Origin of the sequence: Pseudomonas sp. SMV71, assembly GCF_052042015.1 — a bacterium.
Taxonomy (GTDB): Bacteria; Pseudomonadota; Gammaproteobacteria; order Pseudomonadales; family Pseudomonadaceae; genus Aquipseudomonas.
This window is the reverse complement of sequence record NZ_JBKGGU010000017.1, coordinates 55,214-112,884: the sequence shown is the minus strand read 5'-3', so window position 1 is coordinate 112,884 and position 57,671 is coordinate 55,214. Positions and strand designations below refer to the sequence as shown.

General features: G+C 63.6%; 39 protein-coding genes (2 of these 39 running past the window's edge). 19 read left to right on the top strand and 20 right to left on the bottom strand.

Annotation, left to right across the window (positions count from 1 at the left end; all coding sequences use genetic code 11):
• Nucleotides 1-1,140: the 5' portion of a type III secretion system outer membrane ring subunit SctC gene (sctC, locus tag ACLEJQ_RS18570; RefSeq protein WP_440797243.1), read on the bottom strand. Its footprint begins 495 nt before the window's first position; only the first 1,140 of its 1,635 coding nucleotides appear in the window; the start codon lies at nucleotides 1,138-1,140; its stop codon lies beyond the left edge, outside the window.
• Between the two features lie 4 nt (nucleotides 1,141-1,144).
• Nucleotides 1,145-1,876, bottom strand: a complete 732-nt coding sequence (locus tag ACLEJQ_RS18565) for a helix-turn-helix domain-containing protein (protein WP_440797241.1) — start codon at nucleotides 1,874-1,876, stop codon at nucleotides 1,145-1,147.
• Nucleotides 1,877-1,956: 80 nt separating this feature from the next.
• On the opposite strand from ACLEJQ_RS18565, the gene ACLEJQ_RS18560 reads away from it, so the two are divergent.
• The 9 genes from ACLEJQ_RS18560 to cobA all read left to right on the top strand — a co-directional run bounded on the left by ACLEJQ_RS18560 (nucleotide 1,957) and on the right by cobA (nucleotide 13,830).
• On the top strand, nucleotides 1,957-2,109 hold the full coding sequence (locus ACLEJQ_RS18560; RefSeq protein ID WP_440797239.1) for a hypothetical protein: 153 nt from the start codon (nucleotides 1,957-1,959) through the stop codon (nucleotides 2,107-2,109).
• Nucleotides 2,102-3,313: a CmpA/NrtA family ABC transporter substrate-binding protein gene (locus ACLEJQ_RS18555; protein WP_440797237.1), complete on the top strand. Its 1,212-nt coding sequence runs from the start codon at nucleotides 2,102-2,104 to the stop codon at nucleotides 3,311-3,313. Before ACLEJQ_RS18560 ends, ACLEJQ_RS18555 begins: the two co-directional genes overlap by 8 nt.
• Before the next feature lie 13 nt (nucleotides 3,314-3,326).
• Entirely contained in the window at nucleotides 3,327-3,902 is a 576-nt protein-coding gene (locus ACLEJQ_RS18550) for an ANTAR domain-containing response regulator (protein ID WP_440797235.1), read from the top strand.
• A 356-nt stretch (nucleotides 3,903-4,258) separates the two neighbouring features.
• On the top strand, nucleotides 4,259-5,470 hold the full coding sequence (locus ACLEJQ_RS18545) for a nitrate/nitrite transporter (RefSeq protein WP_440797233.1): 1,212 nt from the start codon (nucleotides 4,259-4,261) through the stop codon (nucleotides 5,468-5,470).
• 9 nt (nucleotides 5,471-5,479) lie between these two features.
• Nucleotides 5,480-7,150: a protein kinase domain-containing protein gene (locus tag ACLEJQ_RS18540; RefSeq protein WP_440797231.1), complete on the top strand. Its 1,671-nt coding sequence runs from the start codon at nucleotides 5,480-5,482 to the stop codon at nucleotides 7,148-7,150.
• A 429-nt stretch (nucleotides 7,151-7,579) separates the two neighbouring features.
• The gene (gene nirB / locus ACLEJQ_RS18535) at nucleotides 7,580-10,033 is read left to right on the top strand and encodes a nitrite reductase large subunit NirB (RefSeq protein ID WP_440797229.1); all 2,454 of its coding nucleotides are present in this window, start codon (nucleotides 7,580-7,582) and stop codon (nucleotides 10,031-10,033) included.
• The gene (nirD, locus tag ACLEJQ_RS18530) at nucleotides 10,030-10,347 is read left to right on the top strand and encodes a nitrite reductase small subunit NirD (protein ID WP_440797227.1); all 318 of its coding nucleotides are present in this window, start codon (nucleotides 10,030-10,032) and stop codon (nucleotides 10,345-10,347) included. The genes nirB and nirD overlap by 4 nt, the downstream gene beginning before the upstream one ends.
• The gene (locus tag ACLEJQ_RS18525; RefSeq protein ID WP_440797225.1) at nucleotides 10,347-13,064 is read left to right on the top strand and encodes a nitrate reductase; all 2,718 of its coding nucleotides are present in this window, start codon (nucleotides 10,347-10,349) and stop codon (nucleotides 13,062-13,064) included. The genes nirD and ACLEJQ_RS18525 overlap by 1 nt, the downstream gene beginning before the upstream one ends.
• A gap of 10 nt (nucleotides 13,065-13,074) precedes the next feature.
• Nucleotides 13,075-13,830, top strand: a complete 756-nt coding sequence (gene cobA, locus ACLEJQ_RS18520; RefSeq protein WP_440797223.1) for a uroporphyrinogen-III C-methyltransferase — start codon at nucleotides 13,075-13,077, stop codon at nucleotides 13,828-13,830.
• Nucleotides 13,831-13,945: 115 nt separating this feature from the next.
• Here cobA and ACLEJQ_RS18515 read toward each other — a convergent pair whose 3' ends face one another.
• From ACLEJQ_RS18515 to ppsA, 8 genes are all read right to left on the bottom strand, one after another.
• On the bottom strand, nucleotides 13,946-14,980 hold the full coding sequence (locus tag ACLEJQ_RS18515) for an OmpA family protein (RefSeq protein ID WP_440797221.1): 1,035 nt from the start codon (nucleotides 14,978-14,980) through the stop codon (nucleotides 13,946-13,948).
• 107 nt (nucleotides 14,981-15,087) lie between these two features.
• Entirely contained in the window at nucleotides 15,088-15,678 is a 591-nt protein-coding gene (gene sigX, locus ACLEJQ_RS18510; RefSeq protein ID WP_440797219.1) for an RNA polymerase sigma factor SigX, read from the bottom strand.
• A gap of 92 nt (nucleotides 15,679-15,770) precedes the next feature.
• Nucleotides 15,771-16,595, bottom strand: coding sequence for a mechanosensitive ion channel family protein (locus tag ACLEJQ_RS18505; RefSeq protein ID WP_003183617.1), 825 nt, complete (start codon nucleotides 16,593-16,595; stop codon nucleotides 15,771-15,773).
• 2 nt (nucleotides 16,596-16,597) lie between these two features.
• A complete protein-coding gene (locus tag ACLEJQ_RS18500) occupies nucleotides 16,598-16,843 on the bottom strand; it encodes a CrfX protein (protein WP_245140630.1) in 246 nt (81 codons plus the stop codon).
• Nucleotides 16,844-16,906: 63 nt separating this feature from the next.
• Entirely contained in the window at nucleotides 16,907-17,902 is a 996-nt protein-coding gene (locus ACLEJQ_RS18495) for a zinc transporter ZntB (protein ID WP_440797217.1), read from the bottom strand.
• A 25-nt stretch (nucleotides 17,903-17,927) separates the two neighbouring features.
• Entirely contained in the window at nucleotides 17,928-18,419 is a 492-nt protein-coding gene (gene rraA, locus ACLEJQ_RS18490) for a ribonuclease E activity regulator RraA (RefSeq protein ID WP_440797215.1), read from the bottom strand.
• Nucleotides 18,420-18,545: 126 nt separating this feature from the next.
• A complete protein-coding gene (locus ACLEJQ_RS18485) occupies nucleotides 18,546-19,535 on the bottom strand; it encodes an alpha/beta fold hydrolase (RefSeq protein ID WP_440797213.1) in 990 nt (329 codons plus the stop codon).
• 247 nt (nucleotides 19,536-19,782) lie between these two features.
• Nucleotides 19,783-22,158: a phosphoenolpyruvate synthase gene (gene ppsA, locus ACLEJQ_RS18480; RefSeq protein WP_440797211.1), complete on the bottom strand. Its 2,376-nt coding sequence runs from the start codon at nucleotides 22,156-22,158 to the stop codon at nucleotides 19,783-19,785.
• Nucleotides 22,159-22,338: 180 nt separating this feature from the next.
• Here ppsA and ppsR point away from each other — a divergent pair, with 180 nt between their 5' ends.
• Entirely contained in the window at nucleotides 22,339-23,157 is an 819-nt protein-coding gene (ppsR, locus tag ACLEJQ_RS18475; protein WP_042732259.1) for a posphoenolpyruvate synthetase regulatory kinase/phosphorylase PpsR, read from the top strand.
• 148 nt (nucleotides 23,158-23,305) lie between these two features.
• On the opposite strand, the gene ACLEJQ_RS18470 is transcribed toward ppsR, so the two are convergent.
• Nucleotides 23,306-24,151 (bottom strand): type 1 glutamine amidotransferase domain-containing protein, encoded by an 846-nt coding sequence (locus ACLEJQ_RS18470; protein ID WP_440797209.1) that lies wholly within the window; start codon nucleotides 24,149-24,151, stop codon nucleotides 23,306-23,308.
• Nucleotides 24,152-24,254: 103 nt separating this feature from the next.
• Between ACLEJQ_RS18470 and ACLEJQ_RS18465 the strand changes: the two genes are divergently transcribed.
• Entirely contained in the window at nucleotides 24,255-25,154 is a 900-nt protein-coding gene (locus tag ACLEJQ_RS18465) for a LysR family transcriptional regulator (RefSeq protein WP_440797207.1), read from the top strand.
• Nucleotides 25,155-25,277: 123 nt separating this feature from the next.
• Here the strand turns inward: ACLEJQ_RS18465 and ACLEJQ_RS18460 are convergent, their stop codons facing one another.
• The 4 genes from ACLEJQ_RS18460 to ACLEJQ_RS18445 form a co-directional block, all read right to left on the bottom strand.
• Nucleotides 25,278-25,505, bottom strand: a complete 228-nt coding sequence (locus ACLEJQ_RS18460) for an MbtH family protein (protein ID WP_238963712.1) — start codon at nucleotides 25,503-25,505, stop codon at nucleotides 25,278-25,280.
• A gap of 84 nt (nucleotides 25,506-25,589) precedes the next feature.
• Complete coding sequence (locus ACLEJQ_RS18455) at nucleotides 25,590-27,002, bottom strand: aspartate aminotransferase family protein (protein WP_440797205.1); 1,413 nt, start codon at nucleotides 27,000-27,002, stop codon at nucleotides 25,590-25,592.
• A gap of 327 nt (nucleotides 27,003-27,329) precedes the next feature.
• Nucleotides 27,330-28,661: an ATP-binding protein gene (locus ACLEJQ_RS18450; protein ID WP_440797203.1), complete on the bottom strand. Its 1,332-nt coding sequence runs from the start codon at nucleotides 28,659-28,661 to the stop codon at nucleotides 27,330-27,332.
• The gene (locus ACLEJQ_RS18445) at nucleotides 28,658-29,338 is read right to left on the bottom strand and encodes a response regulator (protein WP_440797201.1); all 681 of its coding nucleotides are present in this window, start codon (nucleotides 29,336-29,338) and stop codon (nucleotides 28,658-28,660) included. The genes ACLEJQ_RS18450 and ACLEJQ_RS18445 overlap by 4 nt, the downstream gene beginning before the upstream one ends.
• A gap of 187 nt (nucleotides 29,339-29,525) precedes the next feature.
• Here ACLEJQ_RS18445 and dsbD point away from each other — a divergent pair, with 187 nt between their 5' ends.
• The 3 genes from dsbD to dsbG are packed head-to-tail and all read left to right on the top strand — an operon-like array spanning nucleotide 29,526 to nucleotide 32,865.
• Nucleotides 29,526-31,253 carry a protein-disulfide reductase DsbD gene (dsbD, locus tag ACLEJQ_RS18440; protein WP_440797199.1) on the top strand — a complete coding sequence of 576 codons (1,728 nt, stop codon included), beginning with the start codon at nucleotides 29,526-29,528 and terminating at the stop codon, nucleotides 31,251-31,253.
• Entirely contained in the window at nucleotides 31,253-32,122 is an 870-nt protein-coding gene (locus ACLEJQ_RS18435) for a prolipoprotein diacylglyceryl transferase family protein (RefSeq protein WP_440797197.1), read from the top strand. The genes dsbD and ACLEJQ_RS18435 overlap by 1 nt, the downstream gene beginning before the upstream one ends.
• On the top strand, nucleotides 32,098-32,865 hold the full coding sequence (dsbG, locus tag ACLEJQ_RS18430) for a thiol:disulfide interchange protein DsbG (RefSeq protein WP_440797195.1): 768 nt from the start codon (nucleotides 32,098-32,100) through the stop codon (nucleotides 32,863-32,865). Before ACLEJQ_RS18435 ends, dsbG begins: the two co-directional genes overlap by 25 nt.
• 342 nt (nucleotides 32,866-33,207) lie before the next feature.
• Here dsbG and ACLEJQ_RS18425 read toward each other — a convergent pair whose 3' ends face one another.
• Complete coding sequence (locus tag ACLEJQ_RS18425; protein WP_440797193.1) at nucleotides 33,208-34,014, bottom strand: alpha/beta fold hydrolase; 807 nt, start codon at nucleotides 34,012-34,014, stop codon at nucleotides 33,208-33,210.
• A 197-nt stretch (nucleotides 34,015-34,211) separates the two neighbouring features.
• Complete coding sequence (locus tag ACLEJQ_RS18420) at nucleotides 34,212-47,195, bottom strand: non-ribosomal peptide synthetase (RefSeq protein WP_440797191.1); 12,984 nt, start codon at nucleotides 47,193-47,195, stop codon at nucleotides 34,212-34,214.
• A gap of 269 nt (nucleotides 47,196-47,464) precedes the next feature.
• Between ACLEJQ_RS18420 and ACLEJQ_RS18415 the strand changes: the two genes are divergently transcribed.
• Nucleotides 47,465-48,013 (top strand): RNA polymerase factor sigma-70, encoded by a 549-nt coding sequence (locus tag ACLEJQ_RS18415; protein WP_245144341.1) that lies wholly within the window; start codon nucleotides 47,465-47,467, stop codon nucleotides 48,011-48,013.
• Between the two features lie 132 nt (nucleotides 48,014-48,145).
• Here the strand turns inward: ACLEJQ_RS18415 and ACLEJQ_RS18410 are convergent, their stop codons facing one another.
• The 3 genes from ACLEJQ_RS18410 to ACLEJQ_RS18400 all read right to left on the bottom strand — a co-directional run bounded on the left by ACLEJQ_RS18410 (nucleotide 48,146) and on the right by ACLEJQ_RS18400 (nucleotide 50,747).
• Nucleotides 48,146-49,159, bottom strand: coding sequence for a GNAT family N-acetyltransferase (locus ACLEJQ_RS18410; protein ID WP_440797189.1), 1,014 nt, complete (start codon nucleotides 49,157-49,159; stop codon nucleotides 48,146-48,148).
• Between the two features lie 64 nt (nucleotides 49,160-49,223).
• Nucleotides 49,224-50,006 carry a substrate-binding periplasmic protein gene (locus ACLEJQ_RS18405; RefSeq protein ID WP_440797305.1) on the bottom strand — a complete coding sequence of 261 codons (783 nt, stop codon included), beginning with the start codon at nucleotides 50,004-50,006 and terminating at the stop codon, nucleotides 49,224-49,226.
• 114 nt (nucleotides 50,007-50,120) lie between these two features.
• On the bottom strand, nucleotides 50,121-50,747 hold the full coding sequence (locus ACLEJQ_RS18400; protein ID WP_440797187.1) for a TetR/AcrR family transcriptional regulator: 627 nt from the start codon (nucleotides 50,745-50,747) through the stop codon (nucleotides 50,121-50,123).
• 194 nt (nucleotides 50,748-50,941) lie between these two features.
• On the opposite strand from ACLEJQ_RS18400, the gene ACLEJQ_RS18395 reads away from it, so the two are divergent.
• From ACLEJQ_RS18395 to ACLEJQ_RS18380, 4 genes are all read left to right on the top strand, one after another.
• Complete coding sequence (locus ACLEJQ_RS18395; RefSeq protein WP_440797185.1) at nucleotides 50,942-52,732, top strand: acyclic terpene utilization AtuA family protein; 1,791 nt, start codon at nucleotides 50,942-50,944, stop codon at nucleotides 52,730-52,732.
• Between the two features lie 28 nt (nucleotides 52,733-52,760).
• Nucleotides 52,761-54,377, top strand: coding sequence for an acyl-CoA carboxylase subunit beta (locus ACLEJQ_RS18390; RefSeq protein WP_440797183.1), 1,617 nt, complete (start codon nucleotides 52,761-52,763; stop codon nucleotides 54,375-54,377).
• Nucleotides 54,378-54,420: 43 nt separating this feature from the next.
• On the top strand, nucleotides 54,421-55,578 hold the full coding sequence (gene atuD, locus ACLEJQ_RS18385; protein WP_440797181.1) for a citronellyl-CoA dehydrogenase: 1,158 nt from the start codon (nucleotides 54,421-54,423) through the stop codon (nucleotides 55,576-55,578).
• Nucleotides 55,579-55,710: 132 nt separating this feature from the next.
• Nucleotides 55,711-57,671, top strand: partial view of an acetyl/propionyl/methylcrotonyl-CoA carboxylase subunit alpha gene (locus ACLEJQ_RS18380; RefSeq protein ID WP_440797179.1) — the 5' portion only. The gene runs 10 nt beyond the window's last position; only the first 1,961 of its 1,971 coding nucleotides appear in the window; the start codon lies at nucleotides 55,711-55,713; its stop codon lies off the right edge, out of view.

Sequence of the window (57,671 nt, the reverse complement as noted above, 5' to 3'; positions counted from 1 at the left end):
GCGGTTATTGTCGAAGATCGCCGGCACGTTTTCCTGGGTCAGGATCACCGGACGCGACACGACATTGGCCCGCTGGGTGCGCTCCAGCGCCAGCACGCGGGTGACGAACGACGCACCGTCCAGGGTGGTCGCCGAACCGGCGTTGAGCGAGGCGCTGAACGTACCGCCGGACTTCACCGCGCCTTGCCAGTTGATGCCCAGCTGATTGAGTTCGTCCTTGTGCAGGTCGATGATCCACAGCGACAGTTCAACGTGGCGTTTGGGCGTGTCCAGCGCATTCACCAGGTTCTCGATAAAGCGCACCTGCTCCGGCAGGCCCTTGACCAGCAGGCTGTTGGTGTCCGGGTAGGCCACCACGCGGATATTGCCGGCGGCTACGTCGCGGGCGAGGATGCGCGGCGCAGTGGGGTCGTGTTCCGAGGCTGTGTTCGCCAGGCCTTCAAGGGGAAATATCGGCATCATCGTCCGTGGTTGCGACCCTGGCGCCTGAGCGACCGTGGGCTCGACCGGCTGCTGCTCGCCGCGCAGCAACGCCTCGATCACGCTGGCCAACCCCGGCAGCGTGACCTTGTCATCGCGCAACTCGTACTGCCGATCACTGACGAAGGTATTGCGCACCTGGATCACGCCGATCTGCTGCTTGCCTAGCAGCAGTTCCGAGCGTTGGTTGTCCATCAACTGGGCGGCCTGCAACACCAGGTCGACGTAGATCGGCGGCCCGGACACATGAAAGGTGCGCAGGCCGTCATTGCGCAATGGGTAGCGTGGGTCGTGCAGCCCGGATTGTTTGAGGAATGCCAGCAGCCTGACCACCGTCAACGTCTGCAACGCGGCCATCGAGCTTTTGATTTCCGAGCCGTCGTACAGGTAAATCGCCTGGCCGTCGCTGTACCAGATCAGGCCCATCTGCGCGCTGATGCGCTCGAACGTCTGCTGTGGCGTGCGCAAGTCAAAGGTGCCGCCGACCCGCTTGGCCGCCGCCACCTTACTGACGATGACGGGCTTGCCGAGCACGCCGGACAGCTCGCTGAAGAACGTTCGCGCACTCTGCTCGCGGGCCTCGAAGCTGTAGACATCGGCCCGGGCCGCGAGGGGTGCAAGCAGCAGGAGCAAGGACAGGGACAACACGCGACGGCTCATCGGCTCATTTGCCCGGCAGGTAGGTGATGTCGGCCAGGCTGCTGGGGGCGAACCCAACCAGCTCGCGCACTTCCTTGGAAAAATGCGAGGAAGAGGCAAAGCCGAACGCCAGGGCCACGTCGGTCAGCGAACCGTTACCCAGGCTCATGTCCAACAACGCCTGGGCCGTGCGCCATCCGCGCAGGGCCGGCTTGGCCGCGCTGCCCAGGGCTTGTCGGCAGAGCCGACGAAAATGCGAGACCGACACGCCGTAGCGTTGTGCGAGGGTGTTGAGCTTTTCGCTGCGGGTGCCTTGCTCCAACAGAAAACGCACCAAGCCGTAGCTCTCATGCTGGCGCAACAACGGAACAACGGCGCGATAGCCCGGGGTGCCGCCCAGCGCCTGTTCGATGAACCAGCGTTCGAGCCGCGCCTGGGTCCGCACGACGTCATCCGCCACCGGCAACAGGGCCCACGGCGCGGCCTCGGTTCTTTTCGTGGCAAAGGCATCGCTCATGTCGAAGAACGCCTGCAGTTTCACCAGCGGCGCCGGGCAAACGGGCATTACCTGCCACTCGCCGCCGGAACACCTCAACGCGTCGCCCAGCACCACCAGGCCCTGCCAACCGCTCGGCAGGGCCTGGCAATGACTGCTGCATGCGCTGTCCAGCGCTACCGTGCCCTGGACGACTCGCAGGTGCACCATCCGCTCGCGCAGTTCAGTCAGTGCCGTGGAGCGAAATGATGTGTCTTGCACCGGTGTCTCCTCTGCAACGTGGCCAATGGAAGGAGCGACAGGATGGAAGGCGCGGCGCCTGAAATCTTGATGGAAAGCTGATGAGCACTGGGCTGGCATATGCCTTGCACCTTTATCGCTCATCGGTGCCCGTGCCGTTGCCGGGACGGGCGCCATATGGATTCAAGGACAAGGGCGCCGTCATCCCGGTGGTTGGCGGCGCTTTTATGTGGAAGGTGATGCGCGATGAATGAAGTTCCAGCCAACCCCCTGGCCTGGGTCCACGGCAGCGATGCCCCGGAAAAGAGCGCGGTCAATCTGGGCTTCATGGCCCTGAGCGACTGCGCCCCGTTGGTGGTGGCCGCGACCCAGGGTTTTGCCCAGCCCTACGGCCTGACCCTGAACCTCATACGCCAGAGTTCCTGGGCCAACCTGCGGGACAAGCTGGTCAGCGGTGAAATCGATGCCGCCCACAGCCTGTACGGCCTGGTCTACGCCGTACACCTGGGCATCGGCGGCGTCGCACCGACCGAGATGGCGGTGCTGATGGGGCTGAACCAGAACGGCCAGAGCATCAACCTGTCCCACGGCTTGCAGGCCCAGGGTGTGACCAGTCCTGAGGCACTGGAACGGCACGTGCACCAAACTCGCTCGAAACTGACCTTCGCCCAGACCTTCCCCACCGGCACCCATGCCATGTGGCTTTATTACTGGCTGGCGGCCCAGGGCATCCATCCCTTGTCCGACGTCGACAGTGTGGTGGTGCCGCCACCGCAGATGATCGCGCACTTGCAGGCGGGTCGGATCGATGGCTTCTGCGTCGGCGAGCCGTGGTGCGCCAGCGCGGTCAAACAGAACCTCGGCTTTACCCTGGCGACCACCCAGACCATCTGGCCCGATCACCCGGAAAAAGTCCTGGGCTGCACCCGCGCTTTTGTCGAGCAGTACCCCAATACCGCCCGGGCGTTGGTGATGGCGATCCTCGAAGCCAGTCGTTTCATCGAACAGAGCACCGAGAACCGCCGCAGCACCGCGCAGCTGTTGAGTGCCCCCGAGTATCTCGATGCACCGTTGGACTGCATCGAACCGCGGTTGCTGGGGATTTACGCCGATGGCCTGGGCAACAGCTGGCACGATCCCCACGCCCTGCGCTTCCATGGCGGCGGCGAGGTGAACCTGCCATACCTGTCCGACGGCATGTGGTTCATGACCCAGTTCCGGCGCTGGGGCTTGCTGCGTGAAGATCCGGATTACCTGGCCGTGGCACGGGACGTCCAGCAGCTCAAGCTCTACCGCCAAGCGTGCGCGGCGCTGGACATCGCGTCGCCATCCAGGGACATGCGCAGCAGCCAGTTGATCGACGGCACCACCTGGGACGGCTCGGATCCGGCCGCTTACGCCAAGAGCTTCAAACTGCACGCCTTGAGCGATGCGCCCGCCCTTTGCGCCAGTCGCTGACAGGAGCCCGATCATGCTGCGTATCCTGCTGATCAACGACACCGCGAAGAAAGTCGGGCGACTGAAGGCGGCCCTGATCGAGGCCGGGTTCGAGGTCATCGATGAGTCCGGCCTGACCATCGACCTGCCGTCGCGCGTCGAAACCGTGCGTCCGGACGTGATCCTGATCGATACCGAGTCACCCGGGCGTGATGTGATGGAACAGGTGGTGCTGGTCAGCCGCGACCAGCCGCGACCGATCGTCATGTTTACCGATGAGCACGACCCGGGGGTGATGCGCCAGGCGATCAAGTCGGGCGTCAGCGCCTACATCGTCGAAGGCATCCATGCCGCACGCCTGCAACCGATCCTCGACGTCGCCATGGCCCGCTTCGAAAGCGACCAGGCCCTGCGTGCCCAACTGTTGGCCCGCGACCAGCAACTGGCCGAACGCAAACGCATCGAACTGGCTAAAGGCATGCTGATGAAAATGAAAGACTGCAATGAAGAACAGGCCTACACCCTGATGCGCCGCCAGGCCATGAGCCGCCAGCAGAAGCTGATCCAGGTGGCGGAGCAGATCATTGCCATGAATGAGCTGTTGGGCTGAAGGCCCCGCAGCGCCTGGGCTGGCGCCATCGCGAGCAAGCTCGCTCCCACAGAGGCCGGCGGTGACCGCAGCCCTTGTGTACACCACAAATCCACTGTGGGAGCGAGCCTGCTCGCGATAGGCATCACTCCGACTCCGCTGTTGGCACAAATCTCGCTTAATCACCCCCACAGGTAACCAACGGCGGTTGCCCCACCTACGACAAAGACGTCGCATACCCTTTTTGCCTGGCTTGGCGACTCGGGTTGCGGCGTTTTTTTGCTTTGGCCCCAACGTCCGGGGTCGGTGGGGTCGCCCGAGTGGCGCACCACTTCGAAGCACTGACTCATTTCTCGAGACTTTTACTGAGGTGCGCGATGAATTCAAGCTTTTGGAAATCCGGCCACACCCCGACTCTGTTCGCAGCCTTCCTCTATTTCGACCTGAGTTTCATGGTCTGGTACCTGCTTGGCCCGCTGGCGGTGCAGATCTCTGCCGACTTGCACCTGACCACCCAGCAACGCGGCCTGATGGTCGCCACGCCGATCCTCGCCGGTGCGGTGCTGCGCTTGTTCATGGGCCTATTGGCCGACCGGATTTCGCCCAAGACCGCCGGCTTGGTGGGACAGGTGATCGTGATCAGCGCGCTGTTCTGCGCCTGGAAACTGGGGATCCACAGCTACGAACAAGCCCTGCTGCTGGGCCTGTTTCTGGGTGTGGCCGGGGCTTCGTTCGCCGTGGCCCTGCCGTTGGCCTCACAGTGGTATCCGCCTCAGCACCAAGGCAAGGCGATGGGCATCGCCGGTGCCGGTAACTCGGGCACGGTGCTCGCCGCGTTGATCGCGCCGATCATGGCCGTGACGTTCGGTTGGACCAACGTGTTCGGTTTCGCCCTGATCCCACTGGTACTGACGTTGGTGCTCTTCGCCTGGCTGGCGAAGAACGCTCCCGAGCGGCCGAAAGCCAAATCCATGGCCGACTATCTCAAGGCCCTGGGCGACCGTGACAGCTGGTGGTTCATGTTCTTCTACAGCGTGACCTTCGGCGGCTTCATCGGCCTGGCGAGCGCCCTGCCCGGCTACTTCAACGACCAGTACGGCCTGAGTCCGGTCACCGCCGGCTACTACACCGCCGCCTGCGTCTTCGGCGGCAGCCTGATGCGCCCGTTGGGCGGCGCCCTGGCGGATCGCTTCGGCGGCATTCGCACCTTGCTGGCCATGTACACCGTCGCGGCCGTCTGCATCGCCGCCGTGGGCTTCAACCTGCCAAGCTCCTACGCAGCCCTGGCCCTGTTCGTCTGCACGATGCTCGGTTTAGGTGCGGGCAACGGCGCGGTGTTCCAATTGGTGCCACAACGCTTCCGCCGCGAGATCGGCGTGATGACCGGGTTGATCGGCATGGCCGGCGGCATCGGTGGCTTCGCCCTGGCGGCGGGCATGGGCGCGATCAAACAGAGCACCGGCAGCTATCAACTGGCGCTGTGGTTGTTCGCCAGCCTCGGTGTCCTGGCCTGGTTCGGCTTGTACGGTGTCAAGCGTCGCTGGAGAACCACCTGGGGTTCGGCTGCCGTCACCGCCGCCCGGGTATAAAGAGCGACCATGAGCCTGCAATTGAGTTTTGCCGAAGCCAGCGCCATCGGCCCACGGGAAGAAAACCAGGACGCGTTGCGCCTGGTCACCCCCGCCCCGGCCCTGGCCGCCAGCAAGGGCTACCTGTTCGCCATCGCCGACGGTGTGAGCCAGTGCGCCGATGGCGGGCTGGCCGCCCGTTCGACCTTACAGGCCTTGGCCCTTGACTACTATTCCACGCCACAGACCTGGGGCGTGGCCCAGGCACTGGACCGGCTGTTGCTGGCGCAGAACCGCTGGCTCCAGGCCAACGGTGGAGGGCAGCCCCTGCTCACCACCGTCAGCGCCCTGGTATTGCGCGGACGACGCTTCACCTTGGCCCACGTCGGCGATTGCCGGGTCTACCGCTGGCACGCCGATCAGCTGCAACGGGTCAGCGAAGACCACGTCTGGGAACAACCGGGCATGCAGCATGTGCTCAAGCGTGCCCTGGGGCTTGATCAACACCTGATCCTGGACTTCCTCGACGGCGAGCTGCGCGCCGACGAAACCTTCGTCCTGCTCAGCGACGGTGTTTGGGCGGTACTGGGGGACACCGCCATCGCCGGCATCCTGCGCGACCAACCGGACCTCAATATCGCGGCCCAGACCCTGGTCAACGCCGCCCACCTGGCCGGTAGCCAGGACAACGCCAGCGCGTTGCTGGTGCGGGTCGACGCCGTGGGCGAAGCGAGCATCGGGGATGCGCTGATCCAGCTACAGCAATGGCCCCTGCCGCCAACGCTCAAATCCGGTCAGCTGTTCGAAGGCTGGCAGATCGAAGGCATGCTCGGCCAGAGCCAGCAGTCGCTGCTCTATCGGGTGCGTGACAGCCAAGGCCAGCCCTGGCTGCTGAAAACCCTGCCAGGGCACCTGCGGGACGACACCCGGGCCGGGCAAGCGCTGCTGTCGGAAGAATGGTTTCTCAAGCGGGTCGCGGGCCGGCAGTTTCCCGAAATCCACGGTGTACCGCAGCGCCAGCATCTGTACTACGTGATGCGCGAATATTCGGGCCAGACCCTGGCTGAGCTGTTCGACCAAGGCGGCCCGCTGCCCCTGGCTCAATGGCTGGACCTGGCGCAACGGCTGGTGCGGGCCGTAGGCCTGTTGCATCGCCGGCAGATCTACCACCGCGACATCAAGCCGGAAAACCTGCACTTGGGGGACGACGGCGAACTGCGCCTGCTGGACTTCGGGCTGGCGTACTGCCCGGGGCTGTCGGAGGACCAGGCCAATGTCTTGCCGGGCACGCCCAGCTATATCGCCCCGGAAGCCTTCGCCGGAGATGCACCGACTGCACGACAGGACCTGTATGCCGTCGGCGTGACCTTGTATTTCCTACTGACCGGGCATTATCCCTACGGCGAGATCGAAGCCTTCCAACGCCCGCGCTTCGGCGTGCCGGTCAGCGCCAACCGCTATCGCCCGGACCTGGCCGAATGGCTCGGGCAAAGCCTGGAGCGCACGGTCGCGGCGGATCCGGCGCAGCGCTTTGAAACGGCCGAGGAATGGCTGTTGCTGCTGGAACAGGGCGAACGCCGCAGCTTGAGCGTACGGCCCCGGCCGCTGCTGGAGAGGGAACCGCTGAAGGTCTGGCGAGTATTGGCGCTGGTGTCGTTGGTGGGGAATCTGGTGCTGCTGTTTCTGGTGTTTCATAGCTGAGCCCCGGTCGCGCCCATCGCGAGCAGGCTCGCTCCCACAGGGTTCGGTGCGACCGCAACCCTTGTGTACACCGCAAATCCACTGTGGGAGCGAGCCTGCTCGCGATGGGGCCTGACGGCCATGCACGCTCCATTACCGGGCAACACGCTTTGATTCAGTGCAATAAATTCCCCTCCAGCGCATTCAGCCGCCGACATCCCCAATAAAACCGCATCCCAAAGCCACTTGGCACAACCGCTGCATAGTCTCTCTCACCATACATAAAGCAACGCCTCCAACGATGAAGGCGGTGCTTCCCGAGAGAACGGGACCAGGACAAAGGCGTCCTCGCTAGATCACTAGCGGGACGCCTTTTTTTGTTTTCGTAGAAATTGCCGAGCCAGTCCGATTCGCCGTGATGAAACGGGCCTGAGTTCGCGGAGAAGCCTGATGAAAAAACTCAAACTGGTGATGATCGGCAACGGCATGGCCGGCGTGCGGACCCTTGAAGAGTTGCTCAAGCTGAGTAACGAGCTGTACGACATCACGGTGTTCGGCGCCGAGCCCCATGCCAACTACAACCGCATCCTGCTCTCCCCCGTGCTGGCCGGTGAACAGACGTTCGAAGAGATCGTGCTTAATGATCTGAGCTGGTACCAGGACCACAACATCAACTTGCTGCTCAACCGCAAGGTGGTGCAGATCGACCGGGTCAAGCGCAGGGTCATTGCCGAAGACGGCAGCGAAGCCGAATACGATCGCCTGCTGATCGCCACCGGTTCGACGCCTTTCATCCTGCCGATTCCGGGCCACACCCTGGAAGGCGTGATCGGCTACCGCGATATCGCCGATACCCAGATGATGATCGACACCGCCAAGACCCACAAACACGCCGTGGTCATCGGTGGCGGCCTGCTGGGCCTGGAAGCGGCCAACGGCCTGAAGCTGCGGGGCATGGACGTGACCGTGGTGCACCTGGGCGAATGGCTGCTGGAGCGGCAACTGGACAAGACCAGCGGGCAACTGCTGCAAACCGCCCTGGAAAGTCGTGGCCTGAAATTCCGTCTGTGCGAACAGACCCAGGCCCTGCACGACGCCGGCGACGGCCGGGTCGGCTCGGTGCAGTTCAAGAACGGCGACATCATTCCCGCCGACCTGGTGGTGATGGCCGCCGGCATCCGGCCCAATACCGAACTCGCGGAAAAATCCGGCATCCCGTGCAGTCGCGGGATCCTGGTCAACGACACGATGCAGACCTATGACCCGCGCATCTACGCCATCGGAGAATGCGCCAGCCACCGTGGCACCGCCTATGGCCTGGTGGCCCCGTTATTCGAACAGGCCAAGGTCTGCGCCAACCACCTCGCGCAACTGGGCTTTGCAACCTACAAGGGTTCGGTGACCTCGACCAAACTCAAAGTCACCGGCATCGACCTGTTCTCCGCCGGCGACTTCATGGGCGGCGAAGGCACCGAGACCATCACCCTTTCCGACCCGATTGGCGGCGTCTACAAAAAACTGGTGATCAAGGATGACGTGCTGGTCGGCGCCTGCCTGTACGGCGATACCGCAGACGGCGGTTGGTATTTCCGGCAGATCCGTGAGAACGCCGCCATCGGCGAGATTCGCGACCACCTGATGTTCGGTGAAAACGCCCTGGGCGACGTCGGACACCAGGGCCAGGACAAAGCCATGAGCATGGCCGACAGCGCTGAAGTCTGTGGCTGCAACGGCGTGTGCAAGGGCACCATTGTCAAGGCCATCCAGGAGCATGGGCTGTTCAGCGTCGACGACGTGAAAAAACACACCAAGGCCGCCAGTTCCTGCGGCTCCTGCGCCGGCCTGGTGGAACAGATCCTGATCAATACCGTGGGCGGCGCGGCGGACGTCAAGCCGAAAAGCGAGAAAGCCATCTGTGGGTGCAGCGACCTGAATCACGGGCAGATCCGCCAGGCGATTCGTGACCAGCACCTGCTGACCATCGCCGGGACCATCAGCTACCTGAACTGGCGCACCCCGAACGGCTGCGCCACCTGCCGTCCGGCGCTGAACTATTACTTGATTTCCACCTGGCCCGGCGAAGCCCACGATGACCCGCAATCGCGCCTGATCAACGAGCGCGCCCACGCCAACATCCAGAAAGACGGCACCTACTCGGTGGTCCCGCGGATGTGGGGCGGGGTCACCACGCCTTCGGAGCTGCGGCGCATCGCCGATGTGGCCGACAAATACAGCGTGCCGATGGTCAAGGTCACGGGCGGGCAACGCATCGACTTGCTGGGCATCAGCAAACAGGACCTGCCCGGTGTCTGGAAAGACCTCGACATGCCCTCCGGCCACGCCTACGGCAAGTCCATCCGCACCGTGAAGACCTGCGTGGGCAGCGAGTTCTGCCGCTTCGGCACGCAGAACTCCACCCAGCTGGGCATCGAGCTGGAGCACGACCTGTTCAACATGTGGTCGCCCCACAAGGTCAAGCTGGCCGTCTCCGGCTGCCCGCGCAACTGCTCGGAGGCCGGCATCAAGGACGTCGGCATCATCGGCGTGGATTCCGGCTGGGAGATGTACATCGGCGGCAACGGCGGGATCAAGACCGAGGTCGCCGAGTTCTTCGTCAAGCTCAAGACCGCCGAAGAAGTGCGCGAATACAACGGCGCCTTCCTGCAGTTGTACCGCGAGGAAGCGTTCTACCTCGAACGCACCGTGCATTACATGCAGCGGGTCGGCATGGAGCACATCAAGAAGACCGTGCTCGAAGACCCGGCGCGGCGCAAAGCCCTGCATGAACGCCTGAAGTTTTCCCTGTCGCTGGAACAGGACCCGTGGAAGCAGCGCCTGGAACAACCCCAGCTCAGGAAAGAGTTTGAAGTCATCCCCGTGAAAAACCTGGAGGTGCCGGCATGAACTGGCTGGATATCTGTGCGCTGGAAGAAATCAACGCCCTGGGCTCGCGCATCATCAATGGGCCGAAAGGCGATATCGCGATTTTTCGCACCAGCGATGACGAGGTTTTCGCGCTGGATGACCGCTGCCCCCACAAGGGCGGCCCGTTGTCCCAGGGTCTGATCTACGGCAAGCGCGTGGCATGCCCGCTGCACAACTGGCAGATCGACCTGGAAACCGGCCAGGCCCAGGCCCCGGACGTAGGGTGCGCCCATCACCATTCGGCGCGGGTCGAGAACGGCCGGGTGCTGCTGGCCCTGCGGGAAGCAAGCTGATGAGCCGCCAGAGCACTGCCTCGACCTGTTGTTACTGCGGGGTCGGGTGTGGCGTGTTGATCGAGCATGACGAGGAGCGCATCCTCGGCGTCAGCGGCGATCCCACCCACCCGGCCAACTTCGGCAAACTGTGCAGCAAGGGCTCGACCCTGCACCTGACCGGCGATCTCGCCGCCCGCGCCCTGTACCCGGAACTGCGCCTGGGCAAGGGCCTGGCCCGGGCCCGCAGCGACTGGGACAGCGCCCTGGACCACGCCGCCAGTGTCTTCGCCGAGACCATCGCCGAGCACGGCCCGGACAGCGTGGCGTTCTACATCTCCGGCCAGTTGCTGACCGAGGATTACTACGCCTTTAACAAACTCGCCCGGGCGCTGGTGGGCACCAACAACATCGACAGTAATTCACGGCTCTGCATGTCCTCGGCGGTCGTGGGCTACAAACGCAGCCTCGGCGCCGATGCCCCGCCTTGCAGCTATGAAGACCTGGAACTGAGCGACTGCGTGATGATCGTCGGCAGCAACATGGCCTATGCCCACCCGATCCTGTTTCGCCGCCTCGAAGAAGCCAAAGCCCGCCGGCCACAGATGAAAATCATCGTCATCGACCCCCGGCGCACCGACACCTGCGACCTGGCGGACCTGCACCTGGCAATCCTGCCGGGCACCGATGTCGCCTTGTTCCATGGGATTTTGCACCTGCTGCTGTGGGAAGACTGGGTCGACCGCACGTTCATCAAGGCCCATACCGAAGGCCTGGCGGACCTGAAGAACCTGGTGCGCGACTACACGCCGGCCACGGTCGCCCAACTCTGCGGCATCAGCGTCGAGCAACTGCATCAGTGCGCGCAATGGGTCGGCACTTCGCCGAGTTTCCTGTCGCTGTGGTGCATGGGCCTGAACCAGTCCACCGCCGGCAGCGCGAAGAACAGCGCGCTGATCAACCTGCACCTGGCCACCGGGCAGATCGGCCGTCCGGGCGCGGGTCCGTTCTCGCTGACCGGCCAGCCCAACGCCATGGGCGGACGGGAGACCGGCAGCCTGTCGAACCTGCTGCCGGGCCACCGCGAGGCCGCGAACCCGGAGCATCGCGCTGATGTTGCCCGCTACTGGGGCGTCGAACAGTTGCCCGCCAACGCAGGCCTGAGCGCCATCGAGCTGTTCGAGCAGGTTCGCAACGGCAAGATCAAGGCCTTGTGGATCGCCTGCACCAACCCGGCCCAATCGATGCCGGACCAGACCGCCGTGCGCGAGGCCCTGCAAGCCTGCCCATTCGTGGTATTGCAGGAAGCCTTCCGCACCACCGAGACCGCCGCCTATGCCGACCTGCTGCTGCCGGCGGCCAGTTGGGGCGAGAAAGAAGGCTCGGTGACCAACTCCGAACGGCGCATTTCCCACGTACGCCGGGCCATTGGCGCACCGGGCGAGGCGCGCCCGGACTGGGCCATCACTGTGGATTTCGCCCAACGCCTGGAGAAACGCCTGCGCCCGGGCCAGCCCAGCCTGTTCGCCTTCGAGACACCGGCCCAATTGTTCGATGAGTATAAACAGCTGACCTGCGGCCGCGACCTGGACCTGTCGGGCATCAGCCATGCCTTGATCGACCGACTCGGCCCGCAGCAATGGCCCTTCCCGGCCGGCGCCACGGTCGGCACCGCACGCCTGTATATGGATGGGATCTTTCCTACCGATAGTGGCCGCGCACGGTTTATCGCCGACCCATATCGCGCCGCCAAGGAACTGCGTGACGCCCGCTACCCATTGACCCTGAACACCGGCCGCCTGCGCGACCAATGGCACGGCATGAGCCGTACCGGGACCGCTGCGCAGTTGTTCGGCCATGTGAACGAAGCCGTATTGAGCCTGCATCCCGATGAATTGGTGCGTCACCGTCTGCGAGCCGGCGACCTGGTCAGCCTCAGGAGTCGTCGTGGCGCGGTGATCGTGGCGGTGGACAGCGACGAGAGCGTCCGCCCCGGCCAGGCGTTCCTGCCCATGCACTGGGGCGACCGGTTCCTCAAGGGCGGCGTGAATACCCTGACCCAACCGGCATTCGACCCCTTGTCGAAACAGCCGGAGCTCAAGCACAGCGGCGTACGTCTGGAACCGGTGGACCTACCCTGGCAACTTTTCGCCTTGATCGAGGGCGATGTCCAACAGCATTTGGAGACATTACGCCCGCTGTGCGAAGCATTTTCCTACGTCAGCCTGAGCCTCACCGGGCGTGAACGCCCGGCGTTGCTGATTCGCGCCGCCAGCGCTGGCGCGCCCGAACCACAGGTACTTCAGGCGATCGACGAACAACTGGGGCTGGTGGACGGACCGGTCCTGGCCTATGACGATCCGCGCCGTGCCATCGGTAAACGGGTGCGGATCGTAAACGGCCGCATCACCGCGATTCGCCTGGCCGGTGAAACCCTGGCTCGGCACTGGTTGCAGAACCTTTGGTCGGAAGGTCGCGCCGATGAGCAACTGCGCCGTTGGTTGCTGGCACCGTTGAGCGCACCACCGGGCAACGTCGGTGCCACCCTGGGCGCCGGCAAGACCCTGTGCAACTGCATGAACGTCAGCCAGCGTGCGGTCTGCGCCGGCATCGAGCGTGGCCTGGATTTGCAGGGGCTGAAACAGGAACTGGGCTGTGGCACGCAATGCGGTTCCTGTGTACCGGAAATCAAACGCTTGCTGGTTGCCACCGCGCAACCGGCGGCCGCTGTCTCGTGAGGAAAACACTATGAACGCAAAAGTCTGGCTGGTGGGCGCAGGTCCCGGTGACCCTGAATTACTGACCCTCAAAGCCGTGCGCGCCTTGGGCGAGGCGGACGTGGTGCTGATCGACGACCTGGTCAACGACGCCGTGCTGGAGCATTGCCCCGGCGCCCGCATCATTGCCGTGGGCAAGCGCGGCGGCTGCCGCTCCACGCCACAGGCGTTCATTCATCGGTTGATGCTGCGTTATGCCCGCCAGGGCAAATGCGTGGTACGCCTCAAGGGCGGCGATCCGTGCATTTTTGGCCGTGGCGGTGAAGAGGCACATTGGCTGCGCGAGCATGGGGTCGAGGTGGAGTTGGTCAATGGCATCACCGCCGGTCTTGCGGGAGCGACGCAATGCGATATTCCGCTGACCCTACGCGGGATCGCCCGGGGCGTGACGCTGGTCACGGCGCACACCCAGGACGGCAGCAGCCTGAACTGGCAGGCCCTGGCTCAGGGCGGGACCACCCTGGTGGTGTACATGGGCGTGGCGAAACTGAGCGAGATCCGTGAGCAACTGCTGGCCGGCGGCCTGGCGGCGGACACCCCGGTCGCCATGATCGAAAACGCCTCCCTGCCCCATCAGCGCGATTGCCGCAGCGACCTGGCCTCGATGGAAGCCGATGCCGGCGCGTTCGGGCTCAAGAGCCCGGCGATCCTGGTGATTGGTGCGGTGGCAGCGAGCGCACCAATTGCCCAGACCCAGCGGGCCTGGGTCCAAGCGCAAGGGCTGTAACCTACAAGCGCTCCCACACTTGATCACTGGTGCTTTAAAAAATTGAAGTCTTTATATAAATCCCAGGCAAAGAAAAGCCCGGCCTAGGCCGGGCTTTTCCAAAGCTGTGGGCTAATTACTTAGCTTGGGCTTCAACCTGCGCTTCTACGCGACGGTTAACTGCACGACCAGCGTCAGTAGCGTTGTCGGCAACTGGGCGGGATTCGCCGTAGCCAACAGAGTTAACGCGGGACGATTCAACACCGTACTGGTTGGTCAGAACTTGCTTGACGGCGCTTGCACGACGCTCGGACAGTTTCTGGTTGTAAGCGTCAGGACCGACGGAGTCAGTGTGACCTTCAACAGTAGTGGTGGTGGATGGGTACTGCTTCATGAAGTCAGCCAGGTTCTTGATGTCGCCGTAGCTGTTTGGCTTGACAACCGACTTGTCGAAGTCGAACTTCACGTCCAGCTCAACACGTACGACTTCAGCGACAGCTGGGCAGCCGTCAGCGTCAACAGTGACGTTGGCTGGGGTGTCAGGGCACTTGTCGACGTTGTCGCACACGCCATCGTTGTCGCTGTCGGAGCAGACTTCAGCCGGAGCTGGAACTGGAGCAGCGGCAGGCTTGGAACCGCCACCGAAGTTCACACCGATACCAACGCTAGGCGCCCACTCGGTGTCGCCCTGGTCGATGTTGTACTGAGCTTCAACGCCGGCACGGGCGTAGAAGTTTTCGGTGAAGTACAGCTTGGCGCCGCCACCTACGTTGGCGAAAGTAGAACGGTTACGACCGTTGCTGCCATTCTGGTCGATGCTCTGGTCGGAGAAACCGGCCGAGACGTAAGGACGCAGCATGTCGCCTGGGTTGTTGAAGTGGTACAGGGCGTCCAGAGCGGTGTTGGCACCCTTAACGTTCTTGCCGTCGTCGGCACGTACGTTGTGCACTTCGTCGTAGGCCAGACGCAGTTCAACGTCGTCGGTCAGGAAGTAACCAATCGAACCGCCGAACAGGTTGCCGTTGTTCTTGAAGTTACGAGCGCTGTCGAATTGTTCTTTCTTGGCGAAGCCTTCGATTTCAACTGCGCCTTGGCCTTGTGCCAGAGCGCCGAACGAAGTGGCAGCAATCAAAGAACCAATGGCAAAGCCCAAGGTGTTTTTCAGTTTCATCCGTTAAATCCCCATCTGGTGATTGTGAAGCAGTCCCGCAAACCGGGGGACAACTCGGCGGCAAGTCTATCAGAACTTGCCTACACGTAAGAGATATTTGCGCCGAACTAAGTTTCGGCAATGCCTGCAAATTTCTCACGCAATTTGTCAAGAGCACGCTTGTAACGCATTTTTGTCGCGCTCAAACCCATGTGCATGATGTCTGCGATCTCCTGGAACTCCAGCTCTGCGACAAATCGTAGCACCAGAATTTCCCGATCGATCGGGTTTACATAAACCAGCCAGCGATCAAGCCCGCCCTTCTCCTCAGGTTTAGGCGCCTTTTCGTCAGACGCTTCTTCAAGAGGGTCAAGGCTCAGCGCGTCCATCAAGCGACGCTTTCGCCGTTCCTTGCGGTACTGCGTGATGCATTCGTTGTAGGTGATGCTATAGAGCCATGTCTTGAACTTCGATTTCCCCTCGAAGTTCTTCAGGCCATACAGCACCTTCAACATCACCTCCTGACAGACATCGTCAGCATCCCGATCGTTCCCGAGATATCGCGCACAAACGTTAAATAATGTCCTCTGGTAACGGCGCATCAACTCTTCGTAAGCACGGGTGACGTGGAACAGCTCCGTATGTGCGCGCGCGACCAACTCCTCATCGGAGAGATCACGGGGGTCATAGCGCGTGGATGGCGATTGGGGTTTGTTCAAAACAAGTCGGGCCGACAGTCTAGGTCAATGTGCGCCGCAGCCTGGGGCTACCCGGCATTTTGCGGCGGCATACATTAGCAGGGTTTGCCGGGTTAGCGGCTACTCACATGCTGTTCCAGCAGGATCCGATTGGAGAGCGACACCAATTCGCCCTCATCGGTCAGCAATGTGGTCTTCACCGTGCCGATCTCCTCGATCTGGCCTTCGACCTCGCCAACACGCACTTGTTGCCCAACCTCGTACAACTCACGCACATAGATTCCCGCAAGAATCTGACCGGCAATTTCCCGGCTTCCCAATCCCATGGCCAGCGCGACGGCCAGACCAACGGTAATCAGAACGATTACGATCACATGGTTGAGCAGGTCAGTCTTGACCTCCAACTGGCTGATCGCAACCGAAATACTGATGATGATTACCAGGCCCTGGGCAATTCGCCCGACGCCTGCGGCGTAATCCAGCCCCACGCCCTCGGCCGCGCCGCGCACCAGCCCGTTGGCCAGTTGCGCCAGGAGCACGCCGACCAGCAGCACCAGCGCTGCACCAAAAACCTTCGGCAAATACAACGCGAGCATGTCCAGCGTAGCTGAAACTCGCTCAAGGCCAAGGGACTCAGCGGCAGAAACCAGGAAAATCAGCAACACGAACCAATAGACGATCTTGCCGACCAGGGTCGAGATCGGCACCTGGATGCCCCCTCGTGACAGCAATTTGGTCAGGCCGGTGCCGCCCATCAGGCGGTCGAGACCGAGCTTGGCGAGCAGTTTGGACAGCAGCGTATCCAACAGCTTGGCCACTACGAAGCCGAGCAACAGCACCACCAGCGCGCCGAAGAGGTTCGGGATGAAGTTAGCCACCTTGGTCCACAACGCGGTCATCGCCGTGACGAGGCTCTGGGTCCAGAGATCAAGTTCCATATTCAATCAGCCTTATCAGCGGTGCGAGTAACAGGTTTACGACGGGAAACCGGCGAAACGTGGGCCGACCCGTTATTCACGGCGATCATCAGCGCGGGCAACCAGCGGCCCAGCAGGCTGAACAGATCGCCGGCGCCGACCTGGCGGTTGGCGGTTTTCAGTACACGTCCCAGGCATGCGTCGTCGTCCCGGCTGGACGGCGAAGCCTTGAGCATGTCGCGCAAAGACTGTTCGAACGGATCGTGCATACGCACCTCTCGTGATGTCTGTGGAAGACGCGATCAAATTTCGTCGGGTCACATGAAGCCTCATCAGACCCAGCGCAAACGGCGGAACAACCACCATTGCCCCAGGGCCACGCAGACCATCAGCAGGCAGGCGACCATGAAACCGTAGGGGCTGTCGGACAATGGAATGCCGCCGACGTTGATGCCCAGAAGGCCGGTGAGGAAACTCATCGGCAGGAAGATGCCGGTAATGATGCCGAAGCGGTACATGGTGCGGTTCATGCGCACCGACAAACGCCGGTCCTCGGCCTCCAGCACAAGCCCCACGCGCTCTCGGGTCAATTCCAGCTCTTCGAGGTAACGGGTCAGGCTGTTGTTCAATTCGTTCCAGTAGTCGCCGTCATCCTCGACGAACCACGGCAACTTGAGCCGGCTCATCTGTCCGAAGATGTCCCGCTGTGGCGCCAGAAAGCGCTTCAGCCCGGCCGCCCGGCGACGGATATGTAAAATGGCGTCGTGCTCGGGGGTGTACCGTTCGTCGGTATCGAGTTGTTCTTCTTCGGTGTCGACGATTTCCGACAGGCAGGTCACCAGGTCCTGCACCTTGTTGGTCAGGTACTGCGCCATATAGAGGATGAGCTCCGAGGCGGTCTTGGGTCCCTTGCCTTCGGCCAGTTGCACCAGCAGCTCATCGGTGGCGCGCAACGGCCGCAGGCGCAGGGAGATGACCCGCTGGGCAGACGCAAAGATGCGTACCGAGACCATATCTTCCGGCTCGGCGCCCGGATTGAGGTTGATCCCCCTGAGGAACAGCAGCAGCTCGGCGTTGGGCAAAGGTAACAGCCGCGGGCGGGTGTTCTCTTCCAGCAGCAGGTCGCAGTTGAATTCACTCAGGCCGCTGGATTTGCGCAGCCAGGTGTGGGTCTGAGGATGGCTTCGATCCCAGTGCAGCCACAGGCTTTCGTGGCCTTGCAACTGCAAATCGTCGAGTTCGGTCCTGGCGATGGAACGTGCGCCGCCTTTACCGTCCAGCACCAGGGCATGCACCAGTCCCCACTGGGCGTTTTCTTCCTCGAACATCCTCATCCCTTATGGCGGTGGCGTGTCATTCAGGCATTTTCAGCGGACTTGGCGAGACGATCACGCCGTTGTTATCCGCATAGACATACTCGCCCGGACGGAACGTCACGCCGGCAAAGGTCACCGGCACGTTGAGGTCACCGATGCCGCGCTTATCGGTTTTCATCGGGTGACTGGCCAGGGCCTGGACACCGAGGTCGGTCTGGGCGATGACATCGACGTCGCGGATGCAACCGTAGATCACCAGCCCTTCCCAGCCATTCTTCGCGGCCTTTTCCGCCAGCATGTCACCCAGCAGCGCCCGGCGCAGAGAGCCGCCACCGTCCACCACTAACACCTTGCCAGCGCCCGGCTGCTCGACCTGCTCCTTGACCAGCGAGTTGTCTTCGAAGCATTTGATGGTCACGATTTCGCCACCGAACGAATCGCGGCCGCCGAAATTGCTGAACATCGGCTCCAGCACCTGGACCAGGTCCGGGTAGGCATCGCACAGGTCAGGCGTGAGGTAATGGTTCATCGAATAACTCCTGTAAGGCTGGGACTTCAGACTGAATGAGCAACCGTTTGTGACCGAAACCGCGTGAAGCGTCATATCTTAGCCGCAAGCCGACCAGAGCGAAATGCCCTTGTCAGAGCCTTCGCCTCAGACCGCCTCGGCCAGACGGGGCGTCTCCCCCTGCAATGGCGCAGCCTGATCGTCCAGCCAACGCGCGACCAGCGGCCAGACTTCAACCTGCGCGGCTTTGCTGACCAGCATCTCGACATGGCCGAAATCATCGTTGAAACCCTGCTCGCGGCCCAGGCACACGAACCGCTTGTGCTCGGAGCCGATCTGCTCGAACAGCTTGCGGCAAGCCCAGGTGGGGTCCTGCTGATCGCCCGCTGCGCTCACTGCCAGCACGGGTACGCGGACATCGGCCAGGCCGGCCCACCAATTTTTCTCGGCATCGCCGAAGCGTCCGAACAACCCGTACCAGCGCATGCTCTCCAGGGCCAGGCCGATGGGCTCGTCCTCGGGACCGCGCTTGAGCCGTGAGCCGGACAATTGGGCAAAACGCTTGAGGATAAAGCGGCCGCTCCATTCCACAGGCGGAATTTTCAGCGGCCAGTAGGTGCGGCTGACCTGGGTGCCGAAAAAAGCTGCCGAGGCCACGGCAGGCTCGCCCAGATAATGCCCGCCCAGCGCCGCCGCCAGGGTGATGCCGCCCAGGGAATGGCCGATCCAGTGCGGCACCTGAGCGCTCTGCTCGCGCACGAAGGCACCGATGGCCGGCAAGTCGTAGCGGGCGTAGTCGGCCACGCGGTTGTTGCGGTAATCCTGGTTACGCTGGGACAGGCCATGGCCGCGCATTTCGGGAATCCAGACATCGAAGCCCAGGCGAGCCAGATGCGCCCCCAGCCCGAGGCCCTTGGGGGAATACCAGAAACGCCTGTTGGAGAAACTACCATGCAACAGGATCACGGGGACGCCCCGGGTCGGGCCGGCATCGGCCATGCCCAGCCGGGTTACGGCCAGTTCGACGCTGTAGTCCGGGCTGTTGCCGGGTTTCAAACGATAGACGTCTTCGCTCAGATCACCGCGCCGCTCGGCGCTGATCAGAGCGACAGGAAATAGGTCGCTGCTGCTTTGCATAATGCTCTTGCACAAAAAAGGGCGGCATCCCTCAGGAGCCCGCCCTGTTTCAATCAAAAGGGACCGTTCGAGCACAGCACTGCTCAATTCAGACAGGTGAAATACCGTGGCGAGGGAGCTTGCTCCCGCTGGGCTGCGCAGCAGACCCATTTTTTTGAGTGCTTCGCACTCAAGCGGGAGCAAGCTCCCTCGCCACAATGAACTCCTGCCTTAAAACAGCGATGCCATGATCGGCCCGTTCACTCAATCAGACCGCGCCCTGCCCCTCAGCCAGGAAGAACCAGGTCTCCAGCACCGAGTCCGGGTTCAGCGAAACGCTTTCGATACCCTGTTCCATCAGCCATTTGGCCAGGTCCGGGTGGTCCGAAGGGCCTTGGCCGCAGATACCGATGTACTTGCCGGCCTTGTTGCAGGCAGCGATGGCGTTGGCCAGCAGCTTCTTGACCGCCGGGTTCCGCTCGTCGAACAGGTGCGCGATGATCCCGGAGTCACGGTCCAGGCCCAGGGTCAGCTGGGTCAGGTCGTTGGAGCCGATGGAGAAACCGTCGAAGAATTCGAGGAACTCTTCGGCCAGGATCGCGTTGGACGGCAACTCGCACATCATGATGACGCGCAGGCCGTTGTCGCCGCGTGCCAGACCGTTTTCCGCCAGCAGGTCGACCACCTGGCTCGCTTCGCCGAGGGTACGCACGAACGGCACCATGATCTCGACGTTGGTCAGGCCCATGTCGTTGCGCACGCGCTTGAGGGCGCGGCACTCGAGCTCGAAGCAGTCGCGGAACGATTCGCTGATGTAGCGCGAGGCGCCGCGGAAGCCCAGCATCGGGTTTTCTTCTTCAGGCTCGTAGAGCTTGCCGCCGATCAGGTTGGCGTACTCGTTGGACTTGAAGTCCGACAGGCGCACGATGACCTTTTTCGGGTAGAAGGCGGCAGCCAGGGTGCTGATGCCTTCCACCAGTTTCTCGACGTAGAAACCGACCGGATCGTCGTAGCCGGCGATGCGCTTGTCGACGCTGTCCTTGATCTCGGGCGGCAGGCCGTCATAGTTCAGCAGCGCCTTGGGGTGCACGCCGATCATGCGATTGATGATGAACTCCAGGCGGGCCAGGCCCACGCCGGCGTTCGGCAACTGCGCGAAGTCAAAGGCGCGGTCCGGGTTGCCGACGTTCATCATGATCTTGAACGGCAGCTCCGGCATGGCGTCCACGGAGTTCTTCTTGATATCGAAGCCCAGCTCGCCTTCGAAGATGTAGCCGGTATCGCCCTCGGCGCAGGATACGGTCACGCCCTGGCCATCCTTGAGCAGTTGTGTGGCGTTGCCGCAACCGACCACCGCCGGGATGCCCAGCTCACGGGCGATGATCGCCGCGTGGCAGGTCCGCCCGCCGCGGTTGGTGACGATGGCGCTGGCGCGCTTCATCACCGGTTCCCAGTCCGGGTCGGTCATGTCGGACACCAGCACGTCGCCGGCCTGGACCTTGTCCATCTCCGAGACGTCGTTGATGATCCGCACCTTGCCGGCGCCGATACGCTGGCCGATGGCGCGGCCTTCCACCAGCACGGTGCCGGTTTCCTTGAGCAGGTAGCGCTCCATGACGTTGGCCTGGGTGCGGCTCTTCACGGTTTCCGGACGGGCCTGCACGATGTACAGCTTGCCGTCGTCACCGTCCTTGGCCCACTCGATGTCCATCGGGCACTTGTAGTGTTTCTCGATGATCATCGCCTGTTTCGCCAGCTCGCTGACTTCCGCATCGGTCAGGCAGAAACGAGCGCGCTCGGCCTTGTCCACATCGACGGTTTTCACCGAACGACCGGCCTTGGCTTCGTCGCCGTAGATCATCTTGATGGCCTTGCTGCCCAGGTTACGCCGCAGGATCGCCGGGCGGCCGGCCTGGAGCGTGCCTTTATGGACATAGAACTCGTCCGGGTTCACCGCGCCCTGCACGACGGTTTCACCCAGGCCGTAGGCGCCGGTGATGAACACCACGTCACGGAAGCCCGACTCGGTGTCGAGGGTGAACATCACGCCGGCGGTACCGGTTTCGGAGCGGACCATGCGCTGCACGCCTGCCGACAGGGCCACCAGCTTGTGGTCGAAGCCCTGGTGTACGCGGTAGGAAATGGCACGGTCGTTGAAAAGGGAGGCGAAGACTTCCTTGGCGGCGCGGATGACGTTGTCCACGCCGCGGATGTTCAGGAAGGTTTCCTGCTGGCCGGCAAAGGAAGCGTCCGGCAGGTCTTCGGCGGTGGCCGAAGAGCGTACGGCGACGGCAATGTCGGGATTGCCTTCGGACAGCTTGGCGAAGGCGGTGCGGATCTCGGCGTTCAGTTGCTCGGGGAACTCGGCTTCCATGATCCACTGGCGGATCTGGGCACCGGTCTTGGCCAGGGCATTGACGTCATCCACGTCCAGGGCGTCGAGCGCTTCATGGATCTGTTGGTTCAAGCCACTCAGTTCCAGGAAATCACGATAAGCCTGAGCGGTCGTGGCGAAGCCACCTGGTACCGATACGCCGGCACCGGCGAGGTTACTGATCATCTCGCCCAGGGATGCGTTCTTGCCCCCCACATGCTCCACATCATGGACGCCGAGCTTATCGAGGGAAACTACGTACTCTACCAAGGTGATCTCTCCACTAACTGTGTTGGAAAAGCTCAAGGCACCGGACAGCTCCAGGGGAGCGAATGCCGGCGATATGGCCTGGACCTGGAAAATAAGTGAGAATGCGGGCCATTGGCGGCCGGCAAATCGCGCCTATCATATCCAAGAATCGTCACTAGCTCACTAGGGCCCAAGGCGCAAATGAAACGATCTGCTTTCTTTATCTCCGACGGCACCGGCATCACGGCCGAAACGCTAGGTCAAAGCCTGTTGGCGCAATTCGAAAACATTACCTTCACCAAGTTGACACGCCCCTACATCGACAGCGTCGACAAGGCGCGGGCGATGGTACAGCAAATCAATAAAGCCGCCGAAACCGACGGTTTTCGCCCGATCATCTTCGACACCATCGTCAATCAGGACATCCGTGAGATTCTCGCAACGTCCAATGGTTTCATGATCGACATTTTTTCCACCTTCCTCGCGCCCCTGGAGCAGGAACTGAGCGAGCACTCCTCGTACTCGGTCGGCAAGTCCCATTCCATCGGGCACAACTCCAACTACATGGAGCGGATCGAGGCGGTCAACTTCGCGCTGGACAACGATGACGGCGCACGCACGCATTATTACGACAAGGCCGACCTGATCCTAGTGGGTGTGTCGCGCTGTGGTAAGACGCCGACGTGCCTGTACATGGCGATGCAGTTCGGCATCCGCGCGGCCAACTACCCGCTGACCGAAGAGGACATGGAGCGCCTGCAACTGCCCAGCGCCCTGCGCGCCCACCAGCACAAGCTGTTCGGCCTGACCATCGACCCGGACCGCCTTACCGCGATCCGCAACGAGCGCAAGCCCAACAGCCGTTATTCGAGCTACGCCCAGTGCGAATTCGAAGTGCGCGAGGTGGAGAACCTGTTCCGGCGGGAGAACATTCCCCATATCAATTCCACGCATTTTTCGGTGGAAGAGATATCGGCGAAGATCCTGGTGGAGAAAGGGGTGGAGCGGCGGTTCAAATAAACCCGCACCAACACAAGACCTTGTGGGAGCGAGCTCGCTCGCGATTGCGGAGTGTCAGCCAGCACAAATTCTGCTGACCCACCGCTATCGTCGGATCGCCGCCCGGAGCAGGCTCGCTCCCACAAGGGGATCAGGGCTTACTCTGAGTTCAGTGACTCAACCGCCCAACCAACTCCTGCCCCACCGCCAGCGCCGAGGCCGGATTCTGGCCGGTGATCAATTCCCGATCCTTCACCACATGGGCGGTCCACGGCGCGGTGTTACTGCTGTACTGCCCGCCAGCCTGCTGCAACGCGGTCTGTGGGTAGAATTTCATACTTCCACCGCCCAACAGCCCCTTGGCCAGTTCCTCTTCCTGATTGCTGATTACGGTCATTTTGTACCCGGCGTAGATCCAGTCCGACGGGGCCGAGGCCTGGCCTTTGGCGGTCAGCTGGCCGACGAAGCCCTGGGCGTTGGGCAATGTCGACAGCAGCGCAATCGGCCCGTGGCAGACCAGCGCGGTGGTTTTACCCTTGTCATGAAAATGCGTCAGCACCCGGCCCAAAGGCGCACTGGTGAGCAAATCCTGCATGGGCGCATGGCCGCCCGGAATGTACAAGGCATCGAAACGGTCCAGGCCCTGCTGTTCGACGCGGGCCAGGCTGACCACGGGCGACTCTGCGGCCGAGGTGATTTTCAGCTGGGCCAGCAGCGCCTGGTAGCGCTCCAGCTCCGCCGCATCGTTGTTGAAGTACATTTTGTCCACTGACGAGCGATCGAGGGTCGGAGCCTTGCCTTCGGGGGTGGCAAAGGTCACCTGATGGCCGGCGTCCAGCAACAGCTTGACCGGTTGCAGCAGTTCGTTGAGGTAGAAACCGGTGGAAAAGACCTTGCCGTCGCGCAGATCCAAGTGATCGGCATCCGACAGGACCACCAGCACGTTATCGGCATGGGCTGCGACGCTGGAGGCCGCCAACGCGGCGGCGATTGCCAGGGGTGTGAGCTTTTTCATGATGACTCCAGAAGGCTTGGGAGGAAGTTGCGCCCACTGTATTGATGCCCCGACCGGCGATAAACTCGGCGACGCGAACATCACTTGGCCCCTGGAGGCAATAATGGCCCGTCGATTCGATCACCTGGCCGACGTGGAAGCCTTCGTCACGGTCGTGGAAAAAGGCACCCTCAGCGCCGGTGCCGTGGCTCTGGGCACCACGCCCTCCGTGCTGAGCCGGGCCATCTCGCGCCTCGAAGCGCGGCTGGGGGTGCAATTGTTGCGGCGCACCACCCGACGGCTGAACCTGACCGATGCCGGTGCCCTGTATCTGGAGCAGTCACGCTCCGCCTTTGCTTTGATCGACGATGCCGAACGGCGGATCCAGGGCCAGGACGGGGTCTTGACCGGTCGCGTGCGCCTGAGCGTGCCAACCACCTATGGCCATTACCGCCTGCCGTCGCTGCTGGCGCGCTTCGCCCTGGCCTGTCCGCAGGTGCGGGTCGAGCTGAGCATCACCAACCGCAATGTCGACCTGGTGGCCGAAGGGTATGACCTGGCGATCCGCCTTGGGCAGTTGCCAGACAGCGCACTGGTCGGACGTAAACTCGAAGACGCCCGCCTGTGCCTGGTGGCCGCCCCGCAATACCTGGTGCGTGCCGGTACGCCCCAGCACATAGACGATTTAGCTGCCCACGCTTGCCTGCCTTTCGTGATGCCCAGCAGCGGGCGCGTCGCGCCGTGGCTGTTTCGCCAGCGTCAGGAGGACCGGGAATGGTTGCCGGTGGGGGATGTGCAGGTGACCGACGATGTGCTGGGCAGCGTGTCCCTGGCCTTGGCAGGAATGGGGATTTGCCAGACCTATGACTTCATCGTCCGCGAGCGCATCGAGCGCGGTGAACTGGTGGAAGTACTGAAAGCATTTGCCGGGCGCAGCCGGCCGTTCTCGGTGATCTACCCGCCCCACCGGCAACTGCCGGCGGCGGCACGGGCATTGATTGAGTTTCTGGTGGCGGAGGGCTGAACCACAAACCTGTGGGAGCGAGCTTGCTCGCGAAAGCAGTGTGTCAGTCGACGCATCAGGTGGATGACATACCGCATTCGCGAGCAAGCCCGCTCCCACAAAAAGCCGCGGCGCTGCCTTGAATCAATGCACCGCAGCCGCCTGCTCTTCCATTTTCTTGCGCAAGCTCAAGGGGCGCATGTCGGTCCAGACCTCTTCGATGTAGGCCAGGCACTCTTTCTTGAACCCGCTTTTGCCGACGGTACGCCAGCCTTCAGGGATGGCCTTGTAGTCGGGCCAGATCGAATATTGCTCTTCGTGGTTGACCACGACCTGAAAGACGATGTCCTCGCGGTCGAATACTGAAGTCATGGGTGTTTCTCCATCTTTGCTCGAGGTTCGCTGCGGCGCATGCGCAGCCGGGATATGTAAGGAACGTACCAGGCCGGTGGAAAATTAGGTATCGGCAACCGCGGCCTTCAACGCCCGACCGAAAATTTCCGCGACCCGGTCGATTTCCGCCGCCGTGATGATCAACGGCGGCAGGAAACGCACCACGGCGCCTTGACGACCGCCCAGCTCCAGGATGAGCCCGCGCTTGAGGCATTCGCGCTGCAGCCGCGGCGCCAGGCGGGCATCCACCGGTGGATGACCGAGGGCGTCCGGCTTACCCTGTGGGTCCACCAGTTCGACGCCGAGCATCAGTCCACGACCACGAATGTCCCCCAGTTGCGGGAATTCGCGCTGCAAGATCCGCAGATGCTCGCTCAAGCGCTCGCCCATGGCGGCGGCATGGGCCGGCAGGTTGTGCTCCACCAGGTAACGCATCACGGCGGAACCGGCGGCCATGGCCATCTGGTTACCGCGGAAGGTCCCGGCATGGGCGCCCGGCAACCAGGTGTCGAGCCAGTCGCGATACACCACCACCGCCAGCGGCAAGCTGCCGCCGATGGCCTTGGACAGCACCACCACGTCGGGGATGATCCCGGCGTGCTCGAAGGCGAACATTTTGCCGGTGCGGCCGAAACCGCTCTGGATTTCGTCGACGATCAGCGCCACGCCCGCCTGCTCGGTGATTCGCCGCAAGCCGCGCAACCAATCGAGGTCGGCGGGAATCACCCCGCCCTCGCCCTGCACCACCTCGACAATCACCGCCGCCGGCAACTGCACCCCGGCCTCGGGATCGTTCAGCAGGTTTTCCAGATAATGCAGATTGGCCCTGACGCCTTCGTTGCCACCCAGCCCGAACGGGCAACGGTAGTCGTAGGGGAACGGCATGAATTGCACGCCATTGCCAAGCAAGGCGCCCAGGGGTTTCTTCGGCCCCAGGCTGCCCATCAGGCTCAACGCCCCCTGGCTCATGCCGTGATAACCGCCCTGGAACGACAGCACCGTAGAGCGTGCGGTGGCGGTGCGCACCAGTTTCAACGCGGCTTCCACTGCGTCGGTGCCTGTGGGGCCGCAGAACTGGATCTTCGCCTCGCCAGCCAGCGCCGGCGGCAACAGGCCGAACAGGTCCTGGACGAAGCGGTCTTTGACCGGGGTGGTCAGGTCCAGGGTGTGCAGCGGTAGTTCGTCGTCCAGCGCCTGCCGGATCGCCTCGATCACCACCGGATGGTTGTGCCCCAAGGCCAGAGTCCCGGCACCAGCCAGGCAATCGATGAAAGTACGCCCTTCAACGTCCTCGACATGTATCCCCCGGGCCCGCTTGAGCGCCAACGGGATACGCCGAGGATAACTGCGGGCGTTGGACTCCTGGCGACTCTGGCGGGCCAGTAGCGGCGTTTCGTTGAACTGGTACAGCGTCTCGGTCGGCGCAGGGTTGACCCGCGCCGGCTGTGCTTCGATAAGGCTGTTGGCGACTGACATTTCTCGACCTCGCTGGGCACACATGTGCAGGTTTCCTGTTGGGGAAACGCACCAGCGAAGAAGGGATTTACCCCAGGATCGAACTTTGCCGGGCAGGGCTTCTCAAGGTGCAGGGCACCCGCTCCGGATAGGAACACCGAGCATATATCGGCATTACCCGGATCCCGTAGCGAGGGAGCTTGCTCCCGCTGGACCGCGCAGCGGGCCCAAACCGGCCCCCCCAATGGGTCAGACTGTCTGCGCTCCACGGCAGGAGGGGCTGCTTTGCAGCCCAGCGAGAGCAAGCTCCCTCGCCACCTTTGATCGCTGCCAATCGGGACTCCGGTATTAGCCGGGCAGCGACTGCACCGGCACCGTCAACTCCACTCGCAAACCATCCGGGCGGCTGTCGAAATGCAGCCCGCAACCGCAGCGCTGGACGATGGCCTGAACAATGGCCAGCCCCAGTCCGCAACCGGTGCTCTGGCCGCTGCGCCAGAAGCGCTGGGTCAGGTGCTGGAGATCGTCGGCGGCGATGCCCGGCCCATGGTCGCGAACCTGGAAACGCACACGCTGGCCGATCATTTCCAGGCTCAACTGCACCTCGGTATCGCCGGGAGTATGGCGCAAGGCGTTATCCAGCAGGTTACGCACCGCGGCGATGGCGAGCACCGCCGGCATCTGCACCGGTGCGTCGGACAATCCTGGCGAAACATGCAAGTTGATCCGCCGCGAATCGCCGCTGGCCGCGTCCTGGACCGCCAGCCGTGCGACCTGCTCGGCGTTGCACTGCACGCCGTCGTCGAACGACAGGCTGCCTTCGACCCGCGCCAGCAACAGCAACTGTTCAAGGGTACGGTGCAGACGGTCGGCGCCCTCCTCGGCCCGGGCCAGGGACTGGTCGCGGGCGGCGCCCTCGGTCATGCGCGCCACCTGCAGGTGCGTCTTGATCGCCGTCAACGGGCTGCGCAGTTCGTGGGCGGCGTCACCGGTCAGGCGCCGTTCGCGTTCGATGGTCTTGCCGATGCGTTGGAACAACTGATTCTGGGTTTCCAGCAACGGCCGCAATTCACTGGGCAGCGGATGAATCTGCAAAGGTTCGAGAGAGTCGGCATTGCGCCGCATCAATGCATCGCGCATCCGATTGAGCGGCGCCAGGCCCTGACCGATGCCCAGCCACAACAGACAAAGGCAGCCCAGCAGTGCCACGCCCACCGGCACCGAAGCCGCCAGCAGCACTGAGAGGTTCAAGGCTTCGCGCTCGATCTGCCGGTCGGCAGTGGTAATGCGCAAATCGCCCCGGACCAGGGTGAAACTGCGCCAGGGCGCACCATCGATCATCTGGTCACGAAAGCCGATTTTCTCGGCTTCCAGCGGTTGCTCCGGGGTGCCGTGACTGCGAGCGAGGATTTCGCCACGTAAGGAACTGACCTGGCAGGCCATGCCGCCGGGAATACTCAGCTGTTCAGCGCTGAAGTGCGTGCCATCGCCCTTGCTCGGCAGTGGCGGCATTTGCTCAAGGAGCCCGGCGACCATCCGCGCCGAAGCCACCAGACGCTGGTCGAGGGAAAACATCATCTGGTTGCGCAGGTCACTGAGCATCCACGCCGCAGCCAGGGCCCAGATCAGGGCGAAGGCCGCGCCGAGCGTCAGACTCAGGCGCAGTCGCAGGCTCATCACTTGGACGATTCCCCACCGTCGGCCGGCCCCAGGCGATAACCCAGGCCACGCACGGTCTCGACAATGCCATTGCCCAGCTTGCGCCGCAGATGATGGATGTGCACGTTCAGGGCGTTGCTTTCCAGTTCGTCGTTGAACCCGTAGACGCTGTCCTTGAGCTGTTCGGTAGACAGTACCCGACCGCGGCTGTGCAACAAGGCCTGTAACAGCGACTGTTCGCGTCGGGACAGGTCCACCGGCTGGCCGTCCAGGGTGGTTTCGCGGCTGCTGGGGTCGTAGGTCAGGCGGCCGTGCTCGATCAGATTGACGCTGCGCCCGGCCACACGCCGCAGCAAGGTGTGCAGGCGCGCCGCCAGTTCACGCAGGTCGAAGGGCTTGAGCAGATAGTCGTCGGCGCCGGCCTGCAAGCCGTCGACCCGGTCGGTCACCGAATCCCGGGCGGTGAGGATCAATACGGGGATCTCCAGGCCTTGCTGGCGCAGTTGCCGGAGCAGCTTGAGGCCGTCTTCGTCGGGCAGGCCCAGGTCGAGGACCATGACGTCGAACTCGGCCACGCCGACCATGGCCCGCGCCGCCGAGGCCGTGGCGACGTGCTCGACGGTCAGGCCCTGGGCCGTCAGCCCGGCGACGATCCCGCTGGCAATCAACTCATCGTCTTCGCAGACCAGTACACGCATGGTAAGCCCCGTGGAAAAAGGTACATTAGGCCGCCGGCCGATTAAGCCGACATTATGCGACGAGTACGGCCAATAGGGGCGATCATTGCTGCCTGGCGGTTGCCGCCGGGGTCAACCGGCGGTTAATCGACGGTTAATCGCCAGCCGCCATCGTGCGTTCCACTTGCTTCGTTCTAAGGCTTTATCCATGCGTCGATTGTTTTTGCTGTGGCTGCTGTTGCTGTCGGGCCTGGCCCAGGCTGCGAATCCCTTCGAGACCAAACCCGAATTCCTGCCGGTGGAAAAGGCTTTCGTGTTCACCTCCGAACGCCTGGACTCCGGCGAAACCCAGTTGTTCTGGCAGATTGCCGATGGTTACTACCTGTACCAGCAGCGACTCAAGTTCGACGGCCTCGCCGATGGGCAGAAACCGATGTTGCCGGAGGGTGAGGCTCACAGCGACGAGTTTTTCGGCGACCAGCAAGTTTATCGCCAGGCCCTGGAGCTGAAGATCCCCGCCGGTGCGACCGGCAAGATCAAGGTCGGCTTCCAGGGCTGTGCCGACGCTGGCCTGTGTTATCCGCCCCAGACCCAAGTGGTCGACCTCGGTGGAAATGCGCCAGTCGTTGCCGGCGGCGAAGCGCCGGACCAAGCCCTGGCCAGCGGTCTGCAACAACGGGCCCTGGGTTGGAGCCTGCTGGTGTTCTTCGGCCTCGGCCTGCTGCTGGCGTTCACCCCCTGCTCCCTGCCCATGCTGCCGATCCTGGCCGGGTTGGTGGTGGGCAGCGGCGCCGGGCCCCGGCGGGGCCTGGCGCTGGCCGGCAGCTACGTGATCAGCATGGCCTTGGTGTATGCCGCCCTGGGCGTACTTGCCGCGCTGCTGGGGGCCAACTTGCAGGCGCTGCTGCAACAACCCTGGCTGCTGGGCGCGTTCGCAGCAGTGTTCGTGGTGTTGGCCCTGCCCATGTTCGGTTTCTTCGAATTGCAATTGCCGGCCACCCTGCGCGACCGCCTGGAGAACGCCGGTCGCCAGCGGCGCGGCGGCAGTCTGTTGGGCGCGGGGATTCTCGGCGCGCTGTCCGGGCTGTTGGTAGGCCCGTGCATGACCGCGCCGCTGGCCGGCGCGCTGTTGTACATCGCCCAGAGCGGCAACGCGCTGCATGGCGGGCTGATCCTGTTTGCCATGGGCGTCGGCATCGGCCTGCCGCTGTTGCTGCTGGTCACCGTGGGCAACCGTTTCCTGCCCAAGCCCGGCGCCTGGATGGACCTGGTCAAGGGCGTGTTCGGCTTTTTGTTCCTGGGCACCGCACTGTTGATGATTCGCCCGGTGATCGACGGCTCGCTGTGGGTCGGGCTGTGGGGCGTGCTGTTGCTGATTGCTGCCTACAGCGCCTGGCGCCAGACCGAAGGATTCGGGCGCATGGCCTATGCCTGCGGCAGTGCGTCACTGCTGTTCGGCCTGTGGGGCAGCGTGCTGGTAGTGGGCGCCGCCGGTGGCAGTGACGATCTGTTCCAACCGCTGAAGGTCTACACCGGCGGCCAGGGCAACGCGACCGTCAGCGTGCACGACGCCTTCGTCACGATCAGCGAGCCCGCCGCGCTGCAACGGGAACTGGACGCGGCCAAGGCCCAGGGCCAGTGGGTGCTGGTGGATTACTACGCCGACTGGTGCGTGTCCTGCAAAATCATGGAGAAACAGGTGTTCGGTCGCGCCGACGTGCTGGACGTCCTCAAAGGCGTGCGCCTGCTGCGCCTGGACGTGACCGCCGACAACCCCGCCAGCCGTGAATTGCTCAGCCGCTACCAGGTGCCCGGGCCGCCCAGCCTGTTATGGATCGGTGCCGACGGCCAGGAGCGTCGCAATCAGCGAATCACCGGCGAGATCAACGCCGGGGATTTTCTTGAGCGCTGGAATCGCACCCGGGACGCGCGCTGATGCTGACCCTGACCCTGGGCACTTTTGCCATCGCGCTAAATCATTTGCTGCTGATCAGCGCCCTGGCGCTGGCGACCCTGGTTGGCTGGCGGGTGGCCAGGCGCGGTGGCGAAAATCCCGAGTCGGTGCTGTTCGTGCTGTTCCTGTTGGGGCTCCTGGCCGCGCGAGTCGGGTTTGTCGCGGCCTACTGGCGGCATTACCAGGACGACCTGTGGCAGATCGTCGATCTGCGCGATGGCGGCTTCCTCGCCTGGCCGGGCATCGTTGTGCTGGTGCTTGCGGCGTTGCTGTGGGCCCGACGCCGGCCAGCCCTGCGCCGGCCAATGGGTTTCGGGGTCGGCAGCGGCTTGCTGTTCTGGCTGCTGGCGACGCTGTCGTTGACGATCTACGAGCAAGGCACGCGGCTACCGGAGATCAACCTGCGCAACGCCGACGGCGCGACGGTGAAACTCACCGATTATCAAGGCGGGCCCCTGGTAATCAATCTCTGGGCCACCTGGTGCCCACCCTGCCGGCGGGAAATGCCGGTGCTGGAAGCCGCGCAACAGCAACGGCCGGACCTGACGTTCCTGTTCGTCAACCAGGCCGAAAGCATGCAAAGCGTCAGTACCTTCCTGGCCACCCAAGGCTTGAGCCTGACCAACGTGCTGTTCGACGGCAGCGGTCGCCTCGGCCAGGCGGTCGGTTCCATGGCCTTGCCGACCACCCTGTTCTATAGCGCCGATGGCCGCCTGCTGGGCAGCCACCTGGGCGAACTGTCAGAGGCGAGCCTGGCCCGCGCCCTGGAAAACTTCGACACGCCGGGTTCGACCACGGCACCCCACTCCACCATAAGGAAATCCCCATGCCCCGCCTCCGCCACCTGCTGACCCTGGCCGTTATCGCCGCACTGGCGCAGGCTCCGCTGCTCCAGGCCGAAGAGCTGCCCGCGGCCATCAAGAAGATCGAAGCCAAGGGCGCGAAAATCATTGGCAGTTTCGAGGCACCGGGCGGCTTGCGCGGTTATGCGGCGCAGTACCAGAACCGTGGCATGACCCTGTACCTGACGGCGGACGGGCAACACGTCCTGCTGGGCAATCTGTACGACGCCGACGGCAAGGACTTGAGCGCCGAGCCACTGCAAAAACTGGTGTATGCCCCGATGGCGAAGGAAATCTGGGCGAAGATGGAGCGCAGCAACTGGATCGCCGATGGCAACAAGGACGCACCACGCACGGTGTACCTGTTCAGTGATCCGAACTGCCCCTACTGCAATATGTTCTGGGAACAGGCACGGCCCTGGGTCAAGGCCGGCAAGGTCCAGCTGCGGCACATCATGGTGGGCATCATCCGCGAAGACAGCCCGGGCAAATCCGCCGCGTTGCTTGCGGCAAAAGAGCCGGAGAAAGCCCTGGAAACCCATGAAAAGGCCGGCAAGGGCAGCGCCTTGAAACCGCTCAAGGACATCCCGCCGGCGATCCAGGCGAAACTCGATGCCAACCAACAGTTGATGGACGAACTGGAACTGTCCGCCACCCCGGCGATTTTCTACCTGGATGACAAAGGTGAACTGCAGCAACAGCAAGGAGCGCCGTCACCGGACAAACTGGTGAAGATTCTCGGGCCGAAGTAACACTGAGCTTGCTCGCGAATACGGCGGCACATCCAAAATCTATCCAGACTGATCCACCGCTTTCGCGAGCAAGCCCGCTCCCACAGGTAATGCTGTTCACTAAAGATTTATCACCTGTCGTGGCGAAGGAGCTTGCTCCCGCTGGAGCGCGCAGCGGTCCCAAGCTTTTGGGGCTGCTACGCAGCCCAGCGGGAGCAAGCTCCCTCGCCACGGGGCGGTGACGTCCTTAAGTGACCGGTATTGCGCTCCCACAGGGGATTTGCGGCCCCCCCGAAACCTGAGCCACAGGTGTAAATGTGGGAGCGAGCCTGCTCCGGGCGGCGATCCGACGATAGCGGTGGGTCAGCTACGCAAAACCTTCAGCAATGCCTCGGTCACGAACTCCGGATTCTCCAGGTTGGAAATATGCCCCGCGTCCGGGACCAGCACATGCAAACAGCCAATCATTTCGGCCATTTCCAGCGCCTCGGACGGCGGCCGGGGTTTGTCCTGGTCGCCGCACATCACCAGGGTACGCTGGGCGTTGAGTTCATGCAGGCGCATCCGCATGTCGTCGCGGCCGAAAATGATCCGCCCCAGCGGCACGACGCTGTTGATCAGGCGATCCGCCGGCAGCGCGGCCAGGGTGGCGCGGAACTGCTGGTACAGCGCCGACTGTGGATCGATGCCCGGCCGGAAGAAGATCGGCACGATAATGTCCAGCAGTGGCTCGGGGATGCTGCCACTGGCTTCGATCTTGTCGAACAGCGAAAAGTAGTACTGACGGGTCTGCTCCGGCTCGACGCCCACGTAAGTGTCCATCAACACCAGCGACTGGATCCGCGTAGGCGCCGCCAGCGCCAACCGCGTGCCCCACATCCCGCCAACCGAAAGCCCCACCAGGTGAAAGCGGTCGATGCTCAGATAATCCAGCAGCTCCATCATCTGACGGGCCAGGTCGTTCAGCGAACTCATGCCCTCAGGCATCGGCCCGGACTGGCCGTGGCCCCACAGGTCCGGAGCGATCACCCGGTACTCCCTGGACAGCACCTCGATCTGCGGCGCCCACATGGTGTGGTCCCACAGATAGCTGCCGCCCAGCAACACCACCGGGCCCTGGCCTTGGTCCAGGTAATTAAGGGGTTGTCCGTCAATCATCGCGATGGGCATCAGAGACCTCCTTGTTTGAGAGTAGAAAAAACCCTGGGGAGACTGAGCCGTGCCGGGCCAGACGTCAACCTTGGGCTTTTCAGTGCCTGGGCTGATGCCATCGCGAGCGGGCTCGCTCCACACAGGGCTTGCGTCACCGACCAGTCCCCTGTGGGAGCGAGCCTGCTCGCGATGAGGTCCTTATAGGCACAGTAAAACTACAACCCCTCCAACTCCGCCATCAGATCATTCAACCGATCCACCTTCTCCTCAGTGATTTCACCGGCTGCCAGCCCCTCTATGTAGGCCGCCAGTTCCTGCACCGTACTGCACTCGAACATCGCCCGCAGCGGCACGTTGCGTTGCAACACCTGTTGCACCCGTGAGGCGATCTGCGTCGCCAGCAGCGAATGGCCGCCCAGTTCAAAGAAGTTGTCCCGCACGCCCACCCGTTCGACACTCAGCACCTGGGCCCAGATGTCGGCCAGGGTCTGCTCCAGGGCATTGCCGGGGGCCTGGTAGTCCTGGCTTTGCAACTGGCCGATCTCCAGGGCTGGCAGAGCCTTGCGGTCGAGCTTGCCGTTGGCGTTGAGCGGCAAGCGCTCGAGCCACAGCCAATGCAGCGGCACCATGTACTCCGGCAACTCGGCACGCAGGCGTTGCTTGATGCGCTCCAGGCGTTCGGCCGGGCTCAGCGCCGAGTCGGCGGCAACCAGGTAGCCCACCAGATACTTGCCATTGGCGCCCTCCTGTACGCCGACCGCGCCATCGCGCACCTCCGGCTGTTCATGCAACCGCGCTTCGATTTCGCCCAGCTCGATGCGATAGCCGCGAATCTTCACTTGATGGTCGATGCGCCCGACGTATTCCAGCACGCCGTCGCGGCGCCGCCGGGCCAGGTCGCCGGTGCGATACAGCCGCTCGCCCGCAGCGCCAAAAGGATTGGGCACGAACACCGGTGCAGTACGCAGCGGATCGCCGACATAACCGCGCCCCACCCCGGTGCCCGCCACGCACAGCTCGCCAACGGCGCCCAGCGGCACCAGGTCCAGTGCGTCGTCGAGCAGGTACAAGCGGTTGTTGTCGGTCGGTGTGCCGATCGGCAGATAAGTGCCATGGGTCGAGGCCATGTCGACGCGGAAGAACGCCACGTCATCGGAACATTCGGCCGGGCCGTAGGCGTTCACCAGACCGATATCCGGATAACGCAGCAACCATTGACGGGCCAGTTCCGGCGGCATCGCTTCACCGGTAGGCAGCATCCAGCGCAGGCCATCGAGGCCGATGCGCGCCTGGGCCAGCATGCCCTGGATCAGCGACGGCACGCTTTCCAGCACCGTGATGCCCTGGCGCTGGACGTGTTCGAGCAGCCCTTGCGGGTCGTGCGCGATGGCGTTGGGCACGATGTCCACCCGGGCACCGAACAACGGCGCGGCGAGGAACTGCCACACGGAAATATCAAAACTCTGGGACGCGGTCTGGGCAATCACATCGGCTTCGCTCAGCGCCAGGTACGGCACTTTGCTCAGCTGGTTGTTGAGCATGCCACGCTGCTGCACCATCACACCCTTGGGCAGACCCGTGGAGCCGGAGGTATAGATCACGTAGGCCAGATGGTCCGGCCCGCTGTAGATGCCGGGGTTTTGCGACGAAACGTCACTGGCCTGGACGTCTTCCCAGACCAGCAATCTCGGCCGCCCGGCACAGGCGAATTCATCGAGCAGGGCCAACGCCTGGGCGTGACAGGCCCGGGTGCAGACCAGCAACGGCGTGCGGCTCAACTCGATGATACGGCTCAGGCGCTGACCTGGCAGGCCCGGGTCCAGCGGCAGGTAGCCGGCACCGGCCTTGAAACTGCCGATGATCATGCCCGGCAACTGCGCATCCCGTTCGGCCAGCAACGCCACCGGTTGATCCAGGCCTACCCCCAGCTCGACCAGGGCGTGGCCGAGGCGGTTGCTGCATTCGTTCAATTGCGCGTAGCTGTAGCTGACGTCCAGGCAGGTGACGGCGGTGCGCTGTGGATAGGCCGCGACATTGGCCTCGAACAGCTCGACGTAGCTGCGATCGAGGGCATAGGCCTGCTCGCTCTGGTTGCAGCCGTCGATCAAAAACTCCCGTTCCTCGGCGCCAATCAACGGCAGCTCGGCCATGTCGCCGTGCAGACCGTCCATCAACGCCAGTAGCAGACGCTTGAACTGCGCCAACAGTCCCTGGACCGTCGGTTCATCGAAGTAACGCTGGTCATAGGAAAGGTGCAGCCCCAGGTCATCCCCCGGATAGCAGACCGCCGTCAACGGGAAGTTGGTGTGGGTGCGCCCTGAGTCAGAGGTCGCGTTGAGACGTTGGGCACGGTCCAGTACCGAAACCTCCACCGGGGCGTTCTCGAACACGAACAGGCTGTCGAACAGCGGCTGGCCCTTGGGTAGCTCGCTGGCCTCCTGGATGTTCACCAGCGGCAGGTACTCGTACTCACGCAACTGCATGTTGCTGTCCAGCAAGCCGCCAAGCCACTGCCGCACGCTGCAAGGCTGATGAGCCTCGGGCATCTGCACCCGCAACGCGACGCTGTTGATGAACAGGCCCACGGTGCGTTGCATCTGCGGAAGTTCCACCGGTCGCCCGGCCACGGTGACGCCGAACAATACGTCCCGATCACCGCTGACCCGGCGCAGCACCAGGGCCCACGCGGCCTGGGCGAAAGTGTTGACCGTCAGTTGATGGGCCTGGGCCAGTTCCCGCAGACGCACACCGTCCCGGGCGTCGAGGCGGGTGTAGCAATCACCGACGATCATGCCACCGCTGTCACCGGCATGTTCGCGCAGGAACGGACGGTCGCTGGGGATCGGCGTGGTCCGCTCGAAACCTTGCAGGTTGCGCTTCCACCATTGCCGGGCCTCGGCCAGGCTCTGGTGTTGCAGCCAGCCGATATAGTCGCGATAGCGCGGCGGCACGGCCAGTTGCGGCTCACGCTGCTCACCCAGGGCGCTGTAGATCTCAAAGAAGTCATCCATCAGCAGCGAACGGCACCAGGCATCGATGAGGATGTGGTGGTTGCTCATCATGAACCAGTAGCGCGCCGCGCCGACCCGGATCAGTCGCAGGTGGAACGGCGCCTGGTTCAACAGATCGAAGCCGGCTTCGCGCTCGCCCTTGAGCAAGGCTTGCAGGCGGGATTCCTGCTGGTCTTCGGGCACTTGGCGCCAATCGAGATAATCCAGCGCGGTGCTACCCGGTTTATGGATGATTTGCAGCATGTCTTCGCCAACGTTCCAGCAGAACGAGGCGCGCAGGGCCTCGTGGCGAGCGATGACGGCCTGCCACGCCTGGGCGAAGCGCTGCGGGTCCAGTTCGCTGTTGATGCGGTAGCGGTCCTGCATGTAGTACAGGCCGGTGCCCGGTTCCAGCAGGGTGTGCAACAACATGCCCTCCTGCATCGGCGTCAATGGGTAGACGTCTTCGATCTGCCCGGCCGGCACCGGCAGGCTGTCGAGCTGGCCCTGGGTCAGATTCGCCAGGGGGAAGTCCGACGGTGTGAGACCGCCCGCCTCGTCCGTCAGGCAATGGGCGATCAACCGTTGCAATTCTTCGAGGTAAGTGTCGGCGAGGGTCTCGATGGTGTTCCTGGCATGGCGTTCGCGGCTGAAGGTCCAGCGCAGCACCAACTCGCCACCGCTGACCTGACTGTCGACGCTCAGCTCGTTGGGCAGCGGCGCATCGGGGTCATGGATCGCGCCCAGCGGCTCGTTCAATGGCTGGAACAGCGCCTCGCGGCCCAGGGTCTGGTCGAGCTGGCCCAGGTAGTTGAACGTGATCGCAGCCTGCGGCAACCCGGCCATGGCGGCGCGCGTCGGCGCGTCACTGAGATAACGCAGCACGCCATAACCCAGGCCTTTGTGCGGCACGGCGCGCAGTTGTTCCTTGATGGCTTTGATCGAGGCGCCAACGTCTTCATCCGCCGGACTCAGACGTACCGGATACGCGCTGGTGAACCAGCCCACGGTGCGGGTCAGGTCGATATCGTCGAACAGCGCTTCGCGACCATGGCCTTCGAGCTGGACGAGTGCCGAGGCATGCCCGCTCCAGCGGCACACCACGCGGGCCAGTGCAGTCAGCAGCAGGTCGTCGACCTGGGTGCGATAGGCGCTCGGCGCCTGTTGCAGCAGTTGCCGGGTACGCTCGGCGTCCAGGCGCACGCTGACGGTTTCAGCGTGCCGCTCTGCCATGGCGCCGTCAGGTCGCGCACAAGGCAACGCGACCTGCGGGCCGCTCAACTGAGCCTGCCACCAGCCCAGTTCCTCGCGCAGGGACTCGCTTGCGGCATAGGCTTGCAAGCGTGCCGCCCAGTCCCGCGACGGGCTGGTCTTGGCCGGTAGTTCGGGCGCTTGGCCGGCGCCGATCTGCCGGTAAACGGTTTGCAGGTCGTCCATCAGCACCCGCCACGACACACCGTCTACCACCAAGTGATGGATGACGATCAGCAACCGTTGCCGGCCATCGGGCAACTGCGCCAGCACGGCTCGCAGCAGCGGCCCGTCGGGCAGATCCAGGCTGCGCTGGGCCTCGGCGAAGCTGCTTTCGCAAGCCTCAGCGGCGTCTGCGCTCAGCTGCTGCAACAGGGTGGCGTCGGTCAACGGCCGGTACTCGGCGCGCCAGTGCCCGGCGACTTCGGCAAAGCCCAGGCGCAAGGCGTCGTGATGCTGGAAGACCGCACGCAGGGCCTGTTCCAGCGCTTGCGGTTCCAGGACACTGGCCGGCTCCAGCAACAGCGCCTGGTTCCAGTGATGCCGATTGGCAATCGGCTGGTCGAAGAACCAATGCTGGATCGGCGTCAGCGCAGACTCACCCGTCAGCAGCCCCTGCTCGGCGCTCACTTGCGGGCTGTGGCTGGCGATGGCAGCCAACGTCTGCACGGTCTGGTGCTGGAACAGATCGCGCGGCGTGAAATGGATGCCCTGCTGCCGCGCACGGCTGACGACCTGGATCGACAGAATCGAATCGCCGCCCAGCTCGAAAAAATTGTCATGGAGGCCGATCTGGCCGACGTTCAGCACTTCGCACCAAATGCTCGCCAGGGTCTGCTCAAGGGCATTGCTGGGCGCCACGTAGTGTTGGCGACTGAGCTCAGGGTCCGGCAACGGCAGCGCCCGGCGGTCGAGTTTGCCGTTGGCGGTCAGTGGCATGCTCGCCAACAGGATCAGGTGGGCCGGCACCATGTAATCCGGTAGCTGTGCCTTGAGGTGCTGCTTCAAGGCTTCGCGCAACATCGCTTGCTGCTCGGTGTCCTGACCGCCCTCGGCCACCAGATAGCCGACCAACTGCTTGCCGGCCGGCGTGTCGAGGGCCACCACCACAGCCTCGCGCACCGTGGCGTGCTCCAGCAGGCGGGTTTCGATTTCCCCCAGTTCGATGCGGAAACCACGGATCTTCACTTGATGGTCAATTCGTCCCAGATACTCCACCAGGCCATCGGTGCGCTGGCGCACCAGGTCGCCGGTGCGGTACAGCCGTCCGCCGTCGGCGCCAAACGGGTCGGCGACGAAGCGCTCCGCAGTCAGGCCCGGACGCTGGTGGTAACCCTGGGCCAGGCCCGCTCCGCCGACGTACAGCTCACCAGGCGCGCCCTGGGGCACCACGGCCAGCTCGGCGTCGAGAATATAGGCCCGCCGTGCGCCGATCACGCTGCCGATCGGCACACTGCCCGCGCCCTCCTCCAACTGCTCCGGTGCCAGGCTCGCCAACGGCATGACTACAGTCTCGGTGGGGCCGTAGGCATTGAAGAACAGGCTCGGCGTGAACGCGGCGCGAATCCGCTGCAAGTGTTCGCCAGTCAGCGCTTCACCGCCGGTAATGCACATGCGCACCGGCAGGGTTTGCCCCTGGGTCGCCAGCCACTGCGCCAACTGGCTGCCGTAGCTGGGGGTGAAACCGAGGATGTTGATCCGGTGCTGGCGGATCAACCCGCAGATTTGCTCGGCGTCCCACTGCCCCTGGGCCCGCAGCACGACCTGGGCGCCACTGAGCAGCGGCACCAGCAGGCGCTCGGTGGCCGCGTCGAAATTGATGGAATAGAAATGCAGTTCGCAGTCGTCCGGACGCATGCCGAAACGCTGGATTACCGCCCGGCAGTGCATGGCGATTTCACCGTGGGACACCACTACGCCCTTGGGCTTGCCGGTTGAGCCGGACGTGTAGATCAGGTAGGCCTGGTGTTGCGGCAGGTTAAGCTGCGGCGGGGCCTGGTCCGGGTATTGCGCCAAGGCCTCGCCGTCGTCTTCCAGGCACCAGCGCCCGACGCTGTCCGGCAGCGCTCCCAAGGCCTGGAACATCGCCCGGTCGCTGAGCAACAGACCGATCCCGCTGTCCTCGATCATGTAGTGCAAGCGGTCCAGCGGGTATTCCGGATCCAGTGGCACGTACGCACCACCGGCCTTGAGGATCGCCAGCAGACCGATGACCATTTCCAACGAGCGCTCCAGGGCCAGGCCCACCCGCACCTGCGGCCCGACGCCACGCTCGCGCAGCATCCAGGCCAGGCGATTGGCGCGACGCTCCAGCTCGCCGTAGCTCAGGGTCTGCCCGGCAAAGGTCAGGGCCGGTGCATCCGGCCGGGCCTGCGCCTGCTCGCTGAACAACTCGTGCAGGCACTGATCCAGACGCTGCTCGCCCGGTTCTGCCGCGAGGCTGTCGAGCATCTGCTGCTGTTCATCGGCCTCCAGCATCGGCAACTCGCTGAGCCGGCGAGCCGGATCGGCCATCAGCGCTTCAAGCAGGTTGCGCCAATGCCCGGCCATGCGAGCGATGCGTGGTTCGTCGAACAGATCGGTGCTGTAGGTCAGGCAGCAGCCCAGGCGTTGGTCCAGTTCGGTGACTTCCAGGTTGAGGTCGAACTTGGTGGCCCGGGCATCGTTGACCAGGTAGTCGACGGTCATGCCGGCCAGCGTGCGGCTCTGCTGGAACTCCCAGCGCTGGACGTTGCACATCACCTGGAACAACGGGTTGTAGGCTGCGCTGCGTGGCGGTTGCAGGGCTTCCACCAGATGGTCGAAGGGCAAGTCCTGATGGGATTGGCCGTCGATCACGGTGTGGCGTACCTGCTCGAACAACTCGCCCACCGACATCTGTCCGTCGAGCTGACAGCGCAGCACCTGGGTGTTGAGGAACGCACCGATCAACCCTTCGCTTTCCGGACGGATACGGTTGGCGACCGGCGCGCCGATGCGCAGGTCAGTCTGGCCGCTGTAGCGATAGAGCAGCACGGCCAGGGCGGCGGTCATGGTCATGAACAGGGTCAGGCCCCGTTGCGCATTGAAAGCCCGCACTCGGGCCGCCAGATCATCACTGAGGTCAAAGCGGAACAGTTCGCCGCGATGGCTTTGTACCGGCGGACGCGGACGGTCGGCCGGCAATTCCAGCAACGGATGCTCGCGGCCCAGTTGCGCGGTCCAGTAATCGAGTTGGCGCTGGCGCTCACCGGATTCCAGCCACTGGCGCTGCCAGACGCTGTAGTCCAGATACTGCACCGGCAGGGGCTCCAGGGGCGATTCGCGATCATCGACAAAGGCTTCGTACAGCGCGCTCAGCTCCCGGGCAAAAATATCCATCGCCCAGCCCTCGGTGACGATGTGGTGCAAGGTCAGCACCAGGTAGTGCTCGTGTTCGCCAGTCTTGACCAGACAGACGCGCAACAGCGGCCCGGTTTCCAGGTTGAACGGCCGATGGGCTTCGCTGTCGGCCAGCGCCTTTACCCGTTGTTCGCGAACCTCGGCGGCCAGCCTGGAGAAATCCTTCCAGTCCATGCGCAGCCCCGTCTCGGCGTGCACCTGTTGCCGGGCGACGCCGTCGACGCTCGGGAACGTGGTGCGCAGGGTTTCGTGGCGCAGGATCAACGCTTGCAACGCTGCCTCGAAACGCCCGACATCCAATACTCCGCGCAGGCGTGCCATGCCGCCGACGTTGTAGGCCGGGCTGTCCGGTTCCATCTGCCAGAGGAACCACATGCGCTGTTGCGAGTACGACAACGGCACCGGTTGGCTGCGGTCGACTTTCTCGATCGGCGGCTGCCGGTTGGTCTGGCCGCTGGCCTGGATCGAGCGCACGTGCTCGGCAAAGGCGCCCAGTTCGCTGGTCTCGAACAGCGCCCGCAAGGGCAGCTCGACATCGCAGCCCTGGCGGGTGCGAGAGATGATCTGCGTCGCCAGCAACGAATGGCCGCCCAGGGCGAAGAAATCGTCCCGCAGGCCGACACGCGCAAGCCCCAGCACGTCGCGCCAGATGGCGGCGAGCTGCTGCTCCAGGGCGCTGACCGGTTCGACGTGTTCGCGCACTTGCCATTGCGGTTCGGGCAAGGCCCGCCGGTCGAGTTTGCCGCTCGGCCCCAGGGGCATGGCGTCCAGGCGCAGCAACTGCGCGGGCACCATGTAGTCCGGCAGTTGGGCGGCCAACGCCGCCCTGAGCCGGCTGTTCAGCTCGTCGGCGTCTTGCGTGCAATCCGGTGCGGTGTAGTAGCCGATCAGTTGCGGGCCGGCTGCGGTGTCGCGCAACAGGACCGCCGCCTGGGCCACGTCGCCCTGCGCCAGCAGCTGCGCTTCGACCTCCTGCGGCTCGACTCGGAAGCCGCGCAGCTTGAGCTGCTGATCGAGGCGGCCGAGGTATTCGATCACCCCGTCGGCGGTCCAGACCGCCCGGTCGCCGGTCCGGTACAACCGCGCACCGGCCGGGCCCAACGGGTCGGCGACGAAACGCTCGGCGCTCAGGCCTGGGCGCCCGAGGTAACCCCGGGCCAGGCCCAGGCCACCGATGCACAGCTCGCCCGGCACGCCAGCCGGAACCGGATTGAAGTCGTCGTCGAGGATGTAGCACCGCACGTTGCCCAGCGGCCGACCAATAGGCGAGCGCTCGCCATCGGCCTCGGTGCAGTGCCAGTGGGTGACGTTGATCGCGGTTTCGGTGGGGCCGTAGCGGTTGTGCAGTTGCGTCCCCGGCAGTTGCGCCAGCACGCGGTTGCGCAACTCGGCGGGCAAGGCTTCGCCGCCGGAAAACACCCGGCGCAGACTGGTGCATCGAGCACTCAAGGGTTCGTCGACAAACAGCCTGAGCAGCGGCGGCACAAAGTGCAGCGTGGTCACGCCGAACAGCTCGACCAGTTGGGCGATGCGTTGCGGATCCCGGTGTTCGCCGGGGCCGGCCAGGACCAACTGGCTGCCGGTGATCAGTGGCCAGAAACATTCCCACACCGACACGTCGAAACTGATCGGGGCCTTCTGCATCAGCACGTCGGTTTCATCCAGGCCGTAGGTGGCCTGCATCCATTGCAGACGCTCGGCCAGCGCGCCATGGGTGTTGCCGACGCCTTTGGGCTGGCCGGTCGAGCCGGAAGTGTAAATCACGTAGGCCAGGTGCTCGGCATGCAAGTGCAGGCCCGGCGGGTTGCTCGGCCATTGCTCCAGGTGCAGGGCATCCAGGGCTATCACAGTGACCCCCTCGCAGGCAGGCAAACGCCCGAGCAACTCGGTTTGTGTCAGCAGCAGATCGACGCCGCTGTCACCGAGCATGAAGGCCAGGCGTTCGGCCGGGTAATCGGCATCCAGGGGCACGTAGGCGCCGCCGGCCTTGATGATCGCCAGCACGCCAATGATCAGTTGCGGCGAACGTTCGGCGGCAATCGCCACCCGCACATCCGGGCCAACCCCTTTGTCACGCAGGTAATGGGCCAGTCGGTTGGCCTGGGCGTGCAGCTCGGCATACTCCAGGCGACCGCCGTCCCACAGCAGCGCGGTCCGTTGCGGCGTGCGTCGGGCCTGTTCGTTAAACAGTTCCGGCAGCCATTGGCTGGCCGGTGCACAGGGTGACTCGCACCAGTGTTGCTGCTGGACTTGCTCTTGCGCGGTCAGTAACGGCAGGTCACCGATGGCTTGCTGCGGATCGGCACACACCGCCCGCAGCAGGTTGCAGTAATGCTCGGCCAAGCGGGCGATGGTCGCCGCCTCGAACAATTCATCGGCGTAGTCGAACGACAGGGTCAGCCGACCGTTGCGATCCTCTTCACTGTGTAATTGCAGGTCGAACTTGGCTTCGCGGCTGTGCCACGGCAGCTCATCGGCCAGCAGCCCCGGCAGGCGCCGCAAGGCGCTCAGGTCACGCTGCTGGTGGTTGAACATCACCTGGAACAGGCCCTGCTCCCGCGCCTGGGGAAAGGCTTCGAGCAATTGTTCGAATGGCAAGTCCTGATGAGCCTGGGCTCCGAGCGTCGCTTCCCGGGCCTGGGCCAGCAGAGCGGCGAATGACTGCCGGGCCTCGACCTGCCCGCGCAACACCTGGGTGTTGATGAAAAAGCCGATCAGCCCCTGGGTTTCCAGACGCGGGCGGTTGGCGTTGGGCACGCCGATGCGCAGGTCCGACTGACCGGTGTAGCGTTGCAGCAAGGCCTGGAATGCTGCCAATAACAACATGAACGGCGTCGCGTCATGGGCCTGGGCCAGTGCCCGCAATGCGTCACCGAGACCTTTGTCCAGACGCAGGCTGTGACGGCTGGCGCTGCGGTGATGCTGTGCGCTGCGCGGATGATCGGTATGCAGCGCCAACGTCGGATGCTCGTCGCCCAATTGTTGCTTCCAGTAGCTCAGCTGACGCTCGGCTTCGCCCTGGGCAAGCCACTGACGTTGCCAACTGCCGTAGTCGGCATAGTGCAACGGCAACGGCGCCAGCTCGGCGCGCTGGCCTTGGCAGGCGGCGGCGTAGAGCCGGGCGAACTCTTCCACCAGCACGTTCATCGACCAGCCGTCGGCGATGATGTGGTGCATCGTCACCCACAACTGCTGATCGTCGTCATCGAGGCGCAACAGGGTGACGCGCAGCAGCGGGCCGTTTTCCAGATCGAACGGTTTGCCCGCTTCTTCATCGCGTAGCTGGCGTGCCCGGGCCTGGCGCTGCTCGGTCGGCACGTCGTTGAGTTCGATCACCTGCAAGGTGAATTCGCCGGCCGGGTCGACCTGCTGCAACGCCACCCCGTCGCGCTCCAAAAAGCGTGTGCGCAGGGATTCGTGGCGCTCGATCAATTGCTGGAAACTGCCGCGCAGTGCGTCTTCATCCAATTCTCCGCGCAACTGCAAGGCGCCGGGGATGTTGTAGGCGCAGCTGTCAGGCTCGAGCTGCCAGGTGATCCACAAACGGTTCTGGGCCAGGGATTGCGGCAAGGCTGCGTGGCGTGGCAAGGCGTTGATCGGACCCTGGGCCTGGCTGCCGTCCTGTTGCCGGGCGCCCACCGCCGTCGCAAAAGCTGCCAGGGTCGGGGCTTCGAACAACAGGCGCAGGTTCAGCGTCCGTCCCAGGGTTTCGCCCAATCGCGCAATCACCTGGGTCGCGGCGATGGAATTGCCGCCCAACAGAAAGAAATGATCGTCGGCCTGGACCTGTGGGATCTGCAACACTTCACACCAGACCTGGCCGATCAACGTCTGCAGCGCTGACGACGGGCCGCTCTCACGGACTTGCTCAACCTCGACCGAGGGAAACAGTGCATAACTGTCGAGGCTGCCGTCCGCCAGTCGGGTCCGGCAGGCCGAGCGTTGCAACTTGCCGCTGGAGGTTTTGGGCAAGGCACCGGGGTTGAGCAGCACGACCACGCTCGGAGCTTGCTGGCAGGCTTCGGCGACGACTTCGCGAATGGTCTTGATCAAGGCTTGCGGCGGCAGGATCTTCTGTACGCTGCGACTGATTTCCGCGGCAATGCCGATGCCTTCCTCGCCATCGTCATCGACGGCGAACGCCGCCACCCGGCCCTTGCGCACCACCTCGACTTCGCGCTCGATGGTCTGCTCGATGTCCTGGGGATAGAGGTTGTGGCCGCGCACGATCAACAGGTCCTTCAGGCGTCCGGTGATGAACAGTTCGCCGTCACGCATAAAGCCCAGGTCGCCGGTGCGCAGCCAGGTCAGGCCGTCGCGTTGGACAAAGCTCTTCGCGCTGGCCTCGGGGTTGCGCCAGTAGCCATGGGCGATGCTCGGCCCGCAGGCCCAGACTTCGCCAACCTGGTTGTCAGCCAGGGTCTGTAACGTGTTGGGCTCGACAATCAGCACCGCATGTCCAGGCTGACTGACACCACAACTCATCACCGCGCTGCCCTGCCCCGGCTCGATGCGATTCTGTGCCAGCGCCCCGTCGTCCACCCGCAGCGAAGGAATGCCCTGGCGCCGCGGCGTGCCGGCGACGAACAAGGTGGCCTCGGCCAGCCCATAGGACGCCATGAAGTTGTCCGGGGTGAAGCCGCACGGGGCGAGTTTTTCGGTAAAGCGTTCCAGGGTGTCCAGGCGGATCGGCTCGGAGCCCGAATAGGCCACGCGCCAACGACTCAGGTCGAGCCGCTGCAAGGCCGAGTCGCTGACCCGCTCGCTGCACAAGCGATAGGCGAAGTCCGGCCCGCCACTGATGGTGCCGCCGTACTCGCTGATCGCTTCCAGCCAGCGCAGGGGCCGTGCGAGGAAATACGCCGGAGACATCAATACGCAAGGAACACCGCTGAAAACCGGCTGCAACAAGCCGCCGATCAGACCCATGTCGTGATACAGCGGCAACCAGCTGACGATCACGTCATCGGGATTGAGGTCGATGCCGAAACCGTGGCGGATCAAGGCCTCGTTGGCGACCAGATTGCCGTGGCTGACCTGCACGCCCTTGGGCAAGGCTGTGGAACCGGAGGTGTATTGCAAGAACGCGATGTCATCGTCTCGCAGGCTCGGCGCCAACCATCGTTCGGCGAGTGTCGGGTCAAGGCTGTCGACGCACAGCACCGGTGGCGCCGATTCGATGGCTTGCAACGGCTCACGCAGATCGCTGCTGGTGAGCAGCAGGCGCGGTTCGGCGTCGGCAATGATCGACAACAGCCGCTCCTGGTGATGACGACGAGTGGATTCCGGCGGGTAGGCCGGCACCGCGATCACCCCGGCGTACAGGCAGCCGAAGAACGCCGCGACGTAGTCCGGACCGCTGGGAAACAGCAGCACCGCACGCTCGCCCACCGCCGCTTCGGCCTGCAAGGCGGCGGCGATGGTCCGGGCGCGCAGGTCCAGATCGCGATAACTCAACACCACGCCCAGCTCCGGGGTGTCGGCAAGGAAGCGCAAGGCCACCCGGTCCGGCGTCAACGCGGCGCGGCGCTGGAGGGCATGAGCCAGGGTGCTGGGGAGTTCGAACGCGTCGGTCATGGGGATTCCTGCCTGAAATTCGGCTTGCAAGTAGTCACCCATGGGAACGGATAACAGCGCCGGATAATTAGTCGGCAAGCCCCTGGACCCGCCCGTGGGCGGTACGGTGCCGCGGCAATGGGTCGCGGACCTCGCGCTGGACTTTTCCCGGATCAATAATTCTTTTTCTCAATTGACAATAATTATCATTAAGAATAATTTGGCGCTCGATGTGTAGGACGGCTCTGACATCCCCGGTCCTGCTAACTATTTGCAGCAAGGTGAATTCCATGACGGAACAAGTATCCACAAGCAGGTGCAACTCACCGTTACTCCAGGCCTTCGTTGATAACCGGCTGATCCTGGTCAAGATTGCCGCACGCATCACCGGTTGCCGGTCGCGTGCGGAAGATGTGGTGCAGGACGCGTTTTTCCGGCTGCAATCGGCGCCGCAGATCACCTCTTCGTTCAAGGCCCAGCTCAGCTACCTGTTCCAGATCGTGCGCAACCTGGCGATCGACCACTACCGCAAACAGGCGCTGGAACAGCGATATTCGGGTCCGGAAGAGGAAGGGTTGAACGTGGTGATCCAGGGTGCTTCGCCGGAAACCTCCCACATCAACTTTTCCACCCTGGAGCACATTGCCGACGCGCTGACCGAATTGCCCAGCCGCACTCGCTACGCCTTCGAGATGTACCGCCTGCACGGCGTGCCGCAAAAGGACATCGCCAAGGAACTGGGTGTCTCGCCGACCCTGGTGAACTTCATGATCCGCGACGCGCTGGTGCATTGCCGCAAGGTGTCGGGGGTTCGGGGGGATACCTTCGCCCGGCGGTAACTTGCGGTGGTTTTACCGGCCTTATCGCGAGCAAGCCCGCTCCCACAGAGGTCTTCAGCGACCACGAAAACTGTGGGAGCGAGCTTGCTCCGGGCGGCGATCCGACGATGAGGCCCTAAGACCCTGCCCCCCTCACACCAACCCACACCGATCAAAAAACCGCTCACGCCCCAAAATCATGAGCGCCGCGCGCTTGTGGGGGAAGTCGAATTCCTTTTCACAGTGGAAACACTGATTGTGCAGGTGCCCGATCATCCGGGCGTTGTCGGCCCGGGGCTCGGCCACGATACGCTGGGTGCGCGGGTCATCGAGGAACAGGTAATGCACCAGCGCTGACAGCCAGCTCGCCACTTTATGCGGCCCGCGGTGCTGCTCTTCGCCCACCAGCATGTGAATGCCGCGGTCGTAGTCCCGGGCTTCATAGAACGGCGCGATTCGATCTTCCTTGGCCCAGTAGGCTTCGAAATAGCCAAACGGATGGTCATCGAAGCAGCCGATCAGGGTCAGGACCCGAGGATCGTGCTGCAGCTTGTTCAAATACTCGCGGTGCTGCTCCAGGCTGCCCTCCTCCTGCCAGAAGGCCGCGACTCGCGGGCTGTTCTGCCAGCGGTTGAATCGCACCAGGTCCTGCTCGATTTCCAGGGTGCGCAAGGACACCCAGGCCCCCAGCCGGGCGTCGAAACGCCGATACACTTCACCGCGCGGTTTCATGGGCCGACGCGGGTGGCGCCGGCCGTCACTGATGATCATCTGCTGCGGGTAGCTGCCGCTGAACGATTCCCCCAGCCAGGGCTGCGGCAGTTGCCAGAACATGGTGCGTTCGCAGACGTATTCGCCGGGACGCCCGGTGGCCGTCAGCAATCCGCTGAGCAAGGCTTCCCCGGGACGCTCGTTGAGGTGCCAGAGCAGCCGCTGGCAGTCCGGATCACGGGCAAACAGCCAGTAACAGGCCGCCCACAGCGCCGGGCCCACCGGTCGATCATTGAGTTCCTGCAAATGCAGCCGCAACTCCGGGTCGCGCTCCAGGCGCAACCGGATCAGCGGCGCCCCTTCGAGCATCAGGCTCAGGTGACGTTCGGTTTCATCGGCGCCGAGACGGCGCCCGCCCGGCAGCGGTAGCGCCGCCGGATGATTGAGGTTGGACATGGAAGGAGCTCGCGTATTCGTCGGTAGTCAACGTGGGACGTGAGCCAGGATGGGAAATTTAGTCTCAGGTCGAATGGTTGTGCGTGGGTACCAGTTCGATCTGGTAGGGCTTGAAAATCTTCAGCAACTGACCGTTGTCCCGCAATTTCTGCAGCAGCTGTCCGAAGGCTTCGCTGGTAATGGGCGCCTGCGGCCGGATCAACGCGTAATGGTGATACAGCTGGTCAATCCGTTCGGACACCAGCAACTGGGGGCCGACTTCAGGGTTGCGCAACACGTAGTCGTTCAGGTACGAACGGGTCACCAGGGCGATGTCCGCACGTCCGCGCAGCACCATCAGCAGGTTGCTGTCGTGGGAATACGTCAACGTGGCGTTGAACTGGCCGGCGAGGTACTTGGGGTCGGCGTTGAATTCGGCAAAGGCGTAGTGGTAGCCACTGAACAGGGCGAGGCGCTTGCCTCGCAAGTCGGAAAAGTAGCTTTGCTGGCGATCCGGGTGGCGCTGGGTGACGAAGATTTCCGCATCCTCCAGCCCCATGTCCACGGCGGTATGAGGCACGTCCTGCCAGCCCCAGTCCGGGTTCTCGAAAATCGCCATATCGACCCGACCCTGTTTGAAGTCATTGAAACGGCGCGGAATCGAGGTCGGGACCAGGACGAATTGATAGTCGGTCTGCAACCGGTTCAGATTTTCCACCAACTGGGGAAGCAGACCGGTATCGGCGCCGTTTTCAGGACGCACGGTGTAAGGCGGAAAATGTGCCGCGCCGATCCGTACCAGTTGCGCCGCCTGGACCTGCAAGGCCAGGAAGGCGACCAGCGCGGCCAGCAGCACACGCGAGGTCATCCCCATCGGTGAAAACGTCAAGATAACCACTCCCCAAGAGTACCCATCAATACAATCAAGCTAGGCGATCTGCGCCGCTTAGCCACCGTGCGGCCCATTTAGTGCACCGCTTTTTTATTGTTTTTCTTCAAGCACAAGGACCAGCGCCTGCTCGGCCAGCTCATCGAGGCTCAGGTTGCCCTCGGCGCGAAACCAGGTGGTGGTCCAGGACAACGCCCCCGTGAGGAAACGCCGGGTGATGAACACATCGCCGCGAATATACCCGGCCTGCTTGGCCTGGCCCAATACCTCCAGCCACAAGTCTTCATAGATATCGCGCAGGGCCAGCACGTGTTTCTGTCCTTGCTGGGACAGCGAACGCCACTCATAGACCAGCACTGCCATCGCCTCGCCGGTGCCGCCCATGATCGACTGCAATTCGCAACGGATCAGCGCCAGCACCCGTTCACGCACTGTGCCCGCCTCGGCCAGCGCGGCGCGCATCAACGCAGTGTTGTAGCGGATGGTTTCTTCCATCACCGCCCGCAGGATTTCGTCCTTGCTCTTGAAATGATGAAAGATGCTGCCCGACTGGATGCCCACGGCACTTGCCAGGTCGCGCACGGTGGTGCGTTCGAAGCCTTTGTTGCGAAACAGGTGGGCGGCGGTCTGGAGCAGCTTGCCGCGAGCGCTGTCCGGGTCGGTCAGTTGTCCGCTGTCGACCAGCTCGCGCATCACCCTCAAGGCTTTTTGCTCGTCCACCCGTTATCTCCTACAGTCGATCAACCCATGCGCGGCCATTGCTTCTGTGCAGCTGCCTCTGTACAGCAAGGTGGCGCGGGCAATTTAAGCTGAGCGACGCGACCAAGCAAGCGCTCGGCCAGAAGACGGAATCGATGTTTGCGAACCAAGCGCTTGCTTGGTAGTCTCGAGCGACGTTTGTCGGAGGGTGCTCCATGCCAAGAACGATCCGTATCGGTTGCGCCAGCGCCTTCTGGGGCGACACCTGCACCGCAGCGGCGCAGCTGGTCGAAGGCGGGGAACTGGATTACCTGGTGTTCGACTATCTGGCCGAAGTCACGATGTCGATCATGGCAGGGGCCCGTTTGAAGGACCCTCGGGCTGGCTACGCGAGAGACTTCATCGACGTCCTCACGCCCCTGCTCCAGCGCCTGCATGCAGATCGGATCCGCGTGATCAGCAACGCCGGCGGCGTCAATCCACAGGCTTGCGCCGCAGCGCTGCAAGCGGCTTGCGATACGGCCGGCGTACCGTTGAAGATCGCCGTGCTGCTGGGCGATGACCTGCAACCCCGGCTTCAACAGCTCGCCGGCCAGGACATTCGCGACCTGTCCAGTGGCGAACCGCTGCCTTCCACCTGTATTTCCACCAATGCCTACCTCGGTGCCCCCGGCATTGTCGAAGCCTTGCGCCTGGGGGCCGACATCGTGATCACCGGTCGCGTCGTCGACAGCGCGGTGGTCAGCGCCGCCCTGGTGCACGAGTTCGGCTGGGCCTGGCACGACTACGACAAACTGGCCCAGGCCGCCCTGGCCGGACATCTGATCGAATGCGGCGCGCAGTGCACCGGGGGCAACTTCACCGACTGGCGGGACGTCCCGGATTACGAGCACATCGGATTTCCCATCGTCGAGGTCAGCGCCGACGGCCAGTTCATCGTTACCAAGGCCCCAGGCACCGGCGGGTTGGTGACGCCGCTGACCGTCGGTGAGCAGTTGCTCTATGAGATCGGCGACCCGCAAGGCTACCTGCTGCCGGACGTGATCTGCGACTTCAGCCAGGTCAGGCTGATCCAGCAAGGCAAGCATGCGGTGCGTGTCCACGGTGCCCGAGGCCTGCCGCCCACGGGTCAATACAAGGTCTGCGCCACCTGGCCGGATGGTTTTCGCTGCACCGCCATGTGCCTGATCGCCGGCATCGACGCGGTGGCGAAGGCCGAACGCGTCAGCCAGGCAATCATCGCCCGGACTTCGCAAATGTTCAGCCAGCGCGGCTGGGAGCCTTTCAGCGAGGTGAGCGTCGAGCTGCTCGGCAGCGAAGCGACCTACGGCCAGCACGGCCAACGCCAGGACAGCCGCGAAGTGCTGATCAAGCTGGCGGTACGCCATCCGGACCAACAGGCGCTGGTATTGTTTTCAAAGGAAATAGCCCAAGCCGCAACCGGCATGGCGCCGGGCCTGACCGGTCTGGTGGGCGGCCGTCCCACGGTGTCACCGCTGATTCGCCTGTTTTCATGCCTCGTCGATAAGTCCGCCTGTCGGCTGGAAATCGAACTCGACGGCCAGCGCCACCCTTGTCCCCTGCCGGTCCTTGAACCGCTGGCGATCGCCGACCTGCCGATCGCCCCGGACCTGCCCAAGCCTCAGGGTCGGGCCGACGCCAGCGTTGCGCTGGTCAGACTGGCGGTGGCGCGCTCGGGCGACAAAGGTAACCACAGCAACATCGGCGTCATCGCCCGCGAGCCGGACTACCTGCCATGGATCGCCGAGGCGTTGACCCCGGAGGTGATGGTCGACTGGATGAGTCACGTGCTCGACCCGCTGCTGGGCCGTGTCGAGCGCTGGTACCTGCCGGGCACCCACAGTCTGAATTTCCTGCTGGAGCACGCCCTCGGTGGCGGTGGCGCCGCAAGCCTGCGCATCGATCCGCAGGGCAAGGCGTTCGCCCAGCAGTTGCTGGAAATCCAGATACCGGTGCCGCAGAGCATCGTCGACCAACTCGACTGAACGACGGCCATTGAAGAGGCAACCCTCGATGCCAGTGATCGAATCGCAGCTTGACCCGCACAGCGCCGAATTCGTCCGTAATCACGCTGCAATGCTGGCCGGGGTCGAGCAGTTGCAGCGGCTCGAACAGGCTGTGCAGGAGAAAGCCGCCCAGGTCCAGGGCAAGTTCGAGCAACGCGGGCAACTGTTACCGCGCCAGCGCGTGAACCTGCTGCTGGACCCCGGTGCACCGTTTCTCGAACTGGCGAGCCTGGCCGGCTACAAGCTGCATGACGACAAGGATGGCAGCGGAGCCGGCGCTGGGTTGATCGCCGGGATCGGCTATGTCAGTGGCGTGCGGGTGCTGGTGGTGGCGAACGACAGCGCAATCAAGGGCGGGACCATTTCCCCCAGCGGCCTGCACAAGACCTTGCGCCTGCAACGGATCGCCATGGAAAACCGACTGCCGGTGGTCACCCTTGCCGAAAGCGGCGGTGCCAACCTCAATTACGCCGCACAGATTTTCGTCGAAGGTGCGCGCAGCTTTGCCAATCAGGCGCGGATGTCGGCCATGGGCCTGCCACAGATCACGGTGGTGCATGGCTCGGCCACAGCGGGCGGCGCTTATCAGCCAGGACTGTCGGATTATGTGGTGGTGGTGCGCGACAAGGCGCGGCTGTTCCTCGCCGGGCCTCCGTTGCTCAAGGCTGCCACGGGCGAAATCGCCACAGAAGAAGAACTGGGCGGCGCGCTGATGCACGCCCAGGTGGCCGGCACCGCCGAATACCTGGCCGAAAACGACGCCGACGGCATACGCCTGGCCCGGGAGATTCTCAGCCTGCTGCCATGGGATGCGCACCTGCCGCCAGCGCCCGAGCGGACCTGGACGGAACCGCGCTACCCCGCCGATGAGTTACTGGGGTTGGTGCCGGATGATCCGAGGAAACCCTACGACGTGCGGGAAATCATCGCGCGCATCGCCGACGGTTCGAGTTTCCTGGAATTCAAGAGCGAGTTCGACCCCCAGACGATCTGCGGCCACCTGCACATCCGTGGCCATGCCGTGGGCATGATCGGCAACAACGGACCGATCACGCCCAAGGGCGCCAGCAAGGCCGCGCAGTTCATTCAACTATGTGACCAGAGTCGTACACCGCTGCTGTTCCTGCACAACACTACCGGGTTCATGGTCGGCACCGAAGCCGAACGCCAGGGCGTCATCAAGCACGGCGCCAAGATGATCCAGGCCGTGGCCAACGCCCGGGTGCCCAAGCTGACCGTCGTCGTGGGCGGTTCCTACGGCGCCGGCAACTACGCCATGTGCGGTCGCGGGTTGGACCCTCGGTTCATCTTCGCTTGGCCCAACAGCCGCACCGCCGTGATGGGCGGCGCCCAGGCCGGCAAAGTCCTGCGTATCGTTGCCGAGGCCACACAGATCAGGAACGGCCTGAGCCCCGATTTCAAAGCGCTGGACCTGCTGGAGCAAACCACCGCTCAACAACTCGACAGCCAGTCCACGGCGCTCTATGGCAGCGCCAACCTGTGGGACGACGGCTTGATCGATCCGCGCCAGACCCGCCCGTTGCTGGGCTTGCTGCTGGACATCTGTCACGAAGCCGAACGGCGGACGCTGCAACCCAACAGCTTCGGCGTGGCCCGTTTTTGAACACCCGAAGGACTTCCGAGCGCAGACCAGGGGAACAATAAACATGATCTTCACCCAGGAACACGAAGCGCTGCGGCGCACCGTTCGCCAGTTTGTCGACCACGACATCAACCCCTATGTCGACGAATGGGAGAAAGCCGGACGCTTTCCCATTCATGAGATTTTCCGCAGGGCCGGCGAACTGGGCCTGTTGGGTATCTCCAAGCCGCAACCGTTCGGCGGCATGGGCCTGGACTACAGCTACTCGATTGTTGCCGCCGAGGAATTCGGCACCATTCATTGCGGCGGCGTGCCGATGTCCATCGGCGTACAGACCGACATGTGCACGCCGGCCCTGGCGCGTTTCGGCTCCGATCAATTGCGTGAAGAGTTCCTGCGCCCGGCGATACGCGGCGAACAGGTGGGTTGCATCGGCGTCTCGGAGGTCGGCGCCGGTTCCGACGTCGCCGGGCTCAAGACCACGGCGCGCAAGGACGGCGGCGACTACATCATCAACGGCAGCAAGATGTGGATCACCAATGCGCCAAGCGCCGACTTCATCTGCCTGCTCGCCAATACCTCGGACGACAAACCCCACGTCAACAAGTCCCTGATCATCGTGCCGATGCACAGCCCCGGCGTCAGCCTCGGCCCGCACCTGGACAAACTGGGCATGCGCAGCTCGGAAACCGCCCAGGTGTTCTTCGACGACGTGCGGGTGCCGCAACGCAACCGCATCGGCCAGGAAGGCGCCGGGTTCATGATGCAGATGATGCAATTCCAGGAAGAACGCCTGTTCGGCGCGGCGAACATGATCAAGGGCCTGGAGCGCTGCGTCGACAGCACCATCGAATACTGCCAGGCGCGCCAGACCTTCGGCGCGGCGCTGATCGACAATCAGGTGATCCACTTTCGCCTGGCGGAACTGGCCAGCGAGATCGAATGCCTGCGGGCGCTGGTCTACCAGGCCACCGAGCAGTACATCGGTGGCCAGGACGTCACGCGACTGGCGTCCATGGCCAAACTCAAGGCCGGCCGCCTCGCCCGGGAGGTCACCGACAACTGCCTGCAATACTGGGGCGGCATGGGGTTCATGTGGGACAACCCCGTGGCACGGGCCTATCGTGATGTGCGACTGGTGTCCATCGGCGCCGGAGCGGATGAGATCATGCTGGGCATCATCTGCAAGTTGATGGGGATTTTGCCGGGGAAGAAAAAATGAACATCTGCCTGCCAGACCGTCATCGCGAGCAAGCTCGCTCCCACATGGACCGCGAGCATTGCCCATTGTGGGAGCGAGCTTGCTCGCGATGAGGCCCTGAAAGCCACTCCAAAAAGCCAAGGGATGATCACCATGCCCGCCTTCAGCAAAATCCTCATCGCCAACCGCGGCGAAATCGCCTGCCGGATCCAACGCACCGCCCAAGCCTTGGGCTATCGCACTGTGGCGGTGTACAGCGAGGCCGACGCCGACGCGCCGCACGTGCGCATGGCCGATGAAGCGGTGCTGATCGGTCCGGCCCCGGTGCAGCTATCCTATCTCGACCAACCGGCGATTCTCGACGCGGCCCGGCGCACCGGCGCCGACGCGATCCACCCCGGCTACGGCTTCCTTTCGGAAAACGCCGGGTTCGCCAGGGCCTGCGGCGAAGCCGGACTCGTGTTCATCGGTCCGAGCGCCGAGGCCATCGAACTGATGGGCAGCAAACGCCGCTCGAAAATCGCCATGGTCGCCGCCGGCGTACCCTGCATCGCCGGCTATCAGGGCAGCGCCCAGGATGATGATACGTTGCGCCGCGAAGCCGAACGCATCGGCTACCCGTTGATGATCAAGGCCAGCGCCGGCGGTGGCGGCCGTGGCATGCGCCTGGTGCAGCGGCCTGAGGACCTGCCGGACCTATTGCGCATTGCACGCTCCGAAGCACTGCATGGTTTCGGGAACGGCGAGCTGATTCTCGAACAGGCCTTGATCGATCCACGGCACGTCGAGGTGCAGATTTTCGGCGACCACCATGGTCAGTTGATCCATCTGGGCGAACGGGACTGCTCGATCCAACGGCGCCACCAGAAAGTCATCGAAGAAGCGCCCTGCCCGGTCATGACCGCCGAGCTGCGCCAAGCCATGGGCGAGGCCGCGCTCATGGCCGGGCGCGCGGTGAACTACGTCGGTGCCGGCACCGTGGAATTCCTGCTCGCCTCTAACGGCCGGTTCTATTTTTTGGAGATGAACACAAGGCTGCAAGTCGAGCACCCGGTGACCGAGCTGATCACCGGCCTGGACCTGGTGGCCTGGCAACTGGACGTCGCCGCAGGCCTGCCGTTGCCGCTGGGCCAGAGTCAGCTGCAACTGTGCGGACACGCCATGCAAGCCCGGCTTTACGCAGAGGACCCCAGCGCGGATTTCCTGCCCCAGACCGGGCAACTGGTGGGCTGGGAACCGCCCATCCGGGAGGGTGTGCGCACCGATCATGGACTGCTGGAGGGCCAGGCCGTCACGCCGTTCTATGATCCGATGCTGGGCAAGCTCATCGCCCATGGCGCGACCCGCGAAGAGGCTCGACGCAAACTGTTACGGGCAGTGGAAGACTGCGTGCTGCTTGGCATGCAAAGCAATCAGCGATTGCTGGCCGGGCTACTGGCGCATCCTCGTTTCATCGATGCGGACTTCGGCACTGGCTTCATCGGGCAGCACTTTACCGAGCTCACCGCACTGCGCAGCGCCGAACCCTGCGCCGAACAAGTGGCCATCGCAACGGCGCTGTTCTATCACGCCACGTATGCATTGCACGCTCCGGGCCTGGGCGGGTGGCGCAACAACACCGGCGCGACACTGCACTATCGAATCGGTGTCGGCGAGCACGACTGGTCGCTGACCCTGACTGCCGAAACCGATGGGACGTTGAACATCCGCTGCGCCGGGCAGTCGATCGGGCTGAAGCTGCTCGCCGTCGATCGGCGCCGGGCCACGCTGATCATCAACGGCGTTCGTCAGCACCATGACTGGCGTCTCGACGGCAGCAACCTATGGTTGTCCGCTCGCCCCGGCAGCGTGCGGTTTCAGGACTGCACCCGCGCCGCCGTGGCAGCGAAACCCATCACCGGCGACGGCACGCTGAGGGCACCGATGGACGGGGCCGTAGTCGAGGTGTTGATCAGCGAAGGCAGCATCGTGCGTCAGGGCCAACCGTTGATTGTGCTCGAAGCCATGAAAATGGAGCACCCTCTCAAGGCCGGCACCGACGGCGTGGTCAGGCACTTGCAGGTCAACCGGGGCGACCAGGTGAGGAACCGCCAGGTTTTGTTGCAGGTCGAAAC

Excerpts from the sequence above, each read along its gene's own strand:
- ACLEJQ_RS18395 (WP_440797185.1), top strand. The coding sequence starts at position 50,942 with ATGCCAAGAACGATCCGTATCGGTTGCGCCAGCGCCTTCTGGGGCGAC.
- nirD (WP_440797227.1), top strand. The coding sequence starts at position 10,030 with ATGAACTGGCTGGATATCTGTGCGCTGGAAGAAATCAACGCCCTGGGC.
- ACLEJQ_RS18500 (WP_245140630.1), bottom strand. The coding sequence starts at position 16,843 with ATGCACGATCCGTTCGAACAGTCTTTGCGCGACATGCTCAAGGCTTCG.
- ACLEJQ_RS18495 (WP_440797217.1), bottom strand. The coding sequence starts at position 17,902 with ATGTTCGAGGAAGAAAACGCCCAGTGGGGACTGGTGCATGCCCTGGTG.
- ACLEJQ_RS18435 (WP_440797197.1), top strand. The coding sequence starts at position 31,253 with ATGCTGACCCTGACCCTGGGCACTTTTGCCATCGCGCTAAATCATTTG.
- ACLEJQ_RS18425 (WP_440797193.1), bottom strand. The coding sequence starts at position 34,014 with ATGCCCATCGCGATGATTGACGGACAACCCCTTAATTACCTGGACCAA.
- ACLEJQ_RS18560 (WP_440797239.1), top strand. The coding sequence starts at position 1,957 with ATGAGCACTGGGCTGGCATATGCCTTGCACCTTTATCGCTCATCGGTG.
- ACLEJQ_RS18405 (WP_440797305.1), bottom strand. The coding sequence starts at position 50,006 with ATGACCTCGCGTGTGCTGCTGGCCGCGCTGGTCGCCTTCCTGGCCTTG.
- ACLEJQ_RS18420 (WP_440797191.1), bottom strand. The coding sequence starts at position 47,195 with ATGACCGACGCGTTCGAACTCCCCAGCACCCTGGCTCATGCCCTCCAG.
- ACLEJQ_RS18460 (WP_238963712.1), bottom strand. The coding sequence starts at position 25,505 with ATGACTTCAGTATTCGACCGCGAGGACATCGTCTTTCAGGTCGTGGTC.
- ACLEJQ_RS18410 (WP_440797189.1), bottom strand. The coding sequence starts at position 49,159 with ATGTCCAACCTCAATCATCCGGCGGCGCTACCGCTGCCGGGCGGGCGC.
- ACLEJQ_RS18525 (WP_440797225.1), top strand. The coding sequence starts at position 10,347 with ATGAGCCGCCAGAGCACTGCCTCGACCTGTTGTTACTGCGGGGTCGGG.
- ACLEJQ_RS18505 (WP_003183617.1), bottom strand. The coding sequence starts at position 16,595 with ATGGAACTTGATCTCTGGACCCAGAGCCTCGTCACGGCGATGACCGCG.
- ACLEJQ_RS18545 (WP_440797233.1), top strand. The coding sequence starts at position 4,259 with ATGAATTCAAGCTTTTGGAAATCCGGCCACACCCCGACTCTGTTCGCA.
- atuD (WP_440797181.1), top strand. The coding sequence starts at position 54,421 with ATGATCTTCACCCAGGAACACGAAGCGCTGCGGCGCACCGTTCGCCAG.
- ACLEJQ_RS18455 (WP_440797205.1), bottom strand. The coding sequence starts at position 27,002 with ATGTCAGTCGCCAACAGCCTTATCGAAGCACAGCCGGCGCGGGTCAAC.
- ACLEJQ_RS18470 (WP_440797209.1), bottom strand. The coding sequence starts at position 24,151 with ATGAAAAAGCTCACACCCCTGGCAATCGCCGCCGCGTTGGCGGCCTCC.
- ppsR (WP_042732259.1), top strand. The coding sequence starts at position 22,339 with ATGAAACGATCTGCTTTCTTTATCTCCGACGGCACCGGCATCACGGCC.
- dsbD (WP_440797199.1), top strand. The coding sequence starts at position 29,526 with ATGCGTCGATTGTTTTTGCTGTGGCTGCTGTTGCTGTCGGGCCTGGCC.
- rraA (WP_440797215.1), bottom strand. The coding sequence starts at position 18,419 with ATGAACCATTACCTCACGCCTGACCTGTGCGATGCCTACCCGGACCTG.
- ACLEJQ_RS18540 (WP_440797231.1), top strand. The coding sequence starts at position 5,480 with ATGAGCCTGCAATTGAGTTTTGCCGAAGCCAGCGCCATCGGCCCACGG.
- ACLEJQ_RS18415 (WP_245144341.1), top strand. The coding sequence starts at position 47,465 with ATGACGGAACAAGTATCCACAAGCAGGTGCAACTCACCGTTACTCCAG.
- ACLEJQ_RS18555 (WP_440797237.1), top strand. The coding sequence starts at position 2,102 with ATGAATGAAGTTCCAGCCAACCCCCTGGCCTGGGTCCACGGCAGCGAT.
- dsbG (WP_440797195.1), top strand. The coding sequence starts at position 32,098 with ATGCCCCGCCTCCGCCACCTGCTGACCCTGGCCGTTATCGCCGCACTG.
- ACLEJQ_RS18515 (WP_440797221.1), bottom strand. The coding sequence starts at position 14,980 with ATGAAACTGAAAAACACCTTGGGCTTTGCCATTGGTTCTTTGATTGCT.
- ACLEJQ_RS18445 (WP_440797201.1), bottom strand. The coding sequence starts at position 29,338 with ATGCGTGTACTGGTCTGCGAAGACGATGAGTTGATTGCCAGCGGGATC.
- ACLEJQ_RS18390 (WP_440797183.1), top strand. The coding sequence starts at position 52,761 with ATGCCAGTGATCGAATCGCAGCTTGACCCGCACAGCGCCGAATTCGTC.
- ACLEJQ_RS18465 (WP_440797207.1), top strand. The coding sequence starts at position 24,255 with ATGGCCCGTCGATTCGATCACCTGGCCGACGTGGAAGCCTTCGTCACG.
- nirB (WP_440797229.1), top strand. The coding sequence starts at position 7,580 with ATGAAAAAACTCAAACTGGTGATGATCGGCAACGGCATGGCCGGCGTG.
- cobA (WP_440797223.1), top strand. The coding sequence starts at position 13,075 with ATGAACGCAAAAGTCTGGCTGGTGGGCGCAGGTCCCGGTGACCCTGAA.
- ACLEJQ_RS18485 (WP_440797213.1), bottom strand. The coding sequence starts at position 19,535 with ATGCAAAGCAGCAGCGACCTATTTCCTGTCGCTCTGATCAGCGCCGAG.
- ACLEJQ_RS18550 (WP_440797235.1), top strand. The coding sequence starts at position 3,327 with ATGCTGCGTATCCTGCTGATCAACGACACCGCGAAGAAAGTCGGGCGA.